The organism is Finegoldia sp. BIOML-A4 (assembly GCF_009679635.1).
Classification (GTDB): Bacteria; Bacillota; Clostridia; order Tissierellales; family Peptoniphilaceae; genus Finegoldia; species Finegoldia magna.
In genome coordinates, this window is sequence record NZ_WKZC01000005.1 from 56490 (window position 1) to 114160 (window position 57671).

60 protein-coding genes (2 of these 60 cut by a window edge) are annotated in these 57671 nt (G+C 34.4%); 34 read left to right on the top strand and 26 right to left on the bottom strand.

The window, feature by feature from the left end; translation table 11 throughout:
• The 15 genes from pta to rpmH all read right to left on the bottom strand — a co-directional run.
• On the bottom strand, nt 1-661 hold the 5' portion of the coding sequence (gene pta / locus GKG01_RS05365) for a phosphate acetyltransferase (protein WP_154271739.1). 311 nt of this gene lie to the left of the window's left edge; the window shows 661 of its 972 coding nt (coding positions 1-661); the start codon lies at nt 659-661; its stop codon lies beyond the left edge, outside the window.
• A gap of 24 nt (nt 662-685) precedes the next feature.
• On the bottom strand, nt 686-1174 hold the full coding sequence (locus tag GKG01_RS05370; protein WP_094204537.1) for a DUF4446 family protein: 489 nt from the start codon (nt 1172-1174) through the stop codon (nt 686-688).
• Entirely contained in the window at nt 1161-2318 is a 1158-nt protein-coding gene (locus GKG01_RS05375) for an aminotransferase class V-fold PLP-dependent enzyme (protein ID WP_094206564.1), read from the bottom strand. Before GKG01_RS05375 ends, GKG01_RS05370 begins: the two co-directional genes overlap by 14 nt.
• Complete coding sequence (locus tag GKG01_RS05380) at nt 2318-2953, bottom strand: cyclodeaminase/cyclohydrolase family protein (protein WP_154271740.1); 636 nt, start codon at nt 2951-2953, stop codon at nt 2318-2320. The genes GKG01_RS05375 and GKG01_RS05380 overlap by 1 nt, the downstream gene beginning before the upstream one ends.
• A complete protein-coding gene (locus tag GKG01_RS05385) occupies nt 2950-3759 on the bottom strand; it encodes a ParB/RepB/Spo0J family partition protein (RefSeq protein ID WP_154271741.1) in 810 nt (269 codons plus the stop codon). The genes GKG01_RS05380 and GKG01_RS05385 overlap by 4 nt, the downstream gene beginning before the upstream one ends.
• Nucleotides 3759-4505, bottom strand: a complete 747-nt coding sequence (locus GKG01_RS05390; protein ID WP_154271784.1) for an AAA family ATPase — start codon at nt 4503-4505, stop codon at nt 3759-3761. Before GKG01_RS05390 ends, GKG01_RS05385 begins: the two co-directional genes overlap by 1 nt.
• A gap of 52 nt (nt 4506-4557) precedes the next feature.
• The gene (locus tag GKG01_RS05395; protein WP_094206470.1) at nt 4558-5790 is read right to left on the bottom strand and encodes a competence/damage-inducible protein A; all 1233 of its coding nucleotides are present in this window, start codon (nt 5788-5790) and stop codon (nt 4558-4560) included.
• Nucleotides 5791-6935: 1145 nt separating this feature from the next.
• Nucleotides 6936-7628 (bottom strand): 16S rRNA (guanine(527)-N(7))-methyltransferase RsmG, encoded by a 693-nt coding sequence (gene rsmG / locus GKG01_RS05400; protein ID WP_154271742.1) that lies wholly within the window; start codon nt 7626-7628, stop codon nt 6936-6938.
• Nucleotides 7628-9511 (bottom strand): tRNA uridine-5-carboxymethylaminomethyl(34) synthesis enzyme MnmG, encoded by a 1884-nt coding sequence (mnmG, locus tag GKG01_RS05405; RefSeq protein WP_154271743.1) that lies wholly within the window; start codon nt 9509-9511, stop codon nt 7628-7630. The genes rsmG and mnmG overlap by 1 nt, the downstream gene beginning before the upstream one ends.
• Before the next feature lies 1 nt (nt 9512).
• Nucleotides 9513-10871: a tRNA uridine-5-carboxymethylaminomethyl(34) synthesis GTPase MnmE gene (gene mnmE / locus GKG01_RS05410; RefSeq protein WP_154271744.1), complete on the bottom strand. Its 1359-nt coding sequence runs from the start codon at nt 10869-10871 to the stop codon at nt 9513-9515.
• 140 nt (nt 10872-11011) lie between these two features.
• Entirely contained in the window at nt 11012-11962 is a 951-nt protein-coding gene (gene jag, locus GKG01_RS05415) for an RNA-binding cell elongation regulator Jag/EloR (protein WP_154271745.1), read from the bottom strand.
• Nucleotides 11959-12690, bottom strand: a complete 732-nt coding sequence (locus GKG01_RS05420) for a YidC/Oxa1 family membrane protein insertase (RefSeq protein WP_094224016.1) — start codon at nt 12688-12690, stop codon at nt 11959-11961. The genes jag and GKG01_RS05420 overlap by 4 nt, the downstream gene beginning before the upstream one ends.
• A 15-nt stretch (nt 12691-12705) precedes the next feature.
• Nucleotides 12706-12918, bottom strand: coding sequence for a membrane protein insertion efficiency factor YidD (yidD, locus tag GKG01_RS05425; protein WP_094206476.1), 213 nt, complete (start codon nt 12916-12918; stop codon nt 12706-12708).
• Nucleotides 12906-13247: a ribonuclease P protein component gene (gene rnpA, locus GKG01_RS05430; protein ID WP_002835949.1), complete on the bottom strand. Its 342-nt coding sequence runs from the start codon at nt 13245-13247 to the stop codon at nt 12906-12908. Before rnpA ends, yidD begins: the two co-directional genes overlap by 13 nt.
• Before the next feature lie 29 nt (nt 13248-13276).
• A complete protein-coding gene (rpmH, locus tag GKG01_RS05435; protein WP_094204583.1) occupies nt 13277-13411 on the bottom strand; it encodes a 50S ribosomal protein L34 in 135 nt (44 codons plus the stop codon).
• Between the two features lie 612 nt (nt 13412-14023).
• Here rpmH and dnaA point away from each other — a divergent pair.
• The 14 genes from dnaA (at nt 14024) to GKG01_RS05505 (ending at nt 27219) form a co-directional block, all read left to right on the top strand.
• Nucleotides 14024-15469 carry a chromosomal replication initiator protein DnaA gene (gene dnaA, locus GKG01_RS05440; protein ID WP_154271746.1) on the top strand — a complete coding sequence of 482 codons (1446 nt, stop codon included), beginning with the start codon at nt 14024-14026 and terminating at the stop codon, nt 15467-15469.
• Nucleotides 15470-15755: 286 nt separating this feature from the next.
• Nucleotides 15756-16859, top strand: coding sequence for a DNA polymerase III subunit beta (gene dnaN / locus GKG01_RS05445; protein ID WP_094206576.1), 1104 nt, complete (start codon nt 15756-15758; stop codon nt 16857-16859).
• Nucleotides 16852-17058 (top strand): S4 domain-containing protein YaaA, encoded by a 207-nt coding sequence (yaaA, locus tag GKG01_RS05450; RefSeq protein ID WP_002835941.1) that lies wholly within the window; start codon nt 16852-16854, stop codon nt 17056-17058. The genes dnaN and yaaA overlap by 8 nt, the downstream gene beginning before the upstream one ends.
• A complete protein-coding gene (gene recF / locus GKG01_RS05455; RefSeq protein WP_154271747.1) occupies nt 17058-18125 on the top strand; it encodes a DNA replication and repair protein RecF in 1068 nt (355 codons plus the stop codon). The genes yaaA and recF overlap by 1 nt, the downstream gene beginning before the upstream one ends.
• A 1-nt stretch (nt 18126) precedes the next feature.
• A complete protein-coding gene (locus tag GKG01_RS05460; RefSeq protein WP_094206578.1) occupies nt 18127-18369 on the top strand; it encodes a DUF370 domain-containing protein in 243 nt (80 codons plus the stop codon).
• Nucleotides 18369-20285: a DNA topoisomerase (ATP-hydrolyzing) subunit B gene (gyrB, locus tag GKG01_RS05465; RefSeq protein WP_154271748.1), complete on the top strand. Its 1917-nt coding sequence runs from the start codon at nt 18369-18371 to the stop codon at nt 20283-20285. Before GKG01_RS05460 ends, gyrB begins: the two co-directional genes overlap by 1 nt.
• 9 nt (nt 20286-20294) lie before the next feature.
• A complete protein-coding gene (gene gyrA, locus GKG01_RS05470; RefSeq protein WP_154271749.1) occupies nt 20295-22715 on the top strand; it encodes a DNA gyrase subunit A in 2421 nt (806 codons plus the stop codon).
• 10 nt (nt 22716-22725) lie between these two features.
• A complete protein-coding gene (locus GKG01_RS05475; RefSeq protein WP_035109375.1) occupies nt 22726-23037 on the top strand; it encodes an STAS domain-containing protein in 312 nt (103 codons plus the stop codon).
• Nucleotides 23037-23381, top strand: coding sequence for an anti-sigma factor (locus GKG01_RS05480; protein ID WP_154271750.1), 345 nt, complete (start codon nt 23037-23039; stop codon nt 23379-23381). The genes GKG01_RS05475 and GKG01_RS05480 overlap by 1 nt, the downstream gene beginning before the upstream one ends.
• 4 nt (nt 23382-23385) lie before the next feature.
• The gene (locus tag GKG01_RS05485) at nt 23386-24162 is read left to right on the top strand and encodes a SigB/SigF/SigG family RNA polymerase sigma factor (RefSeq protein WP_094224074.1); all 777 of its coding nucleotides are present in this window, start codon (nt 23386-23388) and stop codon (nt 24160-24162) included.
• Complete coding sequence (locus tag GKG01_RS05490; protein ID WP_154271751.1) at nt 24163-24774, top strand: ABC transporter ATP-binding protein; 612 nt, start codon at nt 24163-24165, stop codon at nt 24772-24774.
• 1 nt (nt 24775) lies between these two features.
• On the top strand, nt 24776-25549 hold the full coding sequence (locus GKG01_RS05495; RefSeq protein WP_154271752.1) for an ABC transporter permease: 774 nt from the start codon (nt 24776-24778) through the stop codon (nt 25547-25549).
• 13 nt (nt 25550-25562) lie between these two features.
• Nucleotides 25563-26921 (top strand): class II fumarate hydratase, encoded by a 1359-nt coding sequence (fumC, locus tag GKG01_RS05500; RefSeq protein ID WP_154271753.1) that lies wholly within the window; start codon nt 25563-25565, stop codon nt 26919-26921.
• Between the two features lie 73 nt (nt 26922-26994).
• The gene (locus tag GKG01_RS05505; protein ID WP_241684747.1) at nt 26995-27219 is read left to right on the top strand and encodes an LPXTG cell wall anchor domain-containing protein; all 225 of its coding nucleotides are present in this window, start codon (nt 26995-26997) and stop codon (nt 27217-27219) included.
• Between the two features lie 281 nt (nt 27220-27500).
• On the opposite strand, the gene GKG01_RS05510 is transcribed toward GKG01_RS05505, so the two are convergent.
• The 4 genes from GKG01_RS05510 to GKG01_RS05525 form a co-directional block, all read right to left on the bottom strand.
• Nucleotides 27501-28145 carry a DUF3841 domain-containing protein gene (locus GKG01_RS05510; protein WP_154271754.1) on the bottom strand — a complete coding sequence of 215 codons (645 nt, stop codon included), beginning with the start codon at nt 28143-28145 and terminating at the stop codon, nt 27501-27503.
• Nucleotides 28145-28801, bottom strand: coding sequence for a YoaK family protein (locus tag GKG01_RS05515; RefSeq protein ID WP_154271755.1), 657 nt, complete (start codon nt 28799-28801; stop codon nt 28145-28147). The genes GKG01_RS05510 and GKG01_RS05515 overlap by 1 nt, the downstream gene beginning before the upstream one ends.
• 162 nt (nt 28802-28963) lie before the next feature.
• Entirely contained in the window at nt 28964-29398 is a 435-nt protein-coding gene (locus GKG01_RS05520) for a DUF3139 domain-containing protein (protein ID WP_154271756.1), read from the bottom strand.
• A 9-nt stretch (nt 29399-29407) separates the two neighbouring features.
• Nucleotides 29408-29806: a DUF3139 domain-containing protein gene (locus tag GKG01_RS05525; RefSeq protein ID WP_154271757.1), complete on the bottom strand. Its 399-nt coding sequence runs from the start codon at nt 29804-29806 to the stop codon at nt 29408-29410.
• A gap of 107 nt (nt 29807-29913) precedes the next feature.
• On the opposite strand from GKG01_RS05525, the gene GKG01_RS05530 reads away from it, so the two are divergent.
• From GKG01_RS05530 to GKG01_RS05540, 3 genes are read left to right on the top strand one after another with little or no spacing between them, the layout of a single operon-like run.
• Nucleotides 29914-30099, top strand: coding sequence for a hypothetical protein (locus GKG01_RS05530; protein ID WP_154271758.1), 186 nt, complete (start codon nt 29914-29916; stop codon nt 30097-30099).
• An 11-nt stretch (nt 30100-30110) separates the two neighbouring features.
• Nucleotides 30111-30329 carry a DUF2922 domain-containing protein gene (locus GKG01_RS05535; protein ID WP_102164470.1) on the top strand — a complete coding sequence of 73 codons (219 nt, stop codon included), beginning with the start codon at nt 30111-30113 and terminating at the stop codon, nt 30327-30329.
• Between the two features lie 9 nt (nt 30330-30338).
• Nucleotides 30339-30485, top strand: coding sequence for a YvrJ family protein (locus GKG01_RS05540; protein WP_002835918.1), 147 nt, complete (start codon nt 30339-30341; stop codon nt 30483-30485).
• A gap of 132 nt (nt 30486-30617) precedes the next feature.
• Here GKG01_RS05540 and GKG01_RS05545 read toward each other — a convergent pair whose 3' ends face one another.
• Entirely contained in the window at nt 30618-31739 is a 1122-nt protein-coding gene (locus GKG01_RS05545) for a transglutaminase domain-containing protein (protein WP_154271759.1), read from the bottom strand.
• Nucleotides 31740-31808: 69 nt separating this feature from the next.
• The gene (locus GKG01_RS05550) at nt 31809-32348 is read right to left on the bottom strand and encodes a rhodanese-like domain-containing protein (RefSeq protein WP_094224088.1); all 540 of its coding nucleotides are present in this window, start codon (nt 32346-32348) and stop codon (nt 31809-31811) included.
• Nucleotides 32349-32578: 230 nt separating this feature from the next.
• On the opposite strand from GKG01_RS05550, the gene GKG01_RS05555 reads away from it, so the two are divergent.
• The 3 genes from GKG01_RS05555 (at nt 32579) to GKG01_RS05565 (ending at nt 36066) form a co-directional block, all read left to right on the top strand.
• A complete protein-coding gene (locus GKG01_RS05555; protein WP_154271760.1) occupies nt 32579-34168 on the top strand; it encodes a potassium/proton antiporter in 1590 nt (529 codons plus the stop codon).
• A 76-nt stretch (nt 34169-34244) separates the two neighbouring features.
• The gene (locus GKG01_RS05560) at nt 34245-35426 is read left to right on the top strand and encodes a cation diffusion facilitator family transporter (RefSeq protein ID WP_154271761.1); all 1182 of its coding nucleotides are present in this window, start codon (nt 34245-34247) and stop codon (nt 35424-35426) included.
• Nucleotide 35427: 1 nt separating this feature from the next.
• Nucleotides 35428-36066: a phosphatase PAP2 family protein gene (locus GKG01_RS05565; RefSeq protein WP_154271762.1), complete on the top strand. Its 639-nt coding sequence runs from the start codon at nt 35428-35430 to the stop codon at nt 36064-36066.
• A gap of 34 nt (nt 36067-36100) precedes the next feature.
• On the opposite strand, the gene GKG01_RS05570 is transcribed toward GKG01_RS05565, so the two are convergent.
• Both GKG01_RS05570 and GKG01_RS05575 read right to left on the bottom strand, forming a co-directional pair.
• Entirely contained in the window at nt 36101-36358 is a 258-nt protein-coding gene (locus GKG01_RS05570) for a hypothetical protein (RefSeq protein WP_154271763.1), read from the bottom strand.
• A gap of 10 nt (nt 36359-36368) precedes the next feature.
• Nucleotides 36369-36869, bottom strand: a complete 501-nt coding sequence (locus tag GKG01_RS05575; RefSeq protein ID WP_154271764.1) for an ECF transporter S component — start codon at nt 36867-36869, stop codon at nt 36369-36371.
• Between the two features lie 398 nt (nt 36870-37267).
• Here GKG01_RS05575 and GKG01_RS05580 point away from each other — a divergent pair, with 398 nt between their 5' ends.
• Both GKG01_RS05580 and GKG01_RS05585 read left to right on the top strand, forming a co-directional pair.
• Nucleotides 37268-43105 (top strand): cell wall-binding repeat-containing protein, encoded by a 5838-nt coding sequence (locus GKG01_RS05580; protein ID WP_154271765.1) that lies wholly within the window; start codon nt 37268-37270, stop codon nt 43103-43105.
• A 97-nt stretch (nt 43106-43202) separates the two neighbouring features.
• On the top strand, nt 43203-44378 hold the full coding sequence (locus tag GKG01_RS05585; protein WP_154271766.1) for a carboxypeptidase-like regulatory domain-containing protein: 1176 nt from the start codon (nt 43203-43205) through the stop codon (nt 44376-44378).
• A gap of 68 nt (nt 44379-44446) precedes the next feature.
• On the opposite strand, the gene GKG01_RS05590 is transcribed toward GKG01_RS05585, so the two are convergent.
• The 3 genes from GKG01_RS05590 to GKG01_RS05600 form a co-directional block, all read right to left on the bottom strand.
• The gene (locus GKG01_RS05590; protein ID WP_094206601.1) at nt 44447-44845 is read right to left on the bottom strand and encodes a DUF3139 domain-containing protein; all 399 of its coding nucleotides are present in this window, start codon (nt 44843-44845) and stop codon (nt 44447-44449) included.
• Nucleotides 44846-44910: 65 nt separating this feature from the next.
• The gene (locus tag GKG01_RS05595; protein ID WP_094206602.1) at nt 44911-45363 is read right to left on the bottom strand and encodes a small multi-drug export protein; all 453 of its coding nucleotides are present in this window, start codon (nt 45361-45363) and stop codon (nt 44911-44913) included.
• Nucleotides 45364-45371: 8 nt separating this feature from the next.
• The gene (locus GKG01_RS05600) at nt 45372-46022 is read right to left on the bottom strand and encodes an HAD family phosphatase (protein WP_154271767.1); all 651 of its coding nucleotides are present in this window, start codon (nt 46020-46022) and stop codon (nt 45372-45374) included.
• A 161-nt stretch (nt 46023-46183) separates the two neighbouring features.
• On the opposite strand from GKG01_RS05600, the gene GKG01_RS05605 reads away from it, so the two are divergent.
• The 12 genes from GKG01_RS05605 to GKG01_RS05660 all read left to right on the top strand — a co-directional run.
• Complete coding sequence (locus tag GKG01_RS05605) at nt 46184-47416, top strand: aminopeptidase (RefSeq protein ID WP_154271768.1); 1233 nt, start codon at nt 46184-46186, stop codon at nt 47414-47416.
• Nucleotides 47416-49212: an oligoendopeptidase F gene (gene pepF / locus GKG01_RS05610; protein ID WP_154271769.1), complete on the top strand. Its 1797-nt coding sequence runs from the start codon at nt 47416-47418 to the stop codon at nt 49210-49212. The genes GKG01_RS05605 and pepF overlap by 1 nt, the downstream gene beginning before the upstream one ends.
• A 52-nt stretch (nt 49213-49264) precedes the next feature.
• On the top strand, nt 49265-50149 hold the full coding sequence (locus GKG01_RS05615) for an ABC transporter ATP-binding protein (protein WP_154271770.1): 885 nt from the start codon (nt 49265-49267) through the stop codon (nt 50147-50149).
• Nucleotides 50142-50894: an antibiotic ABC transporter permease gene (locus GKG01_RS05620; protein WP_154271771.1), complete on the top strand. Its 753-nt coding sequence runs from the start codon at nt 50142-50144 to the stop codon at nt 50892-50894. The genes GKG01_RS05615 and GKG01_RS05620 overlap by 8 nt, the downstream gene beginning before the upstream one ends.
• Nucleotides 50884-51555 carry an antibiotic ABC transporter permease gene (locus tag GKG01_RS05625; protein WP_154271772.1) on the top strand — a complete coding sequence of 224 codons (672 nt, stop codon included), beginning with the start codon at nt 50884-50886 and terminating at the stop codon, nt 51553-51555. The genes GKG01_RS05620 and GKG01_RS05625 overlap by 11 nt, the downstream gene beginning before the upstream one ends.
• Nucleotides 51555-52856, top strand: a complete 1302-nt coding sequence (locus GKG01_RS05630; protein WP_154271773.1) for an MFS transporter — start codon at nt 51555-51557, stop codon at nt 52854-52856. The genes GKG01_RS05625 and GKG01_RS05630 overlap by 1 nt, the downstream gene beginning before the upstream one ends.
• 115 nt (nt 52857-52971) lie before the next feature.
• Nucleotides 52972-53319 carry a hypothetical protein gene (locus GKG01_RS05635; protein WP_241684748.1) on the top strand — a complete coding sequence of 116 codons (348 nt, stop codon included), beginning with the start codon at nt 52972-52974 and terminating at the stop codon, nt 53317-53319.
• A gap of 251 nt (nt 53320-53570) precedes the next feature.
• A complete protein-coding gene (locus tag GKG01_RS09025) occupies nt 53571-53759 on the top strand; it encodes a hypothetical protein (protein ID WP_172975095.1) in 189 nt (62 codons plus the stop codon).
• A gap of 89 nt (nt 53760-53848) precedes the next feature.
• Nucleotides 53849-55591, top strand: a complete 1743-nt coding sequence (locus tag GKG01_RS05645; protein WP_172975100.1) for an ABC transporter ATP-binding protein/permease — start codon at nt 53849-53851, stop codon at nt 55589-55591.
• The gene (gene cydC, locus GKG01_RS05650; RefSeq protein ID WP_094205013.1) at nt 55578-57236 is read left to right on the top strand and encodes a thiol reductant ABC exporter subunit CydC; all 1659 of its coding nucleotides are present in this window, start codon (nt 55578-55580) and stop codon (nt 57234-57236) included. Before GKG01_RS05645 ends, cydC begins: the two co-directional genes overlap by 14 nt.
• A gap of 5 nt (nt 57237-57241) precedes the next feature.
• Nucleotides 57242-57559, top strand: coding sequence for a nitrous oxide-stimulated promoter family protein (locus GKG01_RS05655; RefSeq protein ID WP_154255034.1), 318 nt, complete (start codon nt 57242-57244; stop codon nt 57557-57559).
• 8 nt (nt 57560-57567) lie between these two features.
• On the top strand, nt 57568-57671 hold the start of the coding sequence (locus GKG01_RS05660) for a YbaN family protein (RefSeq protein ID WP_154271774.1). The gene runs 280 nt beyond the window's last position; only the first 104 of its 384 coding nucleotides appear in the window; it begins with the start codon at nt 57568-57570; its stop codon lies off the right edge, out of view.

A 57671-nucleotide genomic window follows, 5' to 3' on the forward strand; every position in this document is an offset into this window, starting at 1 on the left:
TAGCGTTGGCAACTTTTTCTGCAAGTGGGTGTTTTGCAGAGCCTTTTGTAGAGAATGAAAGGAATGCAACTTGTGGATCGATATCGTATAGTTTTGCAGTTTCAGCACTTACAACCCCAACTTCTGCTAATTGTTCTTCGGACAATTCGATGTTGATGGCGATGTCTGAGAATACGTATCTTTCACCGTTTGGTCCAATCATAACCATTGCTCCTGATACAAGTTTTGTACCTGGTTTTGTCTTGATTATTTGAAGTGCCGGTTTTACAGTTTCACCAGTTGAGTGAACTGCGCCTGATACAAGTCCGTCCACTTCGTCACAATAAAGCATCATTGTTCCGTAGTAGTTTACATCTTTAAGCATAGTTCTTGCTTGTTCTTCAGTGTTTTTGCCTTTACGTCTTTCAACAAATTTGTCTACTTTTTCATCAAAATCAGAAGCATTTAGTGGATTGATGATTTTAACCCCTTCAATGTTCAAGTTTTCTTGGTTTGCTAATTCTTTGATTTTTTCTTCATCACCCAAAATTACAGGAGTAATTATTTTTTCTTCGTTCAATCTCGCTACTGCTTTTAAAATTCTTAATTCTTCTCCTTCAGGAAATACTATCTTTAAGTTTTTGCCTGAGATTTTTGATTTTAATGATTCAAATATATCCATCTTCTTCTCCTTTATTACAATGTTCTATTTTAAAGCTTTCTTCAAAGCTTCATTCTCTTCTTCGCTTAGTTTTTCGCTACATTTAGCGTTTGTTATGATTTTGATGTAGCTTGTAGATTGTTCTCTTCCAAAAATCGATGTGATTATAAGCCCGTTGTCATTGGCATCCAACAAACATAGTGAATATGAAAGTTTGTTAGTCAAATACTCAAACGCATCATAGTTAACAAGACCGATTTTTTGAAGTGATATTGCTTGTAAAGTTTCCACAGATTCCAATGTTTTGGACAATTCTTCGATTCTTTTTTGATTTGCCACGATATCTGTAGAATTTTGATTCAAAATATCTTCAATGTCACCATCTTGTGCTCTGAAAAGCGCATCGTATCTTCTTTTGACCCTGTTGACTTTTTTGTTGACGATGTTGATTTTACGGAAATTTATCACGGAAACTAATACCACAAACACCATAAGAATTATCAATATTGTGTTCATAGCACTAGATAGCCCCATCTTTGTCTCCTCGGTTGATTTCTTTCAACGCTTCAATCGCCTTGTCCACTTCTTCTTCAGTGTTGAAATGGCCAAATGAGAACCTCACAGCACCGATGTCTTGTGTATGAATCGTCTTGTGTGCAAGTGGCGCACAGTGAATTCCAGCTCTCGTTGCGATATCGTATTTGTCATCTAGGATGTAAGCCAATTGGCTAGAGCCTATTCCTTCGACATTCACAGGCACTACTGGTCCTTGGTGTTCATCCAAACTTCCGTATAATGTGATACCTTTTTCGTCTTTCAAACCATTTATAAATCTGTCTTTAAGACTATTTTCATGATCTCTAATGTTTTTCAAACCTTCTTGTTTGATGAAATCAACTCCTGCAGAAAGCGCATAAATTGCAGGGCCGTTGATAGTTCCAGCTTCTAATCTGTCAGGATATTCGTCAGGTTGTTCCAAATCTTGTGAATGCGAGCCAGTTCCGCCTTGTTTTAAGCTTTTGACATCAATTCCTTCTTTTATATACATAGCGCCTGTTCCCATCGGTCCAAACAGTGATTTGTGTCCAGGAAAACACAACACATCTATCGGCATATTTTTCATATCAAAATCCAAATATCCCATAGCTTGTGCAGCATCCACAATGTACAAAATGTCGTGAGCGTGCATGATTTCGCCGATCTTGCAGAAATCAACGATGGTTCCTGTCAAGTTACTCATAGCAGTTGTCACGCAAACTCTGGTCTTGTCAGTGATTGCTTCTTCAATCTTTTTGACATCCAAAATCCCACGTTCGTCCGCATAAACAACCGTCAAATCGATAAATCCATCTTCTTGCATTTTGTGAAGCGGTCTAAGAACTGAGTTGTGTTCCAAAGATGTCGTGATAACGTGGTCGCCTTTTTTAACAAGCCCTTTGATTGCCATGTTCAAGCTATCTGTACAGTTCAATGTGAAAATCAAATTAAGAGGATTCGTTCCGCCGACAAATTCTGTGATGTTCATTCTAGAATTAAAAATCGCCCTATCCATTTTAAGTGACAATTTATGTCCACTTCTTCCAGGATTTGCGGCAAATTCTCTCATTGCTTCATCGAGTTTTTCATAAACTATCTCAGGTTTTGGAAAACTCGTCGCAGCATTATCGAAATAAGTCATTATACTTCACCTATTTTTTTGTATGAAACTTCTTCAATTTCTCTCAATAAAACTTCTGATTTGTCTTCTAATGCTGTGATTTCATCAGCTACTTTCTTACTATCTCCAAGTTGTTTCATGTTGATTTTAGCGTTCAACATTACTGATTTCATGCTAGAATGTAATAAATATGCACTTGCTAAAAGGTCTGTTATTGCATATTTATCGATATATTTTGCAATTTGTTTTACAAGTTCCATTGCTTCCATCATAATTCTAGCAGAAGACATTGGAGATTCTGTAGCGATGATGTATCCATCGGCTATCATTTTCTTTCTGTAAGCTTTTTCTTCGTCTGTTTCCTTAGGTAGTTTGTATGCTTGAAGAACAGAGTCAAAGCTTTTAGTATCTTCAACCATTTTTTCCTTTAATTCTTCAATAATTTCAGTAAGTCTGTCAACATGACTTCTGATTTCTTGTTGAGTTTTATCGTCTAATGCTTTGAAAGATTTCTTGTCTTCAGTTAGATAGAAACTCATGTTTCCAATACCTACTCCCAAAAGTGCAGTCAATGCACTGATAGAACCTCCACCTGGAAGTTCCTTTGAGTTTACATTTTTAATAAATTCTTCTAAAGTTTGATCCATAAACATCATAGCTCTAATATCTCCATAATCCTTTCTAAATCTTCATTAGATAGATATTCTATCTCTATACTTCCGCCTTTTCTTCTTGGCTTAATTCTAACCTTTGTAGAGAATTTCTCCAAAAACCTGTTTTGCAAATCCAACAAAAACGGGTCTGTTTCCTTGGACACTTTTTCTATTTCTCTGACATTTGTCTTCTTGGATAATAGCTTGTCCAATAACGCTTTTCTCTTTTTCATATCGTCAATTGCAAGTAAACTTCTAGCTTGTGATGATGTAATGTCGCCTTTTTTCAAATGTCCCAAGGACAACTCATCCAAGTTAAGTAGTCTCAAAGTATTTGCTATATATGATCTTGATTTGGACAATTTGTCTGCCAATTCTTTTTGAGTTAAATTGTAGTTTTCCATCAAGTTTTTGTAAGCCACAGCCTCTTCAACAGCATTCAAATCCTCACGTTGAATGTTTTCGATAAGCGACACCTCTGCCACTTCGCTATCTTCCATTTCCTTAACAATAGCAGGAATCTCAGACAAACCAGCCTCTAAGCTTGCTAAAAACCTTCTTTCTCCGGCGATAATCTCGTATTTTTCGTCTTTTTTTCGAACGATAATCGGAGATATTACTCCGTACTCTTTGATAGAATTTGCTAACTCACGTATTTTATCTTTTTCAAAATGTGTTCTTGGTTGATCTTCTCTTCTAATTATTTTTGATAATTCGATATTAACAATCGAGTCAGAACTTGTCGTTTCTATAATATTTTGTGGTATTAAAGCGTCTAAGCCTCTTCCTAATCCCTTTTTCCTAACCATTATAAAAATTCCTCCGCTAGTCTCGTATAAGCAATAGATCCTTTGGAATTTTTGTCGTAAGATAACGCACTCATTCCATAGCTTGGAGCTTCTGCTAACCTTATATTACGCGGTATCATAGTCGTAAACACCTTGTCCTTGAAGTATTTCTTGACTTCTTCCACCACTTCCAAACTAAGATTATTTCTACCATCAAACATACTCATAACAATACCTTCTATTTCTAAGTTTTCATTAAGTGAACTTCTCACCAAATTAATAGTATTCATAAGTTGACTTACGCCTTCAAGCGCATAAAACTCACATTGGATAGGTATAAGGACAGAATCTGCCGCCACCAATGCGTTTATAGACAACGTCCCCAATGAAGGAGGGCAATCTATAAAACAAAAATCATATCCACTTACATTAGAAAGTATATTAGATAACACTTTTTCTTTATCATCAGTGTTTATAAGTTCCACCTCAACCCCTGACAAATCAGATGTTGCTGGGATTATATCCACGTTTTTTTCTTCAGTTATGATAATAAAATCCTCATCAAAATCGTCATGAACCATCAAATCGTAAATGCTTTTTTGAAGCTCAAACTTATTAATTCCAAAGCCTGAAGTCGTGTTACCTTGCGGATCCAAATCCACTACGAGTACTTTTTTTCCTTTCAAACCAAGAGCTGCTGACAAATTAACGACGGTAGTAGTTTTTCCCACTCCACCTTTTTGATTAAATACACATATTGTTTTCAAATTTACAGCTCCTTTCATATTTATTATAGCACAAATAAAGTTGTATTTTATTTTAAAATGTTTCACGTGAAACATTTTCTAAAATCATTAACCTCAGCTCTGCCAAAGCACGATTTGAAACTCTATTTCTGATTTTATTTCGTTCTCCATGAAGCTGTAATTTTAGTGTTTTTATCACATTTTTGTATCCCAAACCAACATAAACAAGCCCAGCGTTTTCTCCTGAAGCGTAACCTGTCGTAGAAATCGCACAGTCAACTCCAAATTTTTCAAACATTCTCTCAACCATCTCAAACGCGACATTTTCACTAACAACACCGTATGTGTCTATAGTTTCAGCCTTAACGCCAAGCAGATCTATCTTAGCCTCATTAGAATACACCACCAATGACCTTTTCAAATAATCGCTAACTCCAGACACATTCACAAGCTTTGATGCAATCATACCACCTGTAATGGATTCTGATGTCATAATCGACAAATCGTATTCTTTCAACACCTTATAGACTGATTCTTCAATTGTTTCATCATTTTCTCCAAAAACATACATGCCCAGTCTTTCTCTAAGCTCTTTTTTCTTTGCATCAATCATCTTAAGAGCAGTTTGTCTGTCACATGCTTTTGCAGTTATTCGAAGTATTCTCTTGTCTTTCTTAAAATACGGAGCGACCGTAGGATTATTTGAAGATTCAATGATATCCTTGACCCTCTCGTTCATGTCCCATTCTCCAAGTATGGATATATTCAAAGTTTCAGAAATAATACAGTCTGTTGCAAATTGCTCCAGAACTTTTTGCACTTGTTGTTCATAAATAGGTTTCATCTCAGCTGGTGGACCTGGAAGAAATAATATTCTCTTTCCATTATGTTCAATCATTGCACAATCTGCTGTTCCATTGAAGTTTTCAAAAACAATCGCATCTTCTGGAAACATACATTGTTTGATATTGCCTTGTATCGCCTTTTCGTCTTCGTTAAAATAATTCCTCAATTTAGCATAGCTTTTTTCATTAAGCACCATTTCCTTGCCAAGACAATCACAGCAGCATTTTTTTGTAATGTCATCTTCAGTCGGCCCCAAACCACCAGTCGTTATAATCAAATCATTTTGTTGTAAACCATCTTTAATTTCCTTGTAAAGCCTGTCGTAATTATCTCCAACCACAACCCTCTTGTACACATCAAACCCCAACTCCTTCATTTTGATAGAAAGGTAGTTAGAATTCGTATCCAAAGTGTCACCAAGCAATAATTCCGTCCCAACGGCTATTATTTGAACTTTCATATCTCCTCCATAGTTTATTACCTATATTTTATTTTCGTCTGTTAAAACGCCTCTCAGAGCGTCGTTTTTTTTATTCGATTTACAATTAAATTATATCACTAATAAAAATTTGTTTGTAATGTTTCACGTGAAACATTTTAATTCAAAAATAGAAAAACATTCTTCTCTCTCGTAGCATTAAAAATCTTACGAGAAATATCTTTTCTCTTTTCCTCTTAAATCTATCGAAACAAAAAAGTAGAATGCATTCTTGCCTCTCCCGTAGCAATCCAAATCCCACGAGAAATATTTTTTTCTTTTCCTCATAAATCTTGGCAAACAAAAAAGCAGATTACCGCGATTGACGGAAAATATCATCTGGAGAAAACAACCTCAAATTCAAGCGAAGTGAATCGTTAAGAAATTGCACTGTCTGAGCGTTAGCGAGTTTGCAATTTCAGATTCACAAGCTTAGAATTTGTTTGTTTTCGTAAGCTAGATATTTGAGCCAATCCGGTTTTCTGATTATTATTGTGAAGTATTCTTTTCTCTCTAGTAGCAATCAAAATCCCACGAGAAATATTTTTTTCTTTTCCTCATAAATCCCCGCAAACAAAAAGCAGATTACCGCGATTGACGGAAAATATCATCTGGAGAAAACAACCTCAAATTCAAGCGAAGTGAATCGTTAAGAAATTGCACTGTCTGAGCGTTAGCGAGTTTGCAATTTTAGATTCACAAGCTTAGAATTTGTTTGTTTTCGTAAGCTAGATATTTGAGCCAATCCGGTTTTCTGCTTATTATTGTGAAATATTCTTTCCTCTCTAGTAGCAATCAAATTTCCATAAATACGACTACTTTTTCCTTTTTCTTCATAAATCTAGCGAAACAAAAAAGTAGAATACACTTTCGCTAAGAATATCATACGTAATAAATTGTTGTGATTTTACATCGAAGAACCACGTCAAAAATCCAACTGTTTGAGAGCTTTAGCTCGAGTTTTGGATTTTAGTGGTTCGAGATTAACAAATCACCAATTTATGGAGTCAGATATTCGTGCAAAATGTTCTTCTACTTTTAGCAATTACAGTAAACTTGTCCCTGTCTTTATATTAAATTCGGTTTTCTGCTTATTATTGTGAAGCATTTTTTTCAAAATCCGTTATTTATAGCGGGTTTTTCTTAGGTTTGCCGCCACCTCGTGGGTATTTCTTCGGCGTTTCTTTGATTTTCTTGATGACAACCAAGCTTCTATCCTCGTCATCTATTTTGTAATCAATAGCTTGTTCTATTTTACCACCGAGGATTTTGATTGCGTTCTCTCCTACGTCTGTTTCGTCGGATTTGCCCTTCATGGCTATCATGTATCCTCCGACTTTTACAAATGGTAAACAGAACTCAGCTAACGTGTCAAGTTTTGACACTGCACGTGATATACAATAATCGTATCGTTCTCTGTATTCAGCAGTTCTCGTGCATTCCTCTGCTCTTTCGTGGACTGCTTTGATGTCTGTAAGTTGTAGTTCATCTATAACATCCTTTAAGAAGTCAACTCTTTTTCTTAAACTGTCGAGCAGTGTGAACTTAAAATCATTTCTCGCTATTTTTATTGGAATTGCAGGAAATCCTGCACCAGTTCCCACGTCAATTATCGTTTTGTTTTCTTCAAAATCGAACAAATTCAATACATACAAGGAATCCACAAAATGTTTCACGTGAAACATTTCTTCATCAGTGATCGCAGTCAAATTCATTACCTTGTTCTTTTCCAAAACCAAATCCATGTATTTCAACAGCAAATCAATCTGATTGTCATCCAATTGTATATCGTAATCGTTCAATGTTTCTTTCAGTGACATTATTTCTTCCTCGTTTCCATATATATCAATAAAACATTGATGTCAGATGGACTCACACCGCTAATTCTGCTCGCTTGTCCCAACGATTCTGGTTTGATGTCGTTGAGTTTTTGCACAGCTTCGTTGGAAAGCCCCATAACTTCCTTGTAATCCTCAATCATATCCAATTTTCTGTTTTCAAGCTTTTTAAATTGCTTGATTTGGCTCATTTGTTTTGCAATGTAGCCCTCGTATTTGATGTGAGTTTCCACTTGTAATCTCAAATATCTCGGTAATTCTGGTCTTTCAGCGTCAAATTCTTCTGTTTTATCGTAAGTTAATTCTGGTCTTTTGATTAAATCCAACAAAGTGATTCCAGTTTTTAGTTCTGATGAACCAAGTTTTCTCAGTTTTTCGTTAGTTTCTTCTGTTGGAGTCACCATGATTGACTTCAATCTCTCGATTTCATCATCAATCGTCTTCTTCTTGTGAAGCATTTTCTCATATCTTTCGTCCGTTGCAAGTCCAATCGCGTGCGCTCTTTCAGTCAATCGCAAATCAGCGTTGTCTTGTCTCAAAGTCAATCGATACTCGCATCTGCTTGTCATCATCCTGTACGGCTCGTTAGTTCCTTTGGTTACCAAATCGTCTATCAATACGCCAATGTACGCGTCGGATCTGTCCAGTACAAATGGCTCTTTGCCAAGCAAATTCATAGCAGCATTGATACCTGCGATAATTCCTTGACCGGCAGCTTCTTCGTATCCACTGGATCCGTTGATTTGTCCCGCAAAGAACAAATTATTGATTTCCAAATGTTCCAAAGTCCTCTTTAATATAGTAGGATCGATGCAATCATATTCGATTCCGTACGCACTTCTCATAAATCTCACGTTTTCGAAACCAATGATTGTCTTGTACATTTCTTTTTGCACCTCTTCTGGAAGAGTCGATGACACGCCTTGAATGTACATTTCCTTCGTGCTCAAACCTTCAGGTTCCACAAATACTTGATGCTCATCACGGTCTGGAAATCTCACGATTTTGTCTTCAATCGAAGGACAATAACGTGGACCCACACCCTTTACAATTCCAGCATACATCGGAGATCTCTCCAAATTATCCTCAATAATTTGCTTTGTTTTAAGTGTAGTGTAGGTCAAATAGCAGTTTTCTTGCTTCTTTGAAATATCCTTGCCGTCATTCAAAAATGAAAAAGGAATAACATCGTCATCACCAGGTTGTACAGTCATCACTTCGTAGTTCAAACTGTCCTTGTGAACTCTCGCAGGAGTACCAGTCTTGAATCTTCTAAGTTCAATTCCCAAATTTTTCAAAGAATCTGACAATTTCTTGGATGATTTCATACCGTGAGGACCAGATTCATAAGTGTATTCACCCATCATCACAAGCCCTTTGAGGTATGTCCCAGTCGCAAGAATCACAGCCCTTGTAGGGAAAATCGCCCCTTGTGCAGTTGTAATCGACTTTATTTTGTTGTCTTCAACCCCAATATCCACGACTTCAGCTTCAATCAAATCCAAGTTTTCTGTGTTTTCCAACACGCTTTTCATCTCATCGTGGTATTTTCTCTTGTCTGCTTGAACCCTCAATGAGTGAACTGCAGGACCTTTGGAAGTATTCAACATTCTCGATTGAATGTAAGTCTTGTCGATGATAAGACCCATCTCGCCTCCTAATGCGTCGACTTCCTTCACCAAGTGACCCTTTCCAGTGCCACCAATGTTCGGATTACATGGCAAATCAGCCACAGAATCCAAACTTATACTCATAATCGCTGTTTTTAATCCCAACCTCGCCGTAGCCAACGCAGCCTCGCAACCAGCGTGACCTGCGCCTACAACCACAACATCGTAGGGATTTTCATAATATAATCTATCCATTTTATTTACCTATACAAAAATCGCTAAAAATCTTATTCAATACATCGTCATCCACAGTTTCTCCAGTGATTTCGCCTAGAATTTCCCAAGCATTTCTCAAATCAACCTCGAAACAATCAATAGGAACGCCAGCTTCCATATCGTGTAGAGAGCTCTCCAAAGATTTAATAGCTTTGTTAATAATATCTCTATGTCTAATGTTAGTAATAATATTGTCGTTATTTGCTTCAATATATCCGTCGTTAAACATCTCTATAATCTTGTTTTCTAAATCCTCGATACCCTCGTTTTGCTTGATAGATGTACGAATAACCTCGATTCCTTCCAAGTTTTCATCGAAATCAAATCCCCCATCCAAATCAATCTTGTTCAACAAAACAATCGACTTTTTATCTCTAATAAGATCCAAAATCTTCCTATCTTCATCGTCAAACTCTCTCGAATAATCAAAAATCGCAATAATCAAATCCGAATCAGAAATAAAAGACACAGATTTTTCAACACCGATTTTCTCCACGATATCCTCAGTATCTCTAATACCAGCAGTATCGTTAATCTTCAGACTTATCCCGTCCAAATCGATGTATTCCTCGATGACATCACGAGTAGTTCCTGGAATATCCGTAACAATAGCCCTGTTTTCCTTCAACAAAGCATTCAACAAAGAAGATTTGCCTACATTTGGCTTACCAATTATCGTAGTATTGATACCATCTCTGATAATCCTACCTCTGTTTGCACTCTCAGAAAGCTTTTTGAGTTTATCCAAAACTTCTTTTCCCTCGTTCAAAACAGGAGTGTTGTCCAATTCGTCCTGCATATCTTCAGTAAAATTAATAGAATACTCCACATGAGATAGCATATCCAACAGCTTGTCTCTCAACTGTTTGATATTTCTGTTAACGCTACCCTCCAACTGTTTCATACTCACAGAGTACGCCTTGTCAGTCTTCGCCTTAATCATATCAATAATAGCCTCAGCTTGAGACAAATCAATCCTACCGTTCAAGAAAGCCCTCTTAGTGAACTCACCTGCCTCAGCAAGCCTTGCACCGTTGTTTAATAGAACTTCCAACACCTTTCTCACAGCGACAACCCCACCGTGAGTGTAAATCTCCACGACATCCTCACGCGTGTATGTGTGAGGAGCCTTCATATAACAAACCAAGACCTCATCGACGATCTCATTATCGTCAACAATGTGGCCATAAGTCATTTTTCTATTTATAAAATCAGCATTATCATTTGCTCTTTTGAACACAGAATCAAGCACATCCACACAACCCTCTCCAGTCATTCGAACAATGCCAATTCCAGCTTCACCAGTAGCAGAGCTAATAGCTGCAATACAATCGTCCATATTTAGTCTATCCTTTCATTCTTTATAGCAATATTATATTATATCATACAAAAAGATTACAAATAAATAAGAGCCTAATTTCAACAAATTAAACATCCCACAAAAAAAGACCACATACCTAAGATATGTAGTCTTGTAATTTATTTTCTTTTAATAATAACTCTTCTATTAGGCTCATTGCCTTGAGAGAATGTATTCACTTTTTCGTCGTTTTGAAGATAAGTGTGTATGATTCTTCTTTCGTATGGATTCATAGGTTCAAGCTTGATATCTCTTCCTGTTTGAACAGCCTTGTCAGCTAATCTTCTAGCTAATTTTTGAAGAGATCTTTCTCTTTTTGATCTGTATTGGTTACAATCCAAAATAACTCTTATATAAGTATCACTGTTTCTATTAGTAACCAAGTTTACGATATATTGAAGAGAATCCAATGTTTCCCCTCTTTTTCCTATGATAATTCCGATATCAGATTCTTCTGAACACATAATATTGAACTTAATCATATTTCCTTCAGTTCTAGATTCGATATCGCAATCAATTCCCATATCTTCAATCATTTGTTTCAAGAAATTCTTGCTTGTGATGAAAAGTTCGTCGTTTCTATCAATAGTAACATCAGATTCAGCTTCTTGTTCTTCTTCAGTTTCTTCAGATTTTACAGCTTCTTCAGTTTCTTTAACTTCTTCAGCTTCTACTGGTTTTGCTGGTTTTGTTGGTTCTACTGGTTCTACTGGTTTTGCTGATTTTTCTACGATTTCTTCCTTATCATCTTCTGTAGATTTAGTTTCTTCAACTTCTTCTACAATTTTTTTATCTTCTATAACTTTAGTATCTTCTTTTTGTTCTGTTTCAACTGAGTTAGAGTCAGAGTTTAGGATATTCTTCACAAAATCGCCTGTTCCCTTTTCTTTAACATCGTCTTTTAATGACACTCTAACGACAGCGTCCTTTGCTCCAAACAAGCCCAAAAAACCTTGTTTAGCTTCATTTATAACTTCGATGTTAACTTCGTTTCTATTAGCTTGAAGCTTATCCAAAGCTTTATTGACACATTCTTCAACAGTCTTCGCACTAATTACTGTGCTTCTCATCTAACTTCCTCCGCAACATCTTTTTTGTCTTTATTTTTAATTATTAACCTTATTAAAACTTCTATAACGTTTGAAAATCCCCAATAAAGAATCAAACCTGAAGCGTATTTGCTTGAAATAAAGAACATAAATATCGGCATGAAATAAATCATTGATTTGTTCATCATTTCCATTTGATCAGGTTCATTTGACTTCTTATCCTTGTTATTAGTAGGCATACTGATCTTTGCTACTAAAAATTGAGTGAAAGCATTTATTAAAGGCAATCCAAACAATACTGGATCTGGTTTAGTCAAATCAGGTATCCAGAAGAAATTACGAGCGATCTCATTAATCTTAGACACATTATCAAACATGTACTTTCCTGGTTCTCTCATTACTCTAAATAATGCCAAAACCAAAACCATTTGTAAGATAATTGGCAAACAACCACTTAAAGGATTGAAATTATACTTCTTGTATAATTCTTGCATCTTTAATTGTTGAGTTTGTGGGTCGTTCTTGTATTTTCTTTGAATTTCCTTCATTTCCGGTTGCATCAAAGCATTTTGTTCTTGAGTTTTTTGCGTATGAATAGTTACCGGAAGAGTTATAAGCTTATAAATAAGTGTTAATAAAAGAATTGATATCGCAAAATACGATATGCTTTTAGGTTCAGCCATCACATGTGAGATGTTTTCATATATGAACCTAAGAATAGTTCCAAATACATTTGCAATTATTTGCAATTCTACAACTCCTTTTTATTTTAGTGGGTCATATCCGCCTTTTGAAAATGGATTACATCTTAAAATTCGCCAAATAGTAAGCCCTAACGCCTTGAAAAACGGCTTTTTTCTGAAAGCCTCCAACGCATATTGTGAACAAGTTGGATAGTATTTACACTTTCCATGCCCCAAATACGGCGATATAGCTTTTTGGTAAAATTTGATTAAAAATATCATCACTTTCGACATTTTTTATTCGATGCCTTTCTACAAACGTGCAATAATGCAGATTCTAGCTGTTTGTAAGTTAAGTCTTCAGTGTTTTTCTTCGGGATAATAACCATATCCAAGCCCTTGTCAAACTCAGAGAAATTAAGCCTTACAATTTCTCTCAGTTTCCTCTTGATTCTGTTTCTTTCAACGGCATTGCCGTACTTTTTAGTAACAGAGAATCCGATTCGAGTTCCTTTTTTTGAATTGTACACTACCAAAGAGAAGTTTCTATTATAATAAGTCTTTCCCCTCTTGTAGACAACATTGTATTCCCTGTTATCTCTTAACCTTACACTTTTATCCATAATAAATTAAAGGCCACAATGAATGTGACCTAAGCTGATAATACTTTTCTACCTTTTCTTCTTCTAGCCTTTAAAACAGCTCTTCCACCTCTAGTAGCCATTCTACTTCTAAATCCGTGGTCTTTTTTTCTTTTTCTGTTATTTGGTTGATAAGTTCTTTTCATCAATCGCACCTCCTAGTATAAAATAAAGGACTTTTGCCTATAAAAACACTACTCCAATTATACTTATGACAATAACAATTGTCAAGCTTTTTTGTTGACAAATACCAATTAATTGAGAAAATTTATAAAATATTTTTCGAAAATAAAAAATCAAAAACCAGAGAAAAATTTTTCAAAATTTCCACAAAACAGTAAAAATTGTGGATAACTTTTATCCACAATTCATTCTAAATTTAAAATATTAAACTCCTTTTGGGGATAAGTTATCGCAAACACAAAACCATTTATCAAAATTTTCAATAAATTTGTAATAAAAGATATGATTTGCTATAATTAAAGTATCAAAAAGTATGAAAAGTACGCATTTATTAACAAATTGTGGATAAGTTATGGATAATATGTGAATTCTTGTTTTAAAACTTCACGAATTTGCTGTATATTCTAATTTAATATCCACAATTATTTTTCTATAAATTGATGTGGATAAGTTGTGCGAATGTGAATAAATTATATATTTTTTTTGTTTAAATTGGAAAATAGCTATTTGTTCAATGTGGATAACTTATCATTTTGTGGATAAATATGTTGATAAGTAAAAAAACGAGGTGAAAAATGACCGACAAAGATGAACTCTGGTTAAAAATATCTAACACATTTAAACAGGAAATGTCTGATTTGAACTTCAACACATGGATTGCTCCATTAAAACCTCTTTATTTAACAAATACTGAATTTATTTTGCTTTCTCCAAATAGATTTACCAAAAAAACAATCTATAACAAATACTACGACGATATCCAAAAATACTTGGATTTCATCAGTAATGTCAAGAGAAAAGTAGTCATCATAGACCGTTATGAAATGGATAATTACAAAGACGAAAATATAATTCAAAACCAAAACATAGATGGTCAACGATCCATTCTAGTAAGTGAAGAAGTATCAGAAGACGAAAAATACACTGTAGAAGAAAAAAAACCTGAAACAAAACAACCAGAAGAAAAAACTGATTTGAGCCCTTACGGCAAAAATTTAATCAGCAAATACAAATTCGATACATTTGTAAAAGGAAAAAACAACGAACTAGCATTAGCCGCAGCACTTGCAGTCGCACAAAACCCAGCCACAGCATACAATCCATTGTTTATTCATGGAAAAGCAGGATTGGGTAAGACTCACTTGATGCATGCCATTGCTCATGAAATACTTAAAAATAACCCAAAAGCTAGGGTTATTTACACTACTAGTGAATCATTTACAAACGAACTTATATCTTCAATAGGAGATAAATCTACGAAAAAGAATTCACAATTTAGACAAAAATACCGAAATATAGACGTACTATTAATTGACGATATTCAATTTATAGCGGGAAAACAAGGTACACAAGAGGAGTTTTTCCACACATTCAACGAATTGTACAACCACAACAAGCAAATCATACTTTCCAGTGATAGACCTCCAAAAGAGATAAAAACATTGGAAGAGAGGTTGGTGTCTCGTTTTGAGTGGGGATTAATGGCAGACATTCAACCACCAGATTACGAAACACGTGTGGCTATTATAAACGAGTATTTAGATAGAAATAATACATCACTTACCCCAGAAATAATCGATTATATTGCTATGAATGTCAAAAGCAATATACGTGAGTTGGAAGGGGCAGTAATGAATGTCGTAGGTCAAAAAACTCTGATAGGAGATGGCAACATTACATTAGATTTGGCAAAAAATGTTCTAAAACAACTTATCGCAGACACTCAATTAAGACCTGTAACTATAGATTTAATCATTGAGAGTGTGTGTGATAGGTACAATGTAAGTCAAGATGATTTGCTTTCAAAAAAGAGATCCAAACAAATCGCATATCCAAGGCAAATAGCAATGTATGTGTCCAGAAAATTGTTGGATATTTCTTTGGTTAGTATTGCTTCAAGTTTTGGCAAAGATCACTCAACAGTAATGCATGGAATCAAGAAAATTGAGAATGATATCAAAAAAAGTTCAGAATTTGATGAAGAAATTGATAACCTAATCAACTACATTCAAAATTCTTAATTTATTAAACTTTATGATTGTGGATAAGTTTATTTTAGAGTTTTCTATCCACAATTTAATATTAATAACTATGTGGATAAGTTGTTGATAACTTTAAAGTGATAAACTAAAATTGTAAAAAGTTGATAATGTTGATAATCGCACAGATTGTGCCATTATATACACATCGTTATCAATATATAAAACACCACAAATTACAAACAAACTAGAGTTATCCACAATACAAACAGCCCTACTACTACTATTACTAACTATTATTATTATTTGTATAAACGAAAGGTAAAATATGAAATTAAAAATATCGCAAAAAGAATTACTTAAACATATCAATATTGCGCAAAAAGCGGTGTCATCTAGAACGACTATTCAGATATTAGAAGGAATTTTGTTCATCGCAGAAGAAAATTGTCTTAGACTTGTTGCTACGGATTTGGAACTTATTGTGGATACTAGAGCAAATTGTGAAATCTACGAAAAAGGTCAAATTGTAATTAACTCATCAATGATAGGTAATATCATTAGAAAGCTTCCTGACGATGATATTTATATTGAAGTGGACGATAATAATATCAATATTAAATGTTTGTCTACGGAATTCAACATTCAAGGTCAAGATTCAAACGAATTTCCATCTCTTCCTTATATAGATAAGGATGTTAAATTGACTTTGGAACAATCTGAACTTAGAGATTCAATCAGAAAAACATCATTTGCTACAAGTATGGACCAAACAAGACCAGATTTGACTGGTGTTTTGTTCAATATTATGAACGATAGGATTGAATTTGTGGCCTTAGATGGTTACAGAGTTTCACTTGATTGTATGAGTAATGTGAGTGAGTTTGAAATGAAGGCTATTGTTCCAGCGAGAGCTTTGAATGAAGTTTACAAGATTTTGGAAGAAGGGGAAATAACTCTTAACATTATTACTGGAAATATTATTTTCAAATTGGAAAACACTGATGTTTATTCTAGATTAATCGATGGTCAATATATCGACTACAATCAAGTTATGAAACAAGATTTTTCGACTGTCGTTACTATAGAAAAGAGAGCTTTGCAAATGGCGTTGGAAAGAGCATCTTTGATGGCAAAAGAAGACAAGGCAAACTTGGTTAAGCTTGATTTTTCTGGAAATGAATTGCATATTTCATCTAATACTGATATTGGTAAGGTCGATGAGTATGTGAAGTGCGAAATCGGTGGAGAAGATTTGAAGATTGCTTTTAATGCTAAGTATTTGTTAGATGGTTTGAAGGTTATTGATGATGACGATATTACTTTGAATATGAGTGGAAGTCTAAGACCGATGGTGTTTAAGCCACTTAACGATATCAATTACACTTATCTTGTCCTTCCGGTAAAACTTGCAGGAGGTAATAATGATTAGTGTTAAAATTGAGTCTGAATTTATTAAATTGGAACAGTTTCTAAAATTCGCATCCATCGCACAAACTGGTGGAATGGCGAAAGAACTTATTAAAGAATCCATGGTTAAGGTAAATGACGAGGTTGAAACAAGACGCGGCAAGAAGCTTTATCCAGGGGATGTAGTGGAATTTGAAGGAGAAAAATACGTAGTCGAATAATGATCGTTCAAAAATTAAAATTATATAATTACAGGAATTTCTGTGAAATAGAATTGGATTTTTGTGATGGTCTGAATCTGATTGTAGGCAGAAATGCCTCGGGTAAGACTAATATTTTGGAAGCTATTAATGTAGCTTTGAAGGGAAAAAGTTTCAAAACCAACACCAATTCTCACTTGATTAAGTTCGGTGAAGATGAGGCTCGTATTGTGATGGATGTCTACGATGATGGTTTTGAGGATAAGATAGATATTACTATTAAAAGTAACGAAAAGATACTCAATGTGAATGAAGCTTTTGTGAATACTATTAAAGAATACAATGAGTATTTTGAGTGTATTGTGTTTACGCCAGATGATTTGAAGATAGTAAAAGAATCGAAATCTTTGAGAAGAAAATTCTTGGATGAGTCCATAAGTGGTGTGGATAACTATTACAGGACTGTTTTGAAACAGTACAATCAAGTGTTGGATGAGAGAAATAAACTCATCAAAAACCACAGGTACAATTCGTATTTTAATGAACAGCTTAAGGCTTTGAATATTCAATTGGCAGACACGGGCTCATATATTATACACAAGAGAAAAAGCTATGTTGAAAGGCTTCATCTTATCGCAAAAAACGTGTGCTCAAATTTGAGTGATGAGAATGATAAGCTGGACATGGAAAATAATTTTTCGATAGAATATGTAGAGGATATGACTAATCAAAAGAATACTTATTACAAGAGTTTGGTAGATATTTTGGATAAGGATTTGGAAAATAAGCAAACTAATTTAGGTATCCATCGTGATGATTTGGATATTTTAATCAACGACAAATCGGCTAAGTTTTTTGCATCTCAAGCTCAGGTGAGAACTGCTATTTTATCGATGAAGCTTGCACAATTGGATTTGAGTAGATTTTATAATGATAGATTGCCAATTATTTTATTAGATGATGTGTTCAGTGAACTTGACGATTACAGAATCAACTACATCATCAGATATATCAAGGATTTTCAAGCTTTTCTGACGACTTCAGAAAGAGCTCCGGAAGGGTTGTACACGATAAAAATAGGTGAATGATATGTATTTGGATATTGGCAACAACACATTAATTGATGAAAATGAGATTATAGCAGTGGTTAATGTCTCGGACAAATTCTTCAAAGATTTTGATAAAAATGATTTGGATTATACGAAAAACGTAGAATTTGTGAATGAAGATGAGGACATTACTATAAGGTCTATAGTCATAACTAATAGAGGAGTTTACAAGTCAAATATCAGTGGGAATTATTTGATGAATAACTTTATGAAAGGAATATAATGAAGAAAAATAGAGAATATACTGCAGATCAGATTACAGTATTAGAAGGATTGGAACCGGTTCGTGTAAGACCAGGGATGTATATCGGTTCTACTGATGAAAAAGGTCTACACCATTTGGTGTACGAAGTAGTCGACAACTCAATTGATGAGGCGTTGGCTGGTGTGTGTGATTTGATTAAGGTTACTATAAAAAAAGACAATTCAGTTATTGTAGAAGATGATGGTTCTGGTATTCCAGTTGAAACACACCCAAAAACAGGCAAATCAACGCTTGAAACTGTACTTACAGTGCTTCATGCGGGTGGTAAATTTTCAAACGACGCTTACCAATACTCAGGTGGTCTTCACGGTGTTGGTGTAAGTTGTGTAAATGCTTTAAGTACATACCTTATTGCCAGAGTCAAAAGAGACGGCAAAATGTACGAACAAAGATTTGAAAAAGGAAAAACTGTTACAGAACTTACTGTTATAAAAGAAAATGTCAGAGGAACTGGAACATCGATTGAATTCATGCCGGACAATACGATTTTTGAAACTTTGAATTTTGATAAGAATGTACTTGCAAAAAGATTCAGAGAAATGGCGTTTTTGAATAAGGGCGTGAAGATAGAATTTGCTGATGAAAGAGAAGGCTACAAGGAATTGTTCCACTACGAAGGTGGGATAAAATCATTTGTAGAATACATCAACAAATCCAAAAAGCCTTTGGACCACGAAGTTATGTACATCGAAGGAGAAAAGGACACTACAAAAGTTGAAATAGCTATGCAATACACTGAAAGCTACAACGAAACGATAGTTTCCTTCACTAACAACATTAAAACAGTTGACGGTGGAACGCACGTTGTAGGATTCAAATCAGCACTTACACGTGCACTTAACGATTATGCAAGAAACAAAAATATATTAAAAGAAAAAGACGATAATTTGTCTGGAGATGATGTCAGAGAAGGTATCACTGCTGTTGTTTCAGTAAAACTTAACAACCCACAATTTGAAGGACAAACCAAAGGAAAATTGGGTAACTCCGAAGCGAGAACTGTCGTAGACAGCGTTGTGTACGAACATTTGAGCTTCTATTTTGAAGAAAACCCAAAAATTGTCAAGACAATCATACAAAAAGCATTGGCATCCCAAAAAGCGAGACTTGCCGCAAGACGTGCGAGGGATTTGGTTCGTAAGAAATCGGTGCTTGACAATACTACACTTCCAGGAAAACTTGCCGACTGCCAAAGCTCAGACATCGAACACAACGAAATCTTCCTTGTCGAAGGGGATTCTGCTGGTGGTTCTGCAAAAGGTGGCAGGGACAACAAATTCCAAGCTATTTTGCCATTGAGAGGTAAAATCTTGAATGTAGAAAAAGCTCATCTTGAAAGAGTTTTAAATTCAAACGAAATCAAAGCTATGATTACTGCATTTGGAACTGGAATAGGAAAAAACTTTGACATCAGCAAACTTCGTTACGGTAAAATCGTAATAATGACCGATGCCGATGTCGATGGAGCGCACATCAGAACACTTCTACTTACATTCTTGTACAGATTTATGAAGCCATTGGTGGAAAAAGGTCACGTCTACATCGCACAACCACCACTTTACGGAATCATCAAAGGTGTTAAAGTAATGGAATATTGCTACACAGAAAAAGAATTAGAAGAAGCTTTGGAAAAATACGGCGAAAGAAGTAACATCAAAGTTCAAAGATACAAAGGTCTTGGTGAAATGAATGCAGAACAATTGTGGGATACTACAATGAATCCTGAACACAGAATCCTAATCAAAGTTGAAATCGACGGAGAAGATGAAAACGAACTTGACAACACATTCGATGTTTTGATGGGAGACGATGTTGAACCAAGAAGAGAATTTATAGAACAAAATGCTGTTTATGCACAAAACATTGACGCTTAGGAGAATAATATGACAGAAAGAAAAATCAATATAAAACCAGCTGATTTGAAAAAAGAAATGGAAAGTGCATATTTGGATTATTCTATGAGTGTAATTGTATCACGTGCACTTCCAGATGTAAGAGACGGATTAAAACCTGTTCACAGACGTATAATTTACGGAATGCAACAACAAGGGTTGTTCCCAGATAGAAAATACTCCAAGTCTGCAAGACTTGTAGGGGAAGTAATGGGTAAGTATCACCCTCATGGTGACAGTGCAATCTACGATGCAGTTGTAAGACTTGCACAAGATTTCAACATGAGATATCCACTTGTAGATGGTCAAGGTAACTTCGGTTCAATCGACGGTGACGGAGCTGCCGCACCTCGTTACACAGAATTGCGTATGGCAAAACTATCACTTGAAATGTTGCGTGACATCAACAAAGACACTGTTGATTTCCAAGACAACTATGACGGTGAAGAACAAGAACCAGTTGTACTTCCATCTAGATTTCCTAACTTAATCGTAAATGGATCCAGCGGAATCGCTGTTGGTATGGCGACAAATATGGCTCCACACAATTTGGGTGAAACTATAGATGCATTAATAGCATCAATCGACAATCCAAATATTACAATAGAAGAATTGATGAAACACATCAAGGCTCCCGATTTTCCAACAGGTGGAAACATCATGGGACTTGAAGAAGTCAAAAATGCATACACAACAGGACGTGGAAAAGTCAAACTAAGAGCAGAAGCTAGGATTGAGGAATCAAAGGGAAGATACAAAATAATCGTCACAGAAATTCCTTACCAAGTTAACAAATCCAATCTAATCAAAAAAATCGCAGACCTTGTAAAACAAAAGAAACTAGAAGGTATTAGCGATTTGAGAGATGAATCGGACAGAAAAGGTATGAGAATTGTCATCGAAACAAAAAGAGATGCCAATCCAAATATCGTGCTTAATAACTTGTACAAATACACTCAAATGCAAACTACATTCGGGATAATTAACCTTGCACTTGTAAATGGTGTTCCAAAAGTATTGAATTTGAAACAACTAATCGACCATTATCTTGTTCACCAAGAAATAGTCGTTAGAAGAAGAACGCAATTTGATTTGAACAAGGCGAAGGCGAGAATTCACATAGTGGAAGGATTGTTGAAAGCAATCGACAATATCGATGAAATTATCCACATCATAAGAACAAGTTATGATGATGCGCTTGAAAAATTGATGCAAAGATTTGGTTTTTCAGAAATTCAAGCCCAAGCAATCTTGGATATGAGACTTAAAAGATTACAAGGTTTGGAAAAAGAAAAACTACAAAATGAATTTGACGAATTGAGCGCATTGATTGAACAATTGACAGAAATTTTGAATAACAGACACATGTTATTAGGAATCATCAAAGACGAATTGACAGAAATTAAAACAAAATATTCAGACGACAGAAGAACTAAAATTCTAAGAGATGACGGTGATTTTGAAGATATGGAACTTCTAGAAGAAGAAGACATGTTTATTACTATCACTAACAAAGGCTACATCAAACGAATTTCAACCGATGCATACAAAGTTCAACACAGAGGTGGACGTGGTGTTAATGCAATGGGAATGAAAGATGGAGATTTCATCAAAGATATGTTCGCAACTACAACTCATCAAGATTTGTTGTTCTTTACTAATAAAGGAAAAGTTTACTCACTAAAAGCTTACGAAGTGCCAGAAGCAAGTCGTACTGCTAGAGGATCCAACATCATTAACCTAATCCAAATCGATGCCGATGAAAGTGTTACACAAGTATTGGCATTGGATAAAGACAAAGAAGACGATCAATTTATAATATTTATCACTAAAAATGGTAAAGTGAAGAAGACTTCGTTGGATTTGTACGAAAATATCAGAAAAACTGGTATCATAGCTATAAAATTTGACGAAGGTGACGAACTTATCGATGTTAAACTTGTCGAAAAAAATGAAAATGTAATTATAGTCACTAAAAAAGGTATGAGTTTGCAATTTAATGTGGATCAATTGAGAGATTTATCCAGAAATGCTATCGGGGTAAAGGCTATAACGCTTAACAAAGACGATGAAGTTATTTCATTTGATTTGGTAAAAGACAATGAATTCTTGGCAGTTATCAGTGAAAATGGTTACGGTAAGAAGACTGAATTATCCAACTACACTACTCAAAACAGAGGTGGAAAGGGAATCAGAACTTACAAAATCGCCAAGAAAACAGGAGATGTAGCGTGTGCTAAGGCATTGAAAAACGAAGATGAGATACTTTTGATTAGCAAAAAAGCTGAGGTTATCAGAATTAAAGCGAAAGGAATATCTACACTTTCAAGATCAACATCTGGTGTATTATTGAAAAATACAGATAAGGGCGAAGATGCGATAGTAGCTGTAGCTAAGTATTTTGAAGAATAAGGAGAAAATTATGCAATTAAACTACGATATAGTCACAAAAGACGAAATAATTGTAAGAATCCAAGGTGATTTGGACATTAACACTTGCGACGAATTCAGAGATGATTTATTGGAAGAATACAAGAAAAATCCAAAAGACATCAGAATTGATGCGACAGATCTTTCATTTATAGATTCAACAGGACTTGGTGCTTTGATAAAAGTGTACAACGAACTAAGAGATAATAACCACAAAATCTACATTGACAACATCAAAAAACACGTCAATAAAGTGTTCACGATAACTGAAATGGACAAGATTTTCGTAATAAAGGAGATATAATGGAAGAATTCAGATTAAGTTTTCAAAATGAAAAAGAAAATGTATCTCTTATAAGACTTTCAGCATCTTTCATTGCGATGAAGTGTGGATTTTCAGTAGACGATATTGAAGATATCAAATTGTGTGCGAGTGAATGCTTGAATTTGCAAAGAAACAGATCCGAAATCATCGACTGTACAATGACTATTGACGATGAGTCTTTAACACTAATCTTCAAATTAGATGGATTTAATCCACGTGAAAACAACGAAAAGGATAAAATATCGGAAATGATTATCCAATCTTTAATGGATGAATACGAAATCAATGGAAGTGAGATAAAAGTAATCAAGAATAGGAAATAATATTATGGCGAATAAATCAATTAGTAAAGAAGAACAGGAGAATATTAAAGAATTATTCTTGAAATTCCAAGAAACACGAGACAAGAAAACAAGGGATACTCTCGTTGAAAAAAACCTGTATATCGCTGAAATATTGGCTAAAAAATACACAGGAAGGGGAATCGAATACGATGATTTGTACCAAGTCGCATGTATCGGACTAATCCTTGCGATTGACCGCTACGATCCATCAAAAGGCTACGAATTCTCCTCCTATGCAACTCCTACAATAGTCGGAGAAATCAAGAAATATTTCAGAGACAAAGGCTGGGTCATCAGAGTTCCACGCAGAATTCAAGAACTCAACAAAAAAGTTGCCAACGCCAAGACGTATCTGTCACAAACTATGCAAAAATCTCCAACAGTTGAAGACATCGCAGATTACTTGTCGATAACAAACGAAGAAGTGTTGGAAGTGTTGGAAGGTGCGAAGGTGTATGCTCCACAATCATTGGATCAATCAATCGATCAATCAAGTGATGACAGGGACACTAATCTTAGCGATTTGATTGGAGAAGAAGACAAGGACATGCTGAAGTTTGAAAACAGGGATTTAATCAACAGATGCATGGAGGATTTGAACGAAGTTGAAAAGAAAATTCTTCTTGGAAGATATTTTGATAAGAAAACACAAATCGTGATTGCAGAGGAATTGGATATTTCGCAAATGACTGTCAGCAGAATGGAGAAGAAAATTCTCAAAAAATTCAAGGCGTCACTCAAGGAGCAACTGGAATTTTAAATGGAAATTTTGAGATTTGAAAATGTTAAATTCATCAAAGAGTACGATGATTTTTCTATAGATAAAAACGAAGTAGTTTTCGTTGTGGGTAAGAGTGGAAGTGGCAAATCCACTCTTCTCAAACTTATCAACAACACATTACAACTGAAATCGGGCAGAATTTTCTACAAAGATAAAAATATTTTGAATATCAAACCAGTTGAATTGAGAAGAAACATCATAATGACTTCCCAGGAAAATTTCTTGTTTGATATGACTATAAGAGAGAATTTCCATGAGTTTTACAAGCTACGCGATTTAGAAGAATTAACTGACGAAGAGATTGCTACATTTCTCAGAATTACAAACTTCGATGTCGATTTGAACCTCAATGTTGAGAAACTTTCCGGAGGAGAAAAGCAAAGGGTGTTCTTGGCTATTGCACTTAGCTTAGATCCTGAGGTTTTGTTATTGGATGAGCCGACAAGTGCGTTGGATAATAAGACTGCATTTGATATGATGAAAAATATCGTGGATTATTGCAAACACAACGACATCACACTTGTAGTTGTGAGTCACGCTAGACAATTGGTGGACGAATTTGCAGATAAAATAATCGATTTGGGAGAATAAAATGGGAATAATTAAAATACCATGGACTAGGTTCGTTCTGATTTATTTGCTTTTGTTAGTTGTGTTATTCGTAATGAAGAAATGTCGTATCAACAAAACAAAAATGCTAGTTGTAGCAAGTGTTCGTATGACTGTGCAACTTATAATCGCAGGTTTCATTCTAACTTATGTGATAAATGCGAACAACAATTTATTTGTTATAATTTACATATTGGTAATGGCGACATTCAGCAGTTTAAAAGTTTTCAAAGGAAATCATTTATCTGACAAATTCAAAGCGATTATAGGATTTAGCATATTATTTTCAGGATTACTCGTGGAATGTTTCTACGTGGGATTTGTAATCAGAAAACCGATTTTGGATGCACAATATGCGATTCCAATTTCTGGGATGCTTTTCGGAAACACAATGACGGCTGTGAATTTGGGAGTAAATTACTTAAACGAAAATCTTAAACTAAACAAAAACAAAATCACAACGTTAATTAATTTGGGAGTAAGTGCAGACACAGCGCTTATTCCTATTGTCAATCAATCCGTAGAAATGGCGATACTACCGAATTTGAACAGTATGATTGCGATGGGAATTATAAGTCTTCCTGGAATGATGACAGGACAAATTCTATCCGGAGTTAGCCCAAACACTGCGATAATTTATCAAATTTCTGTGATGATAGCCATCTGTGCTAGTGTCAACATTGCAAGTTTTTTGTCGCTTTATTTGGGATACAAAAGTTTGATTAATAATAGAGAACAAATAAATTTTGAATTATAATTGGAGGAAAAAAATGAGAATTGAAAAGGATTCTATCGGTGAAATCGAAGTAAGTGACGATGTTTTGTGGGGAGCACAAACTCAAAGAAGTTTCAACAATTTTAAAATCGGAACAGAAAAAATGCCACTTGAAGTCATCAAAGCGCTAACAAGATTAAAAAAAGCGTGTGCGATTTCTAATAACAAATTGGGAAAACTTACAGACGAAAAGAAGGATTTGATTGTGGGTGCATGTGATGAAATCTTGGATCACAAACATGACAGCGAATTTCCACTAGCTGTGTGGCAAACTGGATCTGGAACGCAATCCAACATGAATGTGAATGAAGTCATCGCTCATATCGCAAACAAAAAGTATGGGGAGAACATAATTCATCCAAACGATGATGTGAACAAATCACAAAGCTCCAACGACACATTCCCATCTGCAATCCACATTGCACTTAAACACATGATTGATTCAGAACTAATCGAAGAATTAGAAAACACTGAAAAAGTCTTGGAAACATTGATGGAAGAAAACAAAGATATCATCAAAATCGGACGTACACATTTGCAAGATGCAGTGCCTCTAAGATTGTCACAAGAAATATCGGGATGGCTTTTCATGATTAGAAAAGGTAAACAACACATCATTGAAGCAAGCAAAGCGTTAAACGAACTTGCAATTGGAGCTACAGCTGTGGGAACAGGACTCAACGCAGTTAAAGGATTCGACCAAATGGTAGTAGATGAAATAAATGCCCAAACAAAAGGAGAATTCGTCACTGCAGAAAACAAATTCCACGCACTTACATCAAAAGATGCAATAAGCTATACTCATGGAGCAATCACAGCCCTTGCTAATAATTTGATGAAAATAGCAAATGATGTGAGATTTTTGGCGAGTGGCCCAAGATGTGGAATCGGCGAATTATCAATTCCTGCAAATGAACCGGGCTCATCAATCATGCCTGGCAAAGTAAATCCAACACAAGCAGAAGCATTGACTATGGTTTGTGTACAAATAATGGGCAACAACACTACAATTCAAGTCGCAGCAAGCCAAGGAAATTACGAACTAAACGTATATATGCCTGTGATTATATATAACGCGTTGCAATCAGTACGACTAATCAAAGATGCTACAAAATCTTTTACAGATAATTGTCTAAGAGGACTCAAAGCAAACAGAGAAGTAATAGATTATTATTTGAACAATTCGTTAATGCTAGTCACTGCCCTTAATACCAAAATTGGCTACGACAAAGCTAGTACAATCGCAAAATATGCACACAAAAACAACACAACACTTAAACAAGCTTCCCTTGATTTGGAAATTCTAACAGAAGAAGAATTTGACGAATACGTCGACCCTACAAAAATGTGCTAGTTAAAAAAATATTTTATATTGAAAAATAATAATATAAAATATATAATAAGTATGAGGGTAATGGGGGGAGAATATGAAAAAGAAATTAACGATATATGTGGTAGCAGTGATGACGTTTCTGATGTATATTGGATATGACATAAGCTACGCTCAAACAGAAAATAACATAATTTTGGCAAGTACACAAACTTTGCCAAAAGCAGGCATAGACAACGAGCATATTTTAATAAGCATCGCTTGTTTAATAATAATTACTGGTGCATTTTTTGTGTTTTTTAAAAAAAGAGAAAAGAAGTAAGCAATTACATTGCTGACATGGGTTAGTAATGTAATTGCTAACGTAGGTAAGTTTTACGCAGTTAAGCATATTGCACGAATATCTAGACTACAAAAATTCGTGATTTCTAAATCTTGAAACCCTAAAATTTGAAGCTCACTACGTTCGGCGGTCAAATTTTAGCCGGGTTTCTTCGATTTGAAACAACTTGAATTTTCTCCGTATGATATTCTTAGCAATAAGGCTTAACTGCTTTTTTATTTTATCAACAAAAAAATCTTAGACTTAATTGTCTAAGATTTTTACAAATAATCTATTAAATTTTCTTCTGATATATCTATTGGGTCGTCATGGTAGTATACTTTGACTATCATGTCTTCTGTGATTTCCCAGATGTTTCCTTGGACTGCGAAGATGTTCCATTCATCGATGTCGAAGATTCGTTTGTAGCTTTCATATATTTTTTTGTATTCTTCAGGATACAAATATCTGTAGTCTTCGGAGCCTATTAGAAACGGGTTGGGCATTTTGTTATCTTTTAAATATTTGTAGTACTGTTTCAAATCTTCTTCATTTAATGGTACGTAGTGGTTATTGAGTACGTAGTCCCATTTTGCTCCATCTAGATAGACGATTTTTTCTGCGGGTACTTTGAGGCAATAAGCTACGGAGTTTTCGTCTGGTTTCATGCAGTTTTTGTTACTGACTGAGCACCATATTGGTAGTTTTACATCGTCAGGTTTTGGGACGATTTGTTCTGCTTGTTTGACAAAATAGGTGTATTTTTCTCTGAAAAACTCATAGATGTCTCCCAAATGTTCACTTGCGTATTCCAATTTGTTGATGAATCTTTTTTCTTTTTTTAATACGTCTAGTGATCTTTTGTCTTGCATTGTGTAAAGCATTACATATCCATTTGTTTCATTTGGGTTTTTCATTTGTTTCATTATTTGTTCCTTTCTGTTTCGTGCATTATGATGAATGCGATTAGTATTATGACAGGAAGTATGAGTATTGATTTTGTTGAGTAGACAATGGATGTGAGTGTTCCGATTATGCAACCTAGTATGAATATCAAGATTGCAGAATATGTCGTAAATGATGCTTTGAGTAGGTTGTTATCTTTTGTGTAGAGGTAGTCGATGAGTCTGTCGGTTGCTTTTTTCAAATTTCCTGTGCACATTGTCGTCATCAAATCGACTCCGTTGAATCTTCGAAATGCTTCGATTTGCATTGCGCATACGAATGATATGAGAAGACATGCTAATTTGTTCAAATTTTCTGGGATAAATCCAACTAATGCGAGGATTATTCCTTCAAAAACTATGATAACTTGTCTCCAATGTACGATTTTCATGTATTTGTGCTTTTTCTCAAATATTCTAACTAGAGTTGTTCCCAAAATGAATGCGATAATCGGCATAACGTAGCGCACTATTTTGTCCAAATTCCCGTAGCAAATATTAATCGAGAGTAGTACGAGATTTCCTGTTTGTGCGAATGCGAACACTCCTCCACGGGTTACGTAGCTGTAGCTATCCAAGAATCCTCCGATTAGTGTTAGTATGAACATTATTTGTAAACTTTCAGATTTTTGTGTCATTAAATCACCTGCTTATTTGATTACATTATACCATTTTTTCATTTATAGAAAAAACCAACTGGATTACAACGTAGCCATCATCCTATCAGCAGTGGTCGCGCTACTACAATTTATAAAAACAAAAAGCTCATCTTATTAGATGAGCTTTTGTTTTGTGGAGAATTATTTCCAAGTGTTTAGACATTTTTGATACTTAATATAATCAGCAAACGGCTTTCTTGCAAGGTAGTTGTGATTGTCTATCATATTTTTTTCTTTTTCTAATTTTTTATCATAAGCAAAACAAAACATTTTGTTGTAGTTGTTTTTTCTAGGATTCAAATAAACATTGGAGTACAAGAAATATCGGTACTCGTATTGTGTATTGGGATCATCTTTGAAATATATCGTAAAACATGTAGTGTTCTTACTTGCATAATTATATTGTTCTATTAATTTTATGTTGGATCTATCGGTTCCTTGCAAAGCGAGGACTTGGTCTAGTTTTTTGTTTGCGAAATGGTTTTGAATTGGATGATCAACAACCCACCACACAACATTGTAAATCACGAAAATACAGATCACTATTTTGATAAATTTGAATAATTTATTTTTCATATTTACCTCCTAATACCATCCATCAGTGTATTTCATGTATTTTGCCTTTTTAAAATAAGTGTTACCAATTGGACTTCCAGTAGCGTATTCGTAAATATAAACACTGATTTTGTTGGTATCTTCAAACAAATACGGCAAATTAGACAATCTAAAACTAGTCAAATGATAACTATAATTATATTCAACCAATGGATCATCCTTAAAAATCACATCAAAATCATAATCTCCAGTTTTATAATTATAGCTTGATGAAATCTTCAAAATATTATCTTTATTAGTTCCTTGCTGTTCCATGAAAGAATACAACCTGTGCTTTCCACAAAAATATTGAACTGGATGATTAACAGTCCATCCAACAATTAAGTAGACGATTACAATTGTAAGTAGGATTTTAAATAACCTTTTCATAAATTTCACAACCTTTCTTGTGTTAATTACATTATACCCAAATTTTTCAAATCAGAATAGTAATAACTCTCCTACAAATGTATGTATAAATGAAAGGGGGAGTGAAAATGAAAAAATTAAAAATCACTTCAGTAAATGATGTAAACGGAACACAAAAGAAAAGTTCCAAGACATTTAGTAACTTAAAATCAGGTGTTACTAACGAAAACTTAAAAACTGCATCATCTGCAATCAATTCATTAGTAGATTCTGATGAAAAACACGCGTATGTAGTAGAAGAAACAGAACTTTAGGAGGTATTTAAATGCAAGAATATTTACAAATCAAAATAGGCAATGATTCAAATGAAACAATGACTATCAACTTAACAAACTATGATCGTGCAAAAACTGATGAAGAAATCAAAAACGCAATGGATCAAATCTTACAAACAGAAGTATTCACTGGCAAAAAAGCTGTCTACAACAAGAAAATATCAGCAGATATCGTAACTGTAGATAAGAAACCAATGAATATACAATAAGGATAACAAATGGACGAATTCTTAAGTTTTGTCGGTAACGTCGGCTTTCCCATTTCAGTGACAGCATTTCTTCTAATTAGAGTTGAATCCAGATTAGAAGACATCAAAATCTCCATTGAAAAGCTCAACGCCATCCTCACTAACTTAAACAGATAACCTTAATTTCATATATCATTTCCTAAAATTTTTCTAACAAAACGGTAAGTCTCATACGAGATTTACCGTTTTTTACGTTACAAACAAAAAATCGGCTCATTAAGAGCCGATTTTCTTACTTAAATTTACAATTTATTTTGCTTCTTCAAATTTGATGTTGTATTCAAAATCTGCTGGATTGTAATAATCAAGAGCTTTTCCTTCTACTTCTGCGTATGGATAACCGAAGTTATTAAGTGGTTTGTCGTCTTGTTTTGGTTCAAGAATAAGATCACGACCTGTAGTCAATGCTACACGCAATGAATCCATTCCACCCCAATAATAATCGGCAAGTTCTTTTGTTTTTTCATCAGATTTGTCTAAATTTTGTTTCAAAACAGCTTTCAACACATCGCCTGGATCTGCTTTAACCCAACCTTGACCTTGAAGGTAGAATTCAGACCAGCAGTGTTGACCTTTAGTTTCATCATCAGATTCTTTCTTGCTCATTCTTACACCGAAGATTTCACGAGCAGGAACGCCAGCTGCTCTACACAAAGCTACGAAAACTGAGTGAATGTCAGTACATTTACCTTGTGGCATATCCAATAATTTTTCAACTTCACCAGTACCGCAACCTTTTACAGATTCGTCACGGTTCATATTAGCGATAGTCCAATCGTAAATTGCTTTTACTTTGTCTAAATCAGTAGTCTTACCTTCAGTGATTTTGTCAGCAAGTTCTTTTACTTTACCATCAACAGGCATCATGCTGTTTGGTTGTAAGAATTCTTTAAGTTCGTCTTTTTTAGCTTGGTCTTCTTTTTCAGTAAGTTCTCCTCTTTTGATTTCCTTACGTTCAGCATCAAATGATAGTGAAACCTTACGATCAGTTGCTTCATTGTCCCATTCAACATAAAGCATCTTATTACCTAACTTGTCAGTAGTTTGTTGTTGTTTAGCGTGAGCTTCATCCAAATCCACCTTAACGTTAGAAATCTTTTGGTATTCTGAATCTTGTGGAATTGGTAACCACAATTTTACAGATTTGCCTTTATCGTATTTTGACAAATCAACATTTGTTGTCAAAGTTCCTTTTCTTTCTGCGAAGTTTTCTTCCTTCTTTTCTTCTTTTTTGATTTCTACCTTATTAGTGTCTTCCTTTGCAGTTTCTTCCTTCTTAGTTTCAGTAGTTTCTTGTGTATTATTCTTAGCACATGCTGATAAACTAACCACAAATACCAATAAAAGTAAAATCTTTAATGCTTTTTTCAAAAAACATCCCCCTTTATATATTTTTACATAAAATTAGGCAATATATGAAATATTGCCCAATTAAATATCTTATTTTGCTGCAGAACCTTCGATTTTATATCCTGCATCCATCCAAGCAACAATTCCACCTGGGTGACGATATACATTTGTAAATCCAGCTTCTTTTGCGATAACTGCGCCGACATCACTTCTAGCACAACCAACAAAACCACAATATACAACTACAGTTTTGTTCTTATCTTCGCCCAAAGCTTTCAAGAAAGCTTCTTTTTGTTCTGGTTTTAATTCGTCAGCTTTCATAGGCAATTCTGCATTTACAGCGCCAGGAATTCTGTTTTTGTCAAAAGATTTAGCTGGCATAGTATCCACTATAACCATGTCTTTCTTTTGGTCAATCCATGAATTCAAATCTTCTGTAGATACAAGTTCATATCCACCCTTGTTGACAGCATTTACAAGTTTCATACTTGCAGTTTCAATTTTTTGTTCGTTACCATCTTTTGCAGTTCCAGGACCTTTGTTATCAGCTCCAGGAGCAGCTTTTTGGCAGCCAGTTGCCAATACTAAAATCATGGCAAATAATGTCAAAGCTTTAATGAATTTCTTCATTATGTAATCCCTCCTAAAATATTCTATATACTTATTATATCGTAAAATTTCAGAAAATTTGAGTTTTATTTATTGAAATAATTTATAAATGGGCTGTTTTCAGGGTAAATTTGTGTCATTTTCTATAAATGACATACAATTAATAGATTTTTTATACAAATAATCAATTTACGATTATGATATACTATAATTAATTTAACGTTTTACTATCAATTTCCCAAGGAGGATTTATGTATATTTTAATCGTGGCAGTGGTGCTTTTGTTGGCGCTTTTGGCTGTTAAATTTTCAAATAGATATGGTATTCCGTCGTTTCTATTGTTTATTATTTTAGGAATATCGTTTAATTTTTTCGGAAAAGATTTCAATAATTACAGATTTGTGGACGAGTTTTCAAGCGTTGCGCTTTTGATTATTATGTTCTACGGTGGTTTCGGTACAAATTTGAAAATGGCAAAACCAGTGACAACACAGGGAGTTATCATGGCAAGTGCAGGTGTTGTGTTGACATCTGTTCTTACGGGAGCTTTCTGTTATTTTATACTTAAAATCAGTTTTGTGGAATCCATGCTTTTGGGATCCGTTGTAGGTTCCACGGATTTTGCTTCGGTGAGTTCGATTTTACGAAGCAAGAATTTGAACCTTAAATACTCCACTGCATCAATGCTTGAAATCGAAAGTGGTTCCAACGACCCGACGGCTTACACTATGACTATGATTTTCTTGTCGATTTTGATGGGGTCTAAGACTTCTGTGTTCAAACTGATTTTGCTTCAAGTTGGAATTGGGCTGTTGATTGGTTTTTTGATGGCAAAATTAACAGAAAAATTGATTTTTAAGATAGATTTCTCACAAGACGGTCTGTTCACTGTTCTGATTATTTCCTGCGCACTTCTAACTTTTGCTATTAGCAAGAATTTGGGAGGAAATGCGTTCTTGTCAGTGTATGTACTGGGAATTATGATAGGAAATTTGGAATATTATAGGAAGAAAGAGGTTGTGTTCTTCTTCGACGGTTTTTCGGGAATAATGCAGATTGGTTTGTTCTTTTTGCTGGGGCTTTTGGCAGATCCTAAAAACATCGTGAAGGCTGTTCCTGTGGCTTTCTTGGTGATGGTTTTTATCACAATTATTGCAAGACCATTGGCAAGTATTCTGCTTTTGAAACCTTTTGGATACAAGAAGAATCAACTTATTGTAATTTCTGCGGCAGGATTCAGAGGAGCGGCTGCGATTGCGTTTGCTATTATGGTTATCAATAGTAATGCAAAGTTATCTGTGGATTTGTTCCACATAATTTTCGTGATTTGTCTGTTGTCTTGTTTAATTCAAGGATCGCTCTTCCCGATTATTTGCAAGAAAACTGATATGATTGATCCTGACGATACTGTTCTTAAAACTTTCAACTACTACAGTTCTAAAAGCGATGTTGGTTTTATCGAAACGAAAATAAATGAGCACAGTGAACTTGTAGGAAAAAAGGTTAGCGAGATTGGGCTTCACTTCGATATAATTGTTGCAAAAATTATAAGAGATAACAAACTTATAGTTCCACGTGGTGATACTGTGATTTGTGCAGATGACACTGTTGTAATTGGCGGCAAATCTTATTTTGATCCGACAGGTTACGGTTTGGTTGAAATCACAATCAGCGACAAAAACAACTGGAATGGTAAGAAGTTAAAGGATATCGACATGATTGATTCTGAACTTGTGGTTATGATTCAATCAAAGAACGGCGAAATCATTGTTCCTACGGGCAATGTTACGCTTAACGTTGGGGATAAGTTGATTATTCTAAAAGAAACGGTAAGATTGTAAATATTTTGTTAATTGTGAACATTTGATATAAACTCTGATATAATAATAAAATAATTACATTTTAAGGAAGGATTTTATGATAGATTTTTTGATTCAAAAATTTGTTAAAAATTACGAGGACACGCAAAGCTTCACTACGCGTAGATCATACGGTAATTTGAGCAGTGCTGTGGGATTGTTCATTAACTTATTTTTGTTTTCTACTAAACTAATAATAGGATTACTCACTAATTCCATAGCGATAATGGCTGATGCTATCAACAATTTATCGGATTGTTTCAGTATTATTCTGATGGTTTTAAGCTTTAGTATGAGCACGAAACCCGCCGATGAAAAACATCCGTACGGTCATTCACGATTGGAGTACATCTTCTCGTCATTGATTACTATTTTGGTCATTTACATCGGGGTGAAATTGGTAGTTGCATCATTTAAGAAGATTATCCACCCGGAAATCATTACATTCAACATATATTCGTTGATTGTCCTAATAGTGGCGATTGTGGCGAAGTTTTGGCTAAGCAAATTTTACTACAAAATTTCCAAGAAAATCGACTCGGATTTGTTGATGGCGACATCTGTGGATTCAAAAAGCGACTGCATATCCACATCCATCGTACTTATTTCTGTCGTAGTGTTCAAATTGACAGGACTTAATATCGACGCATACATCGGACTTTTGGGTGGTGTTATCATCATCAAAAACGGATTTGAAATGATAACAGACACTGTGGATAAACTTTTGGGAACGGGTGCATCCAGAAAATTCGAACGTGAAATCACCGATTTCATCACATCATACGACGGAATCTACGGCGCACACGATTTGAGAGTTCACGATTACGGTCCAGGTCACATCTTCATAACTGTGGATGTGGAAGTGGACAGTTCCGAAGAATTCATCAAACTACATTCACTTGCAGATAGAATCGAAAGAGATTTGATTGAACAAAAAGGCGTGTACTCCACTATTCATATGGATCCGTTAGCAGTCAACAATCCAGAAGTTCAAAACTTACACGAAATTGTCGCAAAAATCATCGACGATGTAAACGACGAATGGATATTGAACGATTTTAGGATTTGTCCTAAAAAAGAAGGCGATGAGATGATTTTTGACATCAGAGTAGATATAGATGAAAAAATGGAAGACAAGCAAATAGTCGATATTGTGAAAGGCAAAATCCTATCACAAATCACTGACTACAAGCCAATTATAGCGATTACAAGAGGATATCAAAGAAGAAACTTTTATTAAAATGAAAAATATTAAACGAATTTATGATAAAAATCCACTCAAATTCATACTAGAAGTCTACGCAGTGTATTTGGTGTGGTTTTTTGCAATGGAAAAAATACCCAATAGAAATTATCACATAGTATATTCGAAACTAGACGACTACATTCCTTTTTATAAACCAGCGATACTTATGTACTCGTCGTGGTTTTTGATGCTAGTGATACCATTTGTCTACCTTTTGAAGAGAAAATCATACGATAATATGTACAACATAATTATCCCGATGTTTTCTGCGATGTTCATATCACTGATAATTTATATGATATATCCGACAGCACTTGACATCAGAGTAACTAATATCACTGGAAATGATATTTGTTCGTGGATAATAAAGGGAATTCACAAGATAGACCCACCAAATAACGTGTGTCCAAGCATTCACGTATCTACAACCGTGATAATTGACAATCAGTTTCGAAGAATATTGAAAAATAAAGGAAAATCGAAGGTTTTATTCTTATTGTGGGATGCGGGAATTTGCATAAGCACCATGCTTGTAAAACAACACAGCATTATAGATGTAGTGTGTGGAATTATTCTAGCTCATGCTATACTTTTTGTATTCAATAGAAAACAAAACACAGCTTATCACTATTAGTGACAGGCTGTGTTTTTTTAGTTTGAAGAATAATTTATTTGTTTGAAACTGGGAAAACAAATGATAATATCATTAAAATCGCAAACGCGAAAATTGATATAACATTGATTATAACGTGAATTAGTCTGAGATTTTTGTTGGATATTTGATTTCTTAAAGCCAAATTCATAATAGCGAACGGAATCAAATACAACAAAACAAAACCTTGTTGACCGAATCCATCAAAAAATATCAGTCCGATTAATACAATAATTTGTGCTAAATAAGACAAAGGTATTAATAATTTCTTCATAAAATACTCCCTAGTCTTTCAATATAGATTCAGTTATTTTCAAAAATCTCTTCCAAATAAGTGCAAATATCACAAAATTCACAGCAGCTTGGACTGAGTTTGGAAGAATTGTAGCGATTGCCGTTTTATTTCCGTAAAGAATTACAGATGTGAAGTAATATCCCACGACCATCACCAATTCGCAAATAACTCCAGCAATTAGAACGGTGGATGTTTTTTGATTGTTGATTTTCTTCAAGAACAATCCCATTACAAGTGCCATCAAACCTTTGACAACGAATGTAAATGGTGCAAACGCTGCATAACCAAGCAGCAAATCCGCTAAACTTGAGCCAAACGCAGCGGAAATCATTCCTATAACTGGTCCGAATGCGACAGTGGATAATAATATAATGAAGTCTCCAAGATTAACATAACCCATCGCAGGTGACACTGGGATTTTGATTACCATCGTGAAAAAAGCCGTAAGCGCGATGAAAATCGCAGTTGTAGTAATTTTTCTAGTATTCATTTAATCCTCCTCATATATATTATAGAGTATTTGTGTGGTGGTTGATAGTAACAAATTATGAAAAAATTATGGTAACAGATTTCATAATAAAATTTGTTTGAAAAAATATTTTTGAAAAATAATGTAACAAAAAGGCACGTTTTACACATTATTATTCAATTAAATAATAAAAAAACAATGAACAATAAATATTATCAGTAATTTGTCCAAACAAAACAAGGAAATTTACAAACTAAATAAATCGTAACAAAAAAATGAATGAAAACGATAGAAGTATATTTATAAAATAAGAAATTCAAAAATAGATTGACATTTACTATGTAGTTAAGTAAAATTATGTTATGAGCAAAAAGCAAATAATTTTGCCGTTTTTGCGTATAAAAAAGTAGGAGGGAAATATGAAACCATATTCCAAAAAGTTTTTAGCTGGTGTGTTATTGTTTTCATTGGTATTGCCGAGTGCAACGACATTCGCAACTAATCAAACAGACAGCACTACATATGCTAAACTTCAAGAACAAGGCGTAAAGGCAGACGAAGAAGTCAAAGTTATCGTAGAAACTAGTGACAAGGCTGCTATCGAAAGAGAACCAAACGTAAAGAGCGCGAGATTCTCAAAAGCTGTGAAGGCATCTGAAGCAGATGTAAAGAAAACTTCAGAAAACATCAAAACTAAACTTAACAAAGAAAACGTTAAAGTTGACAAAGAAGATGAATTTTCTGCAGTTATCACAGGTTTCTCAGCTAAAGTTAAAGCAAAAGACATCGACAAATTGAGAAAACAACCAGGAGTTAAAAAAGTCACAACTCAAATGAAGGCTGAAAGACCAAAAGGAGGAGCGTCTCCAAACTTGGCTTCAGCTCCAGGAATGATTAAGGCTGATACTTTGTGGGATCAATACGATTTCTCAGGACAAGGAATGTTAATTAGTATTATAGATACTGGTGTAGATCCATCTCACAAAGATATGAAATTATCTCCTGATGTTAATTCAAAGTATAACAGCGAAGACGAAGTTAATAAAGTAATTAAAGAAAATAGATTAAAAGGTAAATGGTACAGCAATAAAGTACCTTATGGATACAACTACGCTGACGAATCACAAGAAATTAGAGATTCTGGTATCGGTGGATACCACGGAATGCACGTAGCTGGTATAGTTGCTGCAAATGGTGATGCAGAAAATGAAGGAGTAAGGGGTGTAGCACCAAACGCACAATTATTAGCGATGAAGGTATTCAGCAACGATGCATTAGTATCTACAGTTTACGAAGAAGTATGGTTGAAAGCGATTGACGATTCAGTAAAACTTGGTGCAGATGTATTGAACATGAGTTTGGGAATGGGATCAGGTTATAGTAGAGATGGCGTGTCTCCAACAAACGAAGCATTCAATAAAGCTAAAGCTGCCGGAGTTGTATGCGCAGTTGCCATGGGTAATGACCGTGTTACAAACTGGGGTGGCGAAGGCAAGACTAACTTAGCGATAAACCCTGACTTTGGTACTACAGGACACCCTGCAGTTGCAGATCCATCTTATGCAGTAGCATCAATGGAAAACATAAAAATGAGAGGAAGAGTTGTAGAAGTTGAAGGACAACCTGACATCTCAGCAGGTACCGCAGAAGGCGAAAACGAAAAGACAACAACAGGAAAGAAACCATACGTTTATGTTGGATTAGGAAATTCTGATAAAGATTACCAAAAAAATAATGTAAAAGACGAAGATGTAAAAGATAAAATCGTTCTTGCAATGAGGGGAGACGGATCCTTTAATGATAAAGCTCAATTAGCAAAAACAAAAGGTGCAGCTGGTATTATAATTTACAACTCTCCAGAAGGCAACAACTTGTCATTTATGTCTGGAATGGAAAATAAGGAATTTCCTTCAGTATTCATTAGTAACAAAGATGGAGAATATTTAAAAAAACTATTAATAGATAACCCACAACAACAAATCAACATCACTCCAGTACATTCTATTAAGAATCCAAAAGGCGAACAAATGAGTGAGTTCTCATCTTGGGGAATTACTCCTGATTTGAGATTAAAACCAGATATCGCAGGTGTTGGTGGACAAATCTACTCAACAATAAATGAAGATAAATACACTATGATGAGTGGTACATCAATGGCAACTCCACAAGTTGCAGGTGCAAGTGCATTAGTAATGCAAAGATTGTACAAAGATGGTTGGTTAAAGAGAACTGCTGATGGAAAACCAGACCCAATCCAAGAATACTTGACAGTTTTGGTTATGATGAACACAGCAACTCCTATAGAAGACAAAGAAGTAAAAGGTGCTTCAGCTTCATTGTACACACCAAAACAACAAGGTGCAGGTCTTGTTAACCTTGAAAATGTAGTTAAGACAAATGCAACTGTTACAGCTACAGGTGGAAAAGACGACAAAGAAGACGGTAAACTAGAACTTGGAGAAGTTGGAGAACAATTTAATGCAACATTCAAATTGAAAAACTACTCTAAAAATGACATCACATTTACACCAAGATACATCTCATTAAAAGATGAAGTTAAAGATGGAAGATACACAGAACATTCATCTGTTGCAGAAGAAAAAGAATTACCACAAGTTACAGTAAAAGCTAACAGTGAATTTGAATACAAAGCAACAATATCTACAAAAGGAATTGACAAGAATCAATTTGCACAAGGATATGTAATGTTTGAATCCAAAACTAACCCTACACTTTCAGTTCCTTACACTGGATTCAAGGGCGATTGGTCAGAACCACAATTCTTGGACAACATGCCTGATTTCAGCGACGATGTCAACTACAAACCACTAGTATATGATAATGGTGGAATAGATAAATCAGGATTTATGAGAAGAGGAAAAGAAGGCGGATGGAACTACTGGAATGCTTGGAATGTCGATGGCAAACCAACTGTATTCGTTAATTCACGTGATGACGAAAAATTAAACTCAGAAGTTGCACCAGTAATCACAATTATGAGAAACGCTCTTGATGTAAAATACGACATCTTAGACAAAGATGGCAACACATTGAGAAACTTATTCATCGACCCAATTCTTCTAAAAGTAAATGGATTGTACAAAGACAATGGTAAATGGAACTTCGAATACGTTCCTGGAGGAGCAGCTTGGGATTTCAAAGATCAAAACGGAAAACCTGTTGATGAAGGACAATACATCTATAAAATCACAGGACACGTTGATTACAAAGATGCTAAGGAACAAAAATATCAATACAACATATTGTTAGACAATACAGCACCGAAATTAAGCTACAAATACAATGCAGATAACAGAACTATAACTGTAACTGCAAAAGATAACTTAGCAGGTGTATTTAGCGTAGGATACGAAAACACTAAAACTGGTCAATGGTACGAACAAGAAGTTAGAAGAGATGATCAATTCAAAGACGTTGGAATAGTAAGAGATTACTCTTATACATTCGAAATAGCTGAAGGATTTGACTTGGCTAACCTAAGCATTTACGCTTGGGATAACTCAAGAAATGTCGCTGGAGAAAATGTTGACACGGGTGTGACTGATCATGATATCAAAACAACAGATATGACATTGAGAGTAAATGACCCAATGCCTACAGTAGAAGAAGTTAAGAAACATCTAGTTGGATTACCAGAAGGTGCGAAGGTTGAAATAAAAGAACCTGAATATATTGAAAACACTCTTAAATCCACTGAAAAAGCTGGAGAATTTACGATTACAGCGGCAGTTACTGTTGATGGAGTTGAAACTTATTACTATATTAAAGTTAAAGTTGAAGCAATCAAACCAATTGAATTAAAAGTTGGGGATAAGACTCTTAAAACAGAACAAATAAAAGAACACCTTGACTTCTTACCAGAAGACGCAAAAGTTAGAATAATTAAGAATGTTGATACAAAAGAACCTGGTCAATATGAAATAAAAGTAAAGGTTAAAATTGGCGACAAGGAAATTTACTACACAATTCCAGTTATTGTAAAAGGTGAAGAAAAACCAGATGATAAGCCAACTCAACCAGAAGAAAAACCAGAAAAACCAGTTTACACAATGCCTGTAATCACTGTTCAAAACCCTGATTACTATGCAGCATTTGGTAAATACGAAGACAAAGAAAACCCAGAATCTTACAAGAAGATTCACGTACAAGGTAATGTTACTCACATTGACCAATTAGACAAGTTAACATTAACTATCACTAAAGATGGTAAACAAGTTGAAGGAACTGAAGTTCAAGAAATCAAAGTTAACAAAGATAAAGATGGCAATTTCGTATTTGATCACGAATTAGACATTTCTGGATTGGAAGATGGATTTGTTTACGAATTGCAACTAAAAGTTACAGGACAAAACATCGAAGGACGTAAACTTGAAGATACTATTATCAGAAGAATCAGAAAAGACTACGTTGCTCCAACAGTTGAATACACTGTAGAACGCGAAGATGAAAAAGCTCCAACAGCTAAAATCAAAGTAAAAGGTCATGAAAACATGACTTATTTGGAAATGTATCTTAACGAATCAATGCTTTCAAGAATAGACAAAACTTGGGATGCCTTCGAACTTGAAGAAGGCGTTGACGGAGAATTCGAAATAGAAGTTCCATTGGAAATCGGCGAAAACAAATTCCAAATCAAAGCATACGACGATGCAGGAAACGAAACAATCGAAGAAGTTGTAATCAACAGAAAAGATCCTAACGTAAAAGATCCAGTTGATACAACAGACTTATTGAACAACTTATTAAAAGCACATTCAATAGTAGAAGTTCCTGAAAAATACGAAGTGACTGATGAACAATTAGCTGAACTTAAAGATTTGATTGAACAAGCAAGAAAAGCTATTGCTGAACAACAACCACAAGACAAGGTTGATGAAATCAACAACAAATTAAAAGAAGCTTTAGCTAACATTAAAGAAAAAGAAGCTAAGAAAGTTGATAAGAAAAAACTTGTCGGTCAAAAAGAAGATGCAGAAGAATTGTTGAAGAAGAAAGATGATTATAAACTTAACGAACAACAAGAAAAAGCATTACAAGATTTGATACAAAAAGCTGAAGATTTAGTTAAGAAAGAAGATGCAACTCAAGAAGAAGTTGACAAATTAGCTAAAGAAATCGAAGCTGAAATAGCTAAGATAAAAGAAGCTGGAAAACCAGGAAAAGAAGATCCAACAACACCAGATAAACCTGGCAAAGAAGATCCAACAAAACCAGATAAACCTGGCAAAGAAGATCCAACAACACCAGATAAACCTGGCAAGGAAGATCCAAAAGATCCAGGCAAAGATAACCCAGGAACAACACCAGATCAACCTGGTACAGTAACACCAACACCAAGCGTACCTGGAACAACAACTCCAAGCACACCAGCTGAACAACAAAAAACTACAACAAGAGTTGCAGGAGCTGACAGAATTCAAACATCAGTAGAAGTATCCAAGAAATACTACGAATCTGCTGAAACAGTAATCATAGCAAACTACGAACAATTCGCAGACAGCTTATCAGCATCAGCATTATCAAAACAATTAAAAGCACCAATCCTACTTGTACAAAAAGATCAATTAGATTCAGTAGTAGCACAAGAAATCAAGAGATTAGGAGCTAAGAATGTAATCGTAATAGGTGGAGAAAAATCAGTAGATAAAACAAAAGACAGCCTATCACAATACAACGTTAGAACAATAGCAGGAGCTAATCGTTATGAAACAAGTGCAAAGATTGCACAAGAAGTAATCAAGCTTACAGGAACTAAAAAAGCTGTAATAGCAAGCGGAGAAGTATTCGCAGACGCATTAACAGTAGCGCCACTAGCTAACAAAAACAACATGCCAATACTACTTGTACAACCAAACAACATACCAAAAGCAACACAAGAAGTATTGAAACAAATTGAAGAAGTAATAATTGTAGGTGGAGAAAAGACAATCTCTAAAGAAGTAGAAAACAAACTTCCAAACCCTACAAGAATAGCAGGAGCAAACCGTTACGAAACAGCGAAGAAGATTTACGAATATGGCTTCAAAGATAGAGTAGAAGTTAACATCGCAAACGGAACAGTTCCAGCAGACAGCTTAGTAATAGGCTCTATTGATTGCCCAATATTATTAGCAGAAGCAAATGAAATTCCAGAAGCTACAAAACAAGCTTTCCAAGAATCAAAATTTGAAAAAGTTAATGTATTTGGTGGAGAAAACTCAATAAGTGAATCAGTTGTAAAAGAATTGATCAAATAGAGTAAGAAAAGTCGCACGATATTTCGTGTGACTTTTTTTGTCTAAAATTGGGAAAAAACGCTTCTTTTATGATATATTATTAAATAGGAGAAGTGTTATGAAAATTTTGAAAAAACTACTATTTGTTTTAGTGGTGATAATTATGATACCTCAAATCGCCACAGCATCAGAAATAGATAAAATAGACAATATAATCAATCCAAATAGAGGACAAAATGATAGTGTCAGCAAGAAAATTATGCAAAACTTTAAAACTAACTTATCATTTGCAGTAAAACAAGCGATGGACGAAGATAATGCTATATTAAAAATTACCGTATTGGACAAAAAAAGCAAACCAATACCGAAAGTTGAGATAATAGTAACTGATCTTCAGACTGGCAAATCTCGAGAAAATCAGACAGATGAAAAAGGAGAAGCACAATTTTATAAGCTTGCACCATCAGAACATTCCGTGAAGGTAGTGTCTGCTCCGTCGGGATATTTCTTCGATGAACAAAAAGTATTACTTGAAAATAACACCGATAATTCCAAAACTTTGATTGCCAAGACAAGAGAGGACAAGGACAAGAAATACAAAATAACTTATAGAATAACAGACAAATACGCTGTTGCCCTGAAAGAAATAGATGTCAGATTGCAATCGGATACAAAAGAATACTTGTCAAAAACCGATATGTTTGGTTATGCGTATTTTGAAGTAGAAGATCCTGGAAAATATCAGGTGTACGTGGACAAAATGAGTGAATATTTTGAAAAACATGACAATTTCAAAATCAATGACATTGAGATTAATCCAAATTCAGAAGAATCTATTTATAGTTCACAAATAGACGAACAAATCAAAAAAGAGTTCGAATCAGCACTTATAATCAACGTGAAAAAAGCCGACAAACCACAAGAAAAAGTTCTGGTTTCATTAAAAGACAGAAGAACAGATATGTATGCATTCCAGTACACAAATAAAGAAGGAAAAGTAGTATTCGACAATTTGTTTCCGGGAAACTACGTTCTTACTGTAAATAACGAAGATAGATTGACAGAAAACGGAGTCGGAGGAGTTATATTAAAAGAAGGACAAGTGCGTGAGTTCGATGTAGTATTGTCACAAAGTGATTTGTCTAAGAAATCCCTTGTGGTAGAAAAGAAAGAACACGTCGATGAAAAACTCCCAGAATCGGGAAATAAAGACGAAAGAATGATGATTTTATTCTCGGTGGGAATAATAGTGTTGGCGTATTTGTATTTGAACAAACAAAAAGAACAGAATTAGAAATTGCCTAGAATAAAAGTGAACCACAAAATTTTGGTTGGTGGTTCACTTCAAAATCTAGGTAATTTTTATTTATTATTTGTTAACTTATCTTCCCAATCAAAAGGCAAAGGAGGGTATTTGAATTTTTTTCTTTCATTGACATCTAATGACTTATATTTGCCATTTAAATTATATTCTATTGAATACACCATGATTTCTTTATAATGAGTATAAATATAGTTAATTGAGTATCCTTCAGGATCCTTTAATTTAACTTTGTAATTATAAGAACCATCCAGATAGTTTTTAAAAGATGTTATCTCTTTTATGTTATCTTTTTTTATCCCTTGAACTTCCATGTATTTGTACAACTTTTTGTATCCATAATGTCTTTGAACGGGAACAGCTATAATCCATTTTCCAGCTATAAATACCACAAGACATAGTAGTAGTATTTTAACTATTGAAAACTTTTTCTTTTTCATTTGCAGCACACCTCTCTTTGATATTATTATACCCCAAAACAAAAAAAGGTGTGAGATTTCACACCTTACTTAATTACATTTAACACACCCATTGTTGAAAGCATCACGATAGTTCCTGCTGTGATGACTCCAAGTGTTATGGGAAGCATACTTTTTTTGGGAGTTAATCCCAAGAATGATGCCACCAATGCGCCAGTCCAAGCGCCTGTTCCAGGAAGTGGAATCGCCACCAAAATGTAGAGTCCTAGTCTTCCGTACTTGTCGATTGTCTTGCTTTTTTCTTGTGCTTTTTTGTTAATCCAATCCACAAATGGTTTGAAAGTGTCGATTGTATCCAACCATTGTAGGACTTTTTGTGTCAACAAAATCAAAAATGGTATTGGCAATATGTTGCCAATCACAGACAAGAAGAACGCTAATGCAGGGTTAATGTTATTTGCAAGTGCGTAAATCATCGACCCTCTGATTTCCAAAACAGGAAGCATGGACAATATGAACATATAAATTATTTTATTCATACAAACTCCTATTTAAACAAATCGTAGTCCAAATCATCGTATGATTCGATGTATTGGTCCACTTTTTCATCAATTATATCATAATCATTAACAGTGGACTCGTCAGTTATTCCCACGATTTTAAATCCCATTTTGTCCACAGTGTCGATGCAGTAAAGCGCATCTTCAAACACAATCGTGTCATCCACATTAGAGCCCAATTTTTCAAGAGCATTATTCCAATATTCGTCTTCGTATTTGTGGTAACCTACGGATTTACAAGTTTGCACGAATTCAAAATAATCAAGGATTCCTTGTTTTTCAAGAGCGGGAATTGCCAAGTGGTCTTCTGTGGCTGTTGCAACACACATTTTAATTCCCATTGATTTTAGCTTTTCGAGCATATCCAAAACGCCCGGTTTCAAATCAAATTCATTCATATATCCGTTTCTAATTGTGTAATATATAAAGTTCAAACCATCGTCTGTGGTTTTTTTGATGTCAAAAGTTTCGTGAATGTAATCAATAGATGTCAAAAGTGTTTTGGTTTTGATTTTCTTGATAAAATCATCGTCTGGTGTTATTCCCAAATTTTTCATGTAATCTAGTATAACTCTGTTCCATTTGTACATGGAATTAATCAAAGTACCATCCATATCAAAAATTGCGTATTTAATCATAAATTCATCCTTTCATTTATATTTAGATTTTAGTATATGGGGTATGTAAAGTCAATCAAAATCCAGTATTTTTACTTATTTTACAAATATTTTAATTTTATAAAATTGAAAAATAATCGGGAAAACCATATAATATTATTAGTGATACGAGGAGGAATAATATGGAAAATTTTGACAAAAAACTAAACAATTACGCAAGACTAATTATCGAAAAAGGAATCAATGCAAACGATAGACCACTTGTAATTCGTTGTGCGGTTGAAAGAGCTGATTTTGCTAGACTTTTGGTAAAATACGCTTACGAAAAAGGCTGCAGTGAAGTTATCATGGAATGGAATGACGATGAAATCAACAGAATGTACTACGAAAACGCATCAGAAGAAGCGTTGAAGGACGTTCCGGCTTTTTTAGTTGAAAAATCCAAATACTATTTTGAAAAAAAGGCAGGGGTGATATCTGTATCTTGCCAAGACCCTGAAAACTTAAAGGGAGTGGATCCCGACAGAGTTCAAATGAGATCCAAGGTTTTTGCTGAAAAGATGAAACCAATTCAAAAATACACAATGAATGACATCAACAGCTGGTGTGTTGTAGCAGCTCCAAGTGTTGGCTGGGCGAAGAGAGTGTTCCCAGAACTTTCAGAAAAAGAAGCTGTAGAAAAATTGTGGGATCAAATCTTCAAGGCGACACGTTCTGACACCGAAGATCCTATCAAAGCTTGGGATGAACATTTGGACACAATGGACAAACACGCAGAGTTTATGAACAAGCACCAATTCGTGAAGCTTCACTACACAAATTCATTGGGAACTGATTTGACAATCGAACTTCCAAAAGGACACGTGTGGATAGCTGCACAATCCACAGATAATTACGGGAATGATTTCGTGCCAAACATTCCAACAGAAGAAGTGTTCACAGCTCCTCACAAAGACAAGGTAAACGGCGTTGTTTACAGCACTAAGCCTTTGAATTACGGTGGCAACACTATCGACAAGATGAGATTTGAATTTAAAGATGGAAAAGTTGTGGATTTCGATGCAGAAATTGGCAAGGAAACTTTGAAGAATATGTTCGATACTGATGAAAACGGAAAATACTTGGGAGAAGTGGCTCTTGTTCCTTACGAATCTCCAATTTCCAAATCAAACGTCACATTCATCAAAACATTGTACGACGAAAACGCATCATGTCACCTTGCATTCGGCCAAGCTTATCCAACTTGCGTAGAAGGTGGAGTGGACATGAGTGAAGATGAATTGAAGGAAAATGGAATCAACGATTCATTGATTCACGTGGATTTCATGGTTGGTTCAGAAGATATGAGAATCGTTGGAACTACAGCTGACGGCAAAGAAGTAGAAGTATTTAAGGAAGGAAACTGGGCAATCTAATGGATATACTAAAATATTGTAAAAGAGAAGAAGCAGACCCACAATACATGTGGGATTTGTCTGCATTATATAAAACAGAAGAAGAATTCGAAAAAGCAGTCCACACAATTGATTTGATGGCGGATGATTTCAAGAAAAATTACGAAAACAAACTCAAATCAGCAGACATCATCAAAAACGCAATGGACGATTACAGAGATATCGTGGCTAATATCGACCGCATCGCACACTACGCATCACTTGATGTGGAAGCAGACGGCCACAACGAAAAATCCCAAAAAAGAGCCATGACGACATTCACAAAAATCGCAGACATCGAAAACAAAATGAGCTTTTTTGAAACAGAACTCGTACAAGTTGACGAACAAACACTTGAAGAAGTGAAAAACGACACCAACAACACAAGATACATCGACGATTTGTTGAAGAAAAAAGAACACATCTTATCCAAAGAAGTGGAAAATGTTATAAGCAAATTCTCGCAAACATTCAGCTCATTCTACGAAATCTACAACACAACTAAAATTCACGACATCACATTCCCTGATTTCGAAGTAAATGGCAAAAAATACGAAATGACTTACAATTTGTTCGAAGGAGTTTACGACAACGACCCCGACACAGATTTGAGAAGAAAATCATACGAAGTGTTCTACAACGAACTTGCAAAATACAAAAACACAACAGCGATGATTTATCTATCACATTGTCAAGCAGAAAAGGCAGAAAGTGAACTAAGAGGATACGATTCAGTTATAGATTTCTTGTTAGACAGACAAAACATTTCTCGTGAATTGTACGACAGACAACTAGATGTAATCATGCAAGAACTTCCGAAACACATGAGAAAATACGCCCAAATCATTAAAAAAGAATACGATTTGGACAAAGTTACATTCATGGACTTGAAGCTAGATGTGGAAAACTCATTCTCCAAAAACATTTCAGTAGAAGATGCAAGGAATTTGGTCAAAGACGGACTTTCAATCCTAGGAGAAGATTATTCCAAAATGCTAGATCGTGCATTTGACGAAAAATGGATTGACTTCGTAAACACATTCGGAAAATCAACAGGAGCATTCTGCGCATCGCCATTCTTGGCACATCCTTACGTGTTGATATCTTGGACTGGCAAACTAACAGAAGCCATCGTATTGTCACACGAATTGGGACATGCAGGACAATCCTACATCTCACAAAAAACACAAAACGTGTTGGACAACGATCCATCAATGTACTTTGTGGAATCACCATCCACAACAAACGAACTCATCATGAGCAGATACTTGCTAGAAAAAGCAACAACTGACCAAGAAAGAAGATATTTGTCCGGACAAATAATCTCCAGAACCTACTTCCACAACTTCGTCACACACTTCATCGAAGGATACTACCAAAGAGAAGTGTACAAATTAATCGATAAGAAAGAAGGATTCACAGCCGATGATTTGTCCAGAATCTTCAAAGAAACACTACAAAAATTCTGGGGAGAAGACGTTGAAATCAACGAAGGATCAGAATTAACATGGATGAGACAACCTCACTACTACATGGGATTGTATCCATACACTTACTCCGCAGGACTTACAATCGGAACACAAGTATCCAAAATGATTGTAGAAGAAGGAAAACCAGCAGCAGATAGATGGCTTAAAGCATTGGCATTAGGCTCCACAGAAGATTCTGTCGGAATCGCAAAAGCTGCAGGAGTAGACATCACAACAGATAAACCACTCAAAGACACCATCGAATACATCGGTAAAGTAATCGATGACATCGAAAAATACGACAAATAATATAAAATTGGCACCGTAATAGGTGCCAATTTACATAGATAAGAGGCAACAAATGTATATACAATTTAATAATATTAAAAAATCATTCGACGGAAATACTGTACTTGACGTTGAGAATTTGCAAATAGAAAAGGGCGAAATAGTTTCAATTATCGGAAAAAATGGATCCGGTAAAAGCACATTAATTAAGATTTTGTGTGGATTATTGTACCAAGACCAAGGAGAATGCAGAGTTGATAATATATCCAACAAAAACTCTAAAATCAGAGAACACACCAAACTTGTACTTGAAAGTGGTGGAGGATATTACGATTATTTAACAGCCACTGAAAACATCATGTATTTTCTCGGACTAAACCACGTTAATTACAATGAAGATGAAGTGCATAATTTGATGAGCAAACTCGATTTTACAGAATTCAAGGACAAAAAAGTATCAGAATTATCGCAAGGAAATCGTCAAAAACTTTCACTCATAGTGACACTTCTAACCAATCCCGATATAATTTGCTTAGATGAACCTACAAATGGATTGGACATCAATAGCATGAATATTTTGTTGAATTTTCTACACAAAATAGCAGTTGAAGACCAAAAGACAGTCATCTTCACAAGTCATGACCTATCATTTATGAAAAACATCAACTCCAGATTAATTCTAATAAATGAAGGGAAAATTGTACTGGATAAACCATCCAAACAGTTGTTTGATTCAAAAGATTTACGAAAAGACATCATTGAAATAGAAAACACCAACAGAAATCTACTAGATAATTTGAAGAAAACGAAATACGAATTTACCGACAATTCAATTATATTGTCAGTTTACGATGAAGATGAGAAGGAATTTCTACTGAAAAACTGTGACATAATAAGCATGAGAAAAGAATCTTTGACGGCAGAAGATGTGTACTTCAGGGTGATTTCAAATGTTTAATAAATTGTTATTGGAATTTAACAGAGATTTCTCAGAAATCAAAAAATATAAATTCAACGTCATATTTGCAAACATCGCAGTGCTTTTGATGTCACTTTTCATCATAGATGGACTGTTTGTAAAAGAAAAAGAAATCGTGTTTTTGATGATGATATTGTGGTATTATGCGACTTATGCGATTGAATCACCAACGTTTTTGATACAAAACGAAATAACAGACAGAACACTGATATCAATTGTCCAATCAAAAACAGGGATACTATCTGTAGTTTTGTACAGAAATTTAGTGGAATGTTTGATGAATACGATAAAAGTAATAGTGATATTCACACTGATATTTGTATCAGTGGACTTTGATTATTCGAAATTCAACCACATTCCTATAATAATTTTAGTGATGGTTGTGTCTGTATTCATACTTTATCAATTGGGCACTTTCTTATCAAGCTTCACACTATTATATAAAAGACTTGGAAGTTTTGTGGCATTGGCTGAAACATATATGTTGTTTTTCGGAGATATTACCGTAAAAGTCAACAACAAAGCACTTGTACTTATTAATAAAATAATATTCCCATTTAACAACGCTCGTGAAATCTTCACACAATTACAACTGAATAATGTGAGATATGATTTGATAATACAGCTTTTGATTCAGGCTTTGGTATTGTCCGTTTTGGTCAAATTTTCATACGATAAAAACATTCAAAAAAGCATGAAAAGAGGTAATTTGTATGGCATATAAATACGGCGAACTGAGAAAATACATCGATGAAAACAAAAACTATAAAATCGAATATTTCTCAAAGCTAATATCGGATATTATCATGCTTGCGGGCGTTTCATTTATGCTAAAATCAACGGATAATTGGAACAACGAATCGTTCACGTATTTTTTGATATGGTATTTGTTGCAAACAGTGTTATTTGAACTCGTTAAATCCATAGAATTTGAAATCAAAAGCGACGGGCTGATTAATATGATTTCATCTAGAACTAGCATTGTAATGATTTATTTTAAAAGAAGCATCGTTTGGTTAGTAAAAGCGGCGATTTTGTTTTCGATTGTAATATTTTTATCGGGAAATGGATTAAACGGGATAATACAATTCAAGCCTAATTTAATACTAGCGATAATCTTTTCATTAATTCTAATGTATGGCGTGTTCTTCCTATTCATGGCACTTACATTAATTTACGAAAGAGTCGCATCATTTACTGGATTTATCACAACAGCGTTTTTGATATTTGGATACAAACTCACAATAACACAAGAAATCAGAAAAATAATTGTGGGAAATCAAGCAGATATGAAGAAAATTGTGTTGAATTTGATACTTTTATATGCTGTGGCGTATCATTTTATGAAAAAAGCAAGAACGAAATTACAGTATAGGGGATTCTAATGAACGAAAAATTTAAAAAATTTATGGTGGTATGGTTTGGGCAATTTGTGTCGATGCTTGGGTCGGGGATTTCATCATTTGGATTATCGTTGTGGATTTTCATGATGACAAAAAGTGCCACGACTTTTGCGATGACATTTTTAGTTCAAATTTTACCGGGAATTATATTTGCTCCTTTTGCAGGATCAATGGCAGACAGAAAACAACGAAAACATATTATAGTGTTAACCGATTCGCTCGATGCTGTACTTAAAGTTATACTTATGATTTTACTTGCGACGGGAAGTATGAAAGTGTGGATGGTATATCCGTTGACTTTCTTGTCGCAAACTTTGGGTACATTTCAAAATCCTGCATTTAATGCGACGATTCCACTTTTGGTTGAAAAGAAGGATATTCCAAGAGCGAATGGTTTTATGCAACTTATCAGAGCAATTCAAAATATGCTTGCTCCGTTGATTGCAGGTGCGTTATTTCCGTTTATAGGATTGACGGGATTATTTGCGATTGATTTTGTAACTTTCTTCGTGGCTATTTTGACGATTTTACCGCAAAAAATCGAGCAAGAAATCGAAGAAGTCAAGGAATCCAACTTCACTAAGACAATTGTGAGTGATTTGAAAATAGCGTTTGAAGTGTTGAAACAAAAGCAGGGATTTATTCAAATAATAGTCGTGTTTTCAATTTTGAATTTTGTGGCTAATATTGCAATGGTATTGGTTGGTCCGTTGGTAATGAGTAATTATGACACAAAAATTTACGGACTTGTGAATTCTGTGTCGGGAATTGCGATGGTGTTAGGTGGAGTAATTTCTGGTGCAATTCCAAGTGAGAAAAACAAAGTAAGATCGATATTTTTGAGTCTTATAATTTGTTCAATTGGATTGATAGTAATGGGAATAAATTACAGCTGGATTGTAATAGCTGTGGGATTTTTCTTATTTATGATACCGACACCTTATGCGAATGGAACTCTGGGTTCACTGATGCAATTGAAAATAGAGACTAAAATGCTTGGAAGAGTGGGCTCACTGGTAGACTGTCTAATGAAGATTATCACACCTATAGCGATTATTTTGGCGGGATTTTTGGCGGATAATGTGTTCAATCCACTTTTGGTAGAGGGCGGCAAATTATCTGATACTTTTATCGGAAAGATAATTGGAGTTGGAAATGGCAGAGGAATTGGGCTGTTATTTGTAATTTGTGGAACTATTCTACTTATCATTTGCGTGATGATGCTTTTTAATAAAAACATTAACCGACTTGAAGAATTAAACCCAGATGTAATTAATGATTAGTTTAGTGTAATTGGGGTAAAAATACACAGAAACAGTTCAATCTGGAGATTGGAAAGCTGAAAAACACGTTCCAGTTATTCATATCGATAAAAAAGAAGGATTCACAGCAGATGATTTGTCAAGAATTTTCAAAGAAACACTTCAAAAATTCTGGGGAGAAGACGTTGAAATCAACGAAGGATCAGAATTAACATGTATGAGACAACCTCACTACTACATGGGATTGTATCCATACACTTACTCCGCAGGACTTACAATCGGAACACAAGTATCCAAAATGATTGTAGAAGAAAGAAAACCAGCAGCAGACAGATGGCTTAAAGCATTGGCATTAGGCTCCACACAAGATTCTGTCGGAATCGCAAAAGCTGCAGGAGTAGACATCACAACAGATAAACCACTCAAAGACACCATCGAATACATCGGAAAAGTAATCGATGACATCGAAAAATACGACAAATAATATATAATTGGCACCGTTTTGGTGCCAATTTACATAGATAAGAGGCAACAAATGTATATACAATTTAATAATATTAAAAAATCATTCGACGGAAATACTGTACTTGACGTTGAGAATTTACAAATAGAAAAGGCGAAATAGTTTCAATTATAGGAAAAAACGGATTTGGAGGAATTCAAATATTCAAATCAAACATACTACTGTCAATATTTTTATCGTTTGTATTTATGTATGGAATATTCCTGTTATTTATGGACTTAGCATTAATTTATGAAAGAATAAGTACATTTACTGGATTTATTACTACTGCTTTTTTGATATTTGGATATAAACTAACCATTGTACAAGAAGTTAAAAATATAATAGTAGAAGGACCTTTTGACTTGAAAAAAGTGGTATTTAATGCTATATTTGATAGTGTTAGTGATAATGGTTTTTAATATTATTTGTAATCGTGAATAAATTTATTAGTTTAAATGAAATTTTATTTTAAATGTAAATTTAAATTATATAGTGAGGAGAAATTTATATGATGATTGATAAAAGACTTATTAAAATAGTCGAGAAAAGCAAAAAATACGTTACATTAAATGTTTTGAGTCAATGGATATCATTGGTAGCAAATATTGTAATGATGTTTGCAATTACGAAAGTTTTAGGTAAACTTTACGATAAAACTTTAGATAAAAAAGATATTATTTATCTTTCAGTAGTGGTTCTATTTTGTTTGTTAACTAGAATGATTTGTTATTTTCTATCATCGAGAATGAGTTATTTATCTTCAAAAGAGGTTAAGATTACTTTTAGAAAAAAGATTTATAGGAAGTTACTTTCATTGGGAAGTTCTTATCGTGATGATGTTAATACTTCTGAGATAGTTCAGGTAGCGGTAGAGGGGGTTGATCAGTTAGAAACTTATTTTGGTTCGTATTTGCCACAATTTTTTTATTCTATGTTAGCACCTGTAACTCTTTTTTGTGTTTTGGCTCCGATAAATTTCCCTTCTGCGATAATATTGTTACTTTGTGTTCCGCTTATTCCAATTTCTATAGCAGTAGTAATGACTTGGGCTAAGAAGTTATTATCAAAATATTGGGGACAATATACTGCTTTAGGAGATACTTTTTTAGAAAATTTACAAGGATTGACTACTCTGAAAATTTATCAGTCAGATGAATTTAAGCACGAAAAGATGAATGAAGAGTCGGAAAAATTTCGTAAAATTACTATGAAAGTATTGGCTATGCAACTAAATTCCATAACGATAATGGATGTAATTGCTTATGGTGGAGCTGCTATTGGTTCTATCTTAGCTGTGTATAATTTTAAGACTGGAAATATTGATTTGTCGGGTTGTATACTTATTATTTTATTATCAGCAGAATTTTTCTTGCCTATGAGACTTTTAGGTTCGTTTTTTCATATTGCAATGAATGGAATGGCAGCAAGTGGCAAAATTTTTAAACTCTTAGATATTACTGAATCTGAAGATGGCGAGTATGAATTTAAAATGGGAGATATTGAAATCAGAGATGTTAATTTTTCTTATGAGGAAGATAAGGAAGTATTACATAGAGTAAATATGAAGTTGGAACACGGAAAATTCACAGCTATTGTAGGCGAGTCAGGTTGTGGGAAATCGACAACTGCAGCGATTTTAATGAAAAAAAACAAAAATTATTATGGATCTATAAAAATATCTGGAATCGAACTTTCTAAAATTACTGAAAAAAGTATTATGGAAAATATAACGTATATTGGACATAATAGCTATTTATTTAAAGGTACTGTAAGGGAAAATCTTTTAATAGCAAAGCCAAATTCCACAGATGATGAACTTTCAAGCGTTTTAAAAAGAGCTAAATTATTTGATTTTCTTCAAAATGAGAATGGTTTGGATACATTGGTTAGCGAAAAAGGAGGAAATTTATCAGGAGGTCAATGTCAAAGATTGGCATTAGCGAGAGCTTTACTTCATAATACTCCGGTGTATATATTTGACGAAGCTACATCAAATATCGATTTAGAGAGCGAAGAGGCTATTATGAATGAAATTCATAATTTAGCAAAGTATAAGACTGTAATTATGATTTCTCACAGGCTTGTCAATGTCAAAAATTCAGATGTTATTTACGTCATGGATAAAGGTCGTGTAATAGAAAGTGGCAGTCATGAATTATTGTTAGATAAGGGTTGTGTTTATGCTAGTTTGTGGGAAACTCAGCAAGAATTAGAATGTTATAACAAGGAGGAGAACCATGAAACAACGTAATGGATTTATTGTTATGAAAAAATTAATAGGATTGGTGAGACCGCTGACTGGATATATGATTTTGGCAATTATAATGGGATTATTGGGAAACTTATGTGCGACATTTATCACGGTGTTAGGAGGAGTTGCCCTATTAGATGTGCTAGGACAATCTGTGAAATTAACTTATATGACTGCTTTTGTTATGTTGGTGGTATTTGCGTTGATAAGAGGATTTTTAAGATATGCAGAGCAATCTTTTAATCACTACATTGCTTTTAAATTATTGGCTTTGATACGAAGTAAAATATTTTTTGCTTTGAGAAAGCTATGTCCCGCAAAATTAGAGGGAAAAGACAGGGGGAATTTAATTTCTTTAATTACTTCTGATGTAGAACTTTTGGAAGTTTTCTACGCACATACTATATCTCCTATTGCAATAGCAGTTTTATTTTCGGTAGTTATGGTGTTGTTTATAGGAAGTTTTAATCCAATATATGGATTTATTTCTGCAATTGCCTATATAACTGTGGGGATTATTTTACCAATACTAATGAACAGATTAGGTGGTGAAAATGCAGTTAATTTTCGTAATAAATCTGGAGAATTGTCGAGCTTTGTATTGGATAGCATGAGAGGTTTAGATGAAACTATTCAGTATGGAGATGGTGAAAATCGTTTAAATCAAATAGATAAAAAATCACAATTGCTATCTGACATAGAGAAAAATATGAAGAAAAATATGGGAATTAATGCAGCAGTTACAAATGGAGTAATCATTTTATTTGATATTTCCATTTTAATTTGTGCAATTTTATTGTATGAAAAAGGAGTTGTAAATTTTTCGGGAGTATTATTGCCGTTAATCGCGTTGATGAGTTCTTTTGGACCGGTTATATCATTGGCAAATTTGGGAAGCACATTACAAAACACATTGGCAGCAGGAAATAGAGTTTTAGATATTTTAGAGGAGGAACCTCTTGTAAAAGATATTCAAGGAAAATCAGAAATAAAATTTCAAGGAGCTTATGCGAATAACGTTAGCTTTGCATACGAAAATGAAAAAATATTAAAGAACTTTTCAATGGATATACCTAAAAATAAAATTATAGGGATTGTAGGAAGAAGTGGTAGCGGGAAATCAACTATATTAAAATTATTTATGCGATTTTGGGACGTTCAAGAGGGAGAACTAAAGATTTCTGACAAAAAAATCTCTGAAATTAACACAAAAAATCTCAGAAATATGGAAAGTTTTGTAACTCAAGAGACCCACTTATTCCACGATAGTATAAAAAATAATTTAAAAATAGCAAAATTAGATGCAACCGATGAAGAGATAGAAAATGCTTGTAAAAAGGCATCTATTCACGATTTTATTATGACGTTACCTAAAGGATATAATACATCGGTTGGAGAATTAGGAGATACACTTTCAGGAGGAGAACGTCAAAGGTTGGGACTTGCTAGGGCGTTTTTGCACGACGCACCTTTTATGTTACTAGATGAACCTACATCAAATTTAGATAGCCTTAATGAAGCTGTCATTTTAAAATCTCTTTATCAACAACAAGATGGTAAAACGGTAGTATTGGTCTCTCATCGTCTGTCTACAATGAGAATTGTGGATAAAGTATATTCAGTAGAAAATGGTAGAGTGAGTTAATCAAAATGGATATAGACAAAAAAAGAAAAAAAGAAATAAAAATGATAAGCAATATGATTGACTTATATTGTAAGAAGAACCAGAAATCAAAAGAGGACTTGAGTGATTATGAAGAATTAAAAAATTATGCTATTAAAAAGATAAATTCTTGTCCATTTATGGAAACAAAGACATTTTGCTCTAATTGTAATGTTCATTGTTATAAACCGGATATGCGTAAAAAAATCTGTGAAGTTATGAGGTTTTCTGGGCCACGAATGATTTTTTATCATCCTATTATGACTATTCATCATATAATTTTAAGCAAAAAAAGAAAGAAGTAGAGGTGAATATGAAATTAAAAAAGACAATTTTTATAATTTTAGGTTTAATTAGCTTGGGATTAGGGGCAATAGGAGCGATATTGCCGATGTTACCGACAGTTCCTTTTTTAAT

What these genes read in the sequence shown, in the direction of transcription:
- GKG01_RS05370 (WP_094204537.1), bottom strand. Translation starts at nt 1,174, where the DNA reads ATGGGGCTATCTAGTGCTATGAACACAATATTGATAATTCTTATGGTG.
- GKG01_RS05375 (WP_094206564.1), bottom strand. Translation starts at nt 2,318, where the DNA reads ATGACTTATTTCGATAATGCTGCGACGAGTTTTCCAAAACCTGAGATA.
- GKG01_RS05380 (WP_154271740.1), bottom strand. Translation starts at nt 2,953, where the DNA reads ATGATGTTTATGGATCAAACTTTAGAAGAATTTATTAAAAATGTAAAC.
- GKG01_RS05385 (WP_154271741.1), bottom strand. Translation starts at nt 3,759, where the DNA reads ATGGTTAGGAAAAAGGGATTAGGAAGAGGCTTAGACGCTTTAATACCA.
- GKG01_RS05395 (WP_094206470.1), bottom strand. Translation starts at nt 5,790, where the DNA reads ATGAAAGTTCAAATAATAGCCGTTGGGACGGAATTATTGCTTGGTGAC.
- rsmG (WP_154271742.1), bottom strand. Translation starts at nt 7,628, where the DNA reads ATGTCACTGAAAGAAACATTGAACGATTACGATATACAATTGGATGAC.
- mnmG (WP_154271743.1), bottom strand. Translation starts at nt 9,511, where the DNA reads ATGGATAGATTATATTATGAAAATCCCTACGATGTTGTGGTTGTAGGC.
- mnmE (WP_154271744.1), bottom strand. Translation starts at nt 10,871, where the DNA reads ATGGACGATTGTATTGCAGCTATTAGCTCTGCTACTGGTGAAGCTGGA.
- jag (WP_154271745.1), bottom strand. Translation starts at nt 11,962, where the DNA reads ATGAGAAGCACAGTAATTAGTGCGAAGACTGTTGAAGAATGTGTCAAT.
- yidD (WP_094206476.1), bottom strand. Translation starts at nt 12,918, where the DNA reads ATGTCGAAAGTGATGATATTTTTAATCAAATTTTACCAAAAAGCTATA.
- rnpA (WP_002835949.1), bottom strand. Translation starts at nt 13,247, where the DNA reads ATGGATAAAAGTGTAAGGTTAAGAGATAACAGGGAATACAATGTTGTC.
- rpmH (WP_094204583.1), bottom strand. Translation starts at nt 13,411, where the DNA reads ATGAAAAGAACTTATCAACCAAATAACAGAAAAAGAAAAAAAGACCAC.
- dnaA (WP_154271746.1), top strand. Translation starts at nt 14,024, where the DNA reads ATGACCGACAAAGATGAACTCTGGTTAAAAATATCTAACACATTTAAA.
- dnaN (WP_094206576.1), top strand. Translation starts at nt 15,756, where the DNA reads ATGAAATTAAAAATATCGCAAAAAGAATTACTTAAACATATCAATATT.
- yaaA (WP_002835941.1), top strand. Translation starts at nt 16,852, where the DNA reads ATGATTAGTGTTAAAATTGAGTCTGAATTTATTAAATTGGAACAGTTT.
- recF (WP_154271747.1), top strand. Translation starts at nt 17,058, where the DNA reads ATGATCGTTCAAAAATTAAAATTATATAATTACAGGAATTTCTGTGAA.
- GKG01_RS05460 (WP_094206578.1), top strand. Translation starts at nt 18,127, where the DNA reads ATGTATTTGGATATTGGCAACAACACATTAATTGATGAAAATGAGATT.
- gyrB (WP_154271748.1), top strand. Translation starts at nt 18,369, where the DNA reads ATGAAGAAAAATAGAGAATATACTGCAGATCAGATTACAGTATTAGAA.
- gyrA (WP_154271749.1), top strand. Translation starts at nt 20,295, where the DNA reads ATGACAGAAAGAAAAATCAATATAAAACCAGCTGATTTGAAAAAAGAA.
- GKG01_RS05475 (WP_035109375.1), top strand. Translation starts at nt 22,726, where the DNA reads ATGCAATTAAACTACGATATAGTCACAAAAGACGAAATAATTGTAAGA.
- GKG01_RS05480 (WP_154271750.1), top strand. Translation starts at nt 23,037, where the DNA reads ATGGAAGAATTCAGATTAAGTTTTCAAAATGAAAAAGAAAATGTATCT.
- GKG01_RS05485 (WP_094224074.1), top strand. Translation starts at nt 23,386, where the DNA reads ATGGCGAATAAATCAATTAGTAAAGAAGAACAGGAGAATATTAAAGAA.
- GKG01_RS05490 (WP_154271751.1), top strand. Translation starts at nt 24,163, where the DNA reads ATGGAAATTTTGAGATTTGAAAATGTTAAATTCATCAAAGAGTACGAT.
- GKG01_RS05495 (WP_154271752.1), top strand. Translation starts at nt 24,776, where the DNA reads ATGGGAATAATTAAAATACCATGGACTAGGTTCGTTCTGATTTATTTG.
- fumC (WP_154271753.1), top strand. Translation starts at nt 25,563, where the DNA reads ATGAGAATTGAAAAGGATTCTATCGGTGAAATCGAAGTAAGTGACGAT.
- GKG01_RS05505 (WP_241684747.1), top strand. Translation starts at nt 26,995, where the DNA reads ATGAAAAAGAAATTAACGATATATGTGGTAGCAGTGATGACGTTTCTG.
- GKG01_RS05510 (WP_154271754.1), bottom strand. Translation starts at nt 28,145, where the DNA reads ATGAAACAAATGAAAAACCCAAATGAAACAAATGGATATGTAATGCTT.
- GKG01_RS05515 (WP_154271755.1), bottom strand. Translation starts at nt 28,801, where the DNA reads ATGACACAAAAATCTGAAAGTTTACAAATAATGTTCATACTAACACTA.
- GKG01_RS05520 (WP_154271756.1), bottom strand. Translation starts at nt 29,398, where the DNA reads ATGAAAAATAAATTATTCAAATTTATCAAAATAGTGATCTGTATTTTC.
- GKG01_RS05525 (WP_154271757.1), bottom strand. Translation starts at nt 29,806, where the DNA reads ATGAAAAGGTTATTTAAAATCCTACTTACAATTGTAATCGTCTACTTA.
- GKG01_RS05530 (WP_154271758.1), top strand. Translation starts at nt 29,914, where the DNA reads ATGAAAAAATTAAAAATCACTTCAGTAAATGATGTAAACGGAACACAA.
- GKG01_RS05535 (WP_102164470.1), top strand. Translation starts at nt 30,111, where the DNA reads ATGCAAGAATATTTACAAATCAAAATAGGCAATGATTCAAATGAAACA.
- GKG01_RS05540 (WP_002835918.1), top strand. Translation starts at nt 30,339, where the DNA reads ATGGACGAATTCTTAAGTTTTGTCGGTAACGTCGGCTTTCCCATTTCA.
- GKG01_RS05550 (WP_094224088.1), bottom strand. Translation starts at nt 32,348, where the DNA reads ATGAAGAAATTCATTAAAGCTTTGACATTATTTGCCATGATTTTAGTA.
- GKG01_RS05555 (WP_154271760.1), top strand. Translation starts at nt 32,579, where the DNA reads ATGTATATTTTAATCGTGGCAGTGGTGCTTTTGTTGGCGCTTTTGGCT.
- GKG01_RS05560 (WP_154271761.1), top strand. Translation starts at nt 34,245, where the DNA reads ATGATAGATTTTTTGATTCAAAAATTTGTTAAAAATTACGAGGACACG.
- GKG01_RS05565 (WP_154271762.1), top strand. Translation starts at nt 35,428, where the DNA reads ATGAAAAATATTAAACGAATTTATGATAAAAATCCACTCAAATTCATA.
- GKG01_RS05570 (WP_154271763.1), bottom strand. Translation starts at nt 36,358, where the DNA reads ATGAAGAAATTATTAATACCTTTGTCTTATTTAGCACAAATTATTGTA.
- GKG01_RS05575 (WP_154271764.1), bottom strand. Translation starts at nt 36,869, where the DNA reads ATGAATACTAGAAAAATTACTACAACTGCGATTTTCATCGCGCTTACG.
- GKG01_RS05580 (WP_154271765.1), top strand. Translation starts at nt 37,268, where the DNA reads ATGAAACCATATTCCAAAAAGTTTTTAGCTGGTGTGTTATTGTTTTCA.
- GKG01_RS05585 (WP_154271766.1), top strand. Translation starts at nt 43,203, where the DNA reads ATGAAAATTTTGAAAAAACTACTATTTGTTTTAGTGGTGATAATTATG.
- GKG01_RS05590 (WP_094206601.1), bottom strand. Translation starts at nt 44,845, where the DNA reads ATGAAAAAGAAAAAGTTTTCAATAGTTAAAATACTACTACTATGTCTT.
- GKG01_RS05595 (WP_094206602.1), bottom strand. Translation starts at nt 45,363, where the DNA reads ATGAATAAAATAATTTATATGTTCATATTGTCCATGCTTCCTGTTTTG.
- GKG01_RS05600 (WP_154271767.1), bottom strand. Translation starts at nt 46,022, where the DNA reads ATGATTAAATACGCAATTTTTGATATGGATGGTACTTTGATTAATTCC.
- GKG01_RS05605 (WP_154271768.1), top strand. Translation starts at nt 46,184, where the DNA reads ATGGAAAATTTTGACAAAAAACTAAACAATTACGCAAGACTAATTATC.
- pepF (WP_154271769.1), top strand. Translation starts at nt 47,416, where the DNA reads ATGGATATACTAAAATATTGTAAAAGAGAAGAAGCAGACCCACAATAC.
- GKG01_RS05615 (WP_154271770.1), top strand. Translation starts at nt 49,265, where the DNA reads ATGTATATACAATTTAATAATATTAAAAAATCATTCGACGGAAATACT.
- GKG01_RS05620 (WP_154271771.1), top strand. Translation starts at nt 50,142, where the DNA reads ATGTTTAATAAATTGTTATTGGAATTTAACAGAGATTTCTCAGAAATC.
- GKG01_RS05625 (WP_154271772.1), top strand. Translation starts at nt 50,884, where the DNA reads ATGGCATATAAATACGGCGAACTGAGAAAATACATCGATGAAAACAAA.
- GKG01_RS05630 (WP_154271773.1), top strand. Translation starts at nt 51,555, where the DNA reads ATGAACGAAAAATTTAAAAAATTTATGGTGGTATGGTTTGGGCAATTT.
- GKG01_RS09025 (WP_172975095.1), top strand. Translation starts at nt 53,571, where the DNA reads ATGGACTTAGCATTAATTTATGAAAGAATAAGTACATTTACTGGATTT.
- GKG01_RS05645 (WP_172975100.1), top strand. Translation starts at nt 53,849, where the DNA reads ATGATGATTGATAAAAGACTTATTAAAATAGTCGAGAAAAGCAAAAAA.
- cydC (WP_094205013.1), top strand. Translation starts at nt 55,578, where the DNA reads ATGAAACAACGTAATGGATTTATTGTTATGAAAAAATTAATAGGATTG.
- GKG01_RS05655 (WP_154255034.1), top strand. Translation starts at nt 57,242, where the DNA reads ATGGATATAGACAAAAAAAGAAAAAAAGAAATAAAAATGATAAGCAAT.